The sequence below is a fragment of the Nonomuraea sp. NPDC049480 genome (assembly GCF_044465905.1).
Taxonomy (GTDB): Bacteria; Actinomycetota; Actinomycetes; order Streptosporangiales; family Streptosporangiaceae; genus Nonomuraea.
In genome coordinates this window covers 150,300-207,970 of the sequence record NZ_JBITMD010000016.1, presented here as the reverse complement: position 1 = coordinate 207,970, position 57,671 = coordinate 150,300, and the positions used below count along the sequence as shown (strand labels likewise).

Sequence of the window (57,671 nt, the reverse complement as noted above, 5' to 3'; positions counted from 1 at the left end):
CTCAAGGGCCTGCTCGCGCCGCTCGGTGTTGCGGCCGGCGCCGGCGCCGTGGTGGCGTTCGTCGGCATGGTGGACCCCAACGAGCCGGGCCACTACCCGACCTGCCCGTTCCTGTGGCTCACCGGTCTCTACTGCCCGGGCTGTGGCACGCTGCGCACGATTCACGCGCTGGCGCACCTCGACCCGGTGGCCGCGCTCGGGCTCAACCCGCTCGCCGTGGTCATGATCCCGTTCCTGCTGTTCTGGTGGGGCAGGTGGGTGGTGCGCGCCTGGCAGGGCAGGCCCCGGCGCACGACGCTCGCCCACCCGGCGTGGCTGTGGGCGTTCATAGCGGTCATCATGGTGTACTGGGTTGTCCGTAACCTGCCGTTCGGGGCCTTCCTGGCGCCATAGCCGGGGGCCTGTGGTGAGGTGACCTCGGTGGGGCCGATACCATCGCAGGACAAGGCGGAGAGCGGACGCGACGCGAACTCTCAGCCACCCCCACAGTCGACCGGAGGGACCCCAAGCGCGTGAGTGAGCGGACGGAAGGACCGAGTGTCCTCGACGACATCCTCGACGGGGTGCGCGCCGACCTCGCCACACGTCAGCAGGCCGTGTCCATTGACGAGCTCAAGCAGCGGGCCGAGCGGGCGCAGGCGCCCAGAGACGCGATGGCCGCACTCGGGGGCGACAAGGTCTCGGTGATCGCCGAGGTCAAGCGCTCGAGCCCGTCCAAGGGCGCGCTGGCCGCGATCGCCGATCCCGCCGCGCTGGCGGCCGACTACGAAGCCGGCGGGGCGCACGTCATCAGCGTGCTGACCGAGCGGCGCAAGTTCGGCGGCAGCCTCGACGACCTGGCCGCGGTGCGCGCCAGGGTCGACATCCCGATCCTGCGCAAGGACTTCATCCTGACCTCCTACCAGCTCTGGGAGGCCAGGGCCCACGGCGCCGACCTGGCGCTGCTCATGGTCGTCTGCCTGGAGCAGGAGGCCCTCGTGTCACTGATCGAGCGGGCCGAGTCGATCGGGCTCACCCCGCTGGTCGAGGTGCACACCGAGGACGAGCTGGACCGGGCGGTCGCCGCCGGTGCCCGGGTCGTCGGGATCAACGCGCGCAATCTGAAGACGCTCGAGGTCGACCGCGAGGTCTTCACGAAGCTGGCGCCGAAGATCCCCGACAACGTGATCAAGATCGCCGAGTCGGGCGTGCGCGGCCCGCACGACCTGCTCGCCTACGCCAGGGCCGGCGCCGACGCCGTCCTGGTGGGGGAGAGCCTGGTCACCGGCAAGGACCCGCGCAAGGCAGTGGAGGCGCTGGTGACCGCCGGCGCCCATCCATCGACGCGCCCCGACCACTCAGCAGAGGGATAGCAGTGGCAAACGAAGGCACCATCCTGACCGCCGCGGACCTGGCGGGCAACGGCGCGCACGGCGACGATCCGGACGTGCACGGCAAGTTCGGCATCTTCGGCGGCCGGTTCGTGCCCGAGGCGCTCATCCCGGCGCTCGACGAGGTGGCCGCGGTCTACGAGAAGGCCAAGAACGACGCGCAGTTCCTGCGCGAGTTCAACCACCTGCTGCGCACCTACGCCGGCCGGCCGACGACGCTGACGGACGTGGCGCGCTTCAGCGAGCAGGCCGGCGGGGCCAGGATCGTGCTCAAGCGTGAAGACCTCACCCACACCGGCGCCCACAAGATCAACAACGTGCTGGGCCAGGCGCTGCTGACCAAGCGCCTGGGCAAGAAGCGCGTGATCGCCGAGACCGGCGCCGGTCAGCACGGCGTGGCCACGGCCACCGCCGCGGCCCTGCTCGGCCTCGAGTGCGTCATCTACATGGGCGCGGTCGACTGCGAGCGCCAGGCGCTCAACGTGGCCAGGATGAAGCTGCTCGGCGCCACCGTCGTGCCGGTCACCAACGGCTCCCAGACGCTGAAGGACGCCATCAACGAGGCCTTCCGCGACTGGGTGACCAACGTCGACACCACGCACTACCTGTTCGGCACCGTCGCCGGGCCGCACCCGTTCCCCGAGATCGTGCGCGACTTCGCCCGGATCATCGGCGTGGAGGCCCGCCGCCAGATGCTGGAGCTGACCGGCGGGCTGCCCGACGCGGTCTGCGCGGCCGTCGGCGGCGGCAGCAACGCGATCGGGATCTTCCACGCGTTCATCGGTGACCAGGACGTCCAGCTGCACGGCTACGAGGCGGCCGGGCACGGCCTGGAGAGCGGCGAGCACGCGCTCACGCTCACCGCCGGCTCGGTCGGCGTGCTGCACGGCTCGCGCACCTACGTGCTGCAGGACGACGAGGGCCAGACCATCGAGTCCCACTCGATCTCGGCCGGGCTCGACTACCCGGGCGTCGGCCCCGAGCACGCCTGGCTCAAGGACTCCGGCCGCGCCACCTACCACGGCGTCACCGACGACCAGGCGATGGCCGCGTTCTCGCTGCTGGCCAGGACCGAGGGCATCATCCCGGCCATCGAGTCCTCCCACGCCCTGGCGGGCGCGCTGGAGCTGGGCCGCGAGCTCGGGCCCGAGGCGACCATCCTGGTCAACCTCTCCGGGCGCGGCGACAAGGACATGGGCACGGCGATGAAGTACTTCAACCTCTAGCCGGGCCGCGCCCCCGCACACTCCGGCTGAGGTCCCGCGGGTGGGGATGGCGCCCATGCGCCTCCGACGCTTCGCCGCACTTCGGCTGAGGCCTTGAGACGGGCTGCGGGGCAGGTGACGTGGCCCTCCGGGAAGGGCGCGGGAATTTCGGACGGGTACGACGGCAGGGCATCATGGTGGGACCAGACCTTCGAAACGGAACGACATGACGACTCTTCAGACGGTGTTCGCCAAGGCGAAGGCGGACAACCGGGCCGCGCTCGTCGGCTACCTGCCCGCGGGCTTCCCCTCCAAGGGCGGCGACGTCGCCGCCGCCGCGGCCCTGGTGGAGGCCGGCTGCGACGTCATCGAGATCGGCCTGCCCTACTCCGACCCGCTCATGGACGGGCCCACGATCCAGGACGCGGTGCACCGGTCGCTGATCAACGGCACGCGCATCGCCGACGTGATGCGGACCGTCGAGGGGGTGGCCGCCACCGGCGCGGCCACGCTCGTCATGACGTACTGGAACCCGATCGACAAGTACGGAGCCGAGCGGTTCGCCCGCGACCTGGCCAACGCCGGCGGCGTGGGCACGATCACGCCCGACCTGACGCCCGAGGAGTCCGAGCCGTGGCGGGCGGCCTCGGCGGGCGCCGGCATCGACACGGTGTTCCTGGTGGCCCCCAGCTCGCCGGACGCGCGCATCAAGGCCGTCGTCGACTGCTGCACCGGCTTCGTGTACGCCGCGTCGCTGATGGGCGTCACGGGCGCCAGGGAGAGCGTCAACAGCGCCGCCGAGGGCCTGGTCGAGCGGACGCGGGCGCACACGGACCTGCCGGTGTGCGTCGGCCTGGGGGTCGGCACCGGCGCGCAGGCGGCCGAGGTGGCGGCCTACGCCGACGGGGTCATCGTGGGGTCGGCGTTCATCCGGCGGCTGCTGGACGCGCCCGACGAGGCGGCGGGGCGCGAGTCGATCACCGCCCTCGCCAAGGACATGGCCCAGGGCGTGCGCCGCTGACCGTGTGGTCGTGGCCGAGCGCGGTTCCCCTTGGCCGGGGGCCGCGCTTTACCTTTTGTGTCAGGTGATGTGACGAAATTTTCGGACAAGTGAGAAGATCTGGCGCGTAAGTCCATGGCGTGCGCTGCCGCGCCGGGTGATGATCGGGGCTCCCGAGCGATGTGACGCATGACCCGGAAGGACACCTATGCGTCAAGGTCCCGTTGTCTTCGCAGCAGCCCTCGCACTCGCGGCCACGGCCATGACCGCACCGGCCCTGTCCTCAGCGGACCCCGGCCCGCCTGCCGCGGCGCTCGCCGACCCTGAGCCGCCCGCTCCTGAGCCGACGCCCACCTACGAGCTCCCCTCTCCCGATGCCTCGCAGGCCGGGTCGCCCCCGCCGAGCCCGACCGTGCAGAACCTGCCGCCCACGCCCGCCCAGGTGGCCGGCCCGATCAGCATCTCGTCGGCGGCGCTGACCGTGGAGCTGGACCCGGGCTTCCCGCGCGTCCTGCGTTACGTGGACCGGGCGAGCGGCGCCACCCTGGGCGGCAGCACGGGCGTGCCCGCCGTCGTGCTGAACGGCCAGGCGCGGCCCGCCATCGCGGCACTGACCGGAAACGACGGCGCCACCGCCCGATACCGGCTGACCTTCGACGGCCTGCCGGGAGTCGAGCTCGGGGCGAGCATCGGGGTGAGGGGCCGGGTGACGACGTTCGGCATCGACTCGGTGGCCGACACCGAGGCGTTCCGCGTCGGCACCATCGACCTGCCCGGGCACGACCTGGTGTCGGTCTCCAGCGAGCAGCCGGGCGCGGCGACGGCGTTCACCAGGCTCGACCCGAACTCGACCCGCACCGCCGACGTGTTCGCCCAGGTCACGCGGGACACCGCGGCCGAGGCGGCCCCGATCGGGGCGACGTACGCGATCGTGAACACCGACCGGCTGGCCGCGGCGATCGAGTCGAACTCCACCTACGACCGCCCCTCCGGCGCGACCGACCGCGACGCGGCCAGGTTCTGGCACCAGGCCAGGAAGGGCGCCGACGGCACGGTCACGGTGGGCGTGTGGAGCGGCCAGTGGACCCACCGGGCGGCCGGCGCGCCGTTCACCGAGGAGAAGCCCTGGGCGAAGGTCGTGGTCACCCCCGACGCGAACGGCGACGGGACGCTGGACTGGCAGGACGGCGCCGTCGCGTTCCGGAGCATCGGCGTGCGGGCGCCCGGCGCGGAGCGGACCAGGGAGCGGGTGGTGATCCACATCCCGTTCAACTTCTCCAGCCAGGCCACGCACCCGTTCCTGCGCACGCTCGACGACGTCAAGCGGATCTCGCTGGCCACCGACGGGCTCGGGCAGCTCGCGCTGCTCAAGGGCTACCAGTCCGAGGGCCACGACGCGGCGCACCCCGACTACGGCGGCAACTACAACCGCCGCGCCGGCGGGCTGCCGGACCTGAACACGCTGCTCAAGGCCGGGAAGGGCTGGAACGCCACCTTCGGCGTGCACGTCAACGCCACCGAGTCCTACCCCGAGGCGAAGAACTTCAGCGAGCAACTGGTGAACAAGGACGCCAAAGGGTGGAACTGGCTCGACCAGGCGTACCTGATCGACCAGCGCGGCGACCTTGCCCGGGGGACGCTGGCCAGGCGGTTCGGGCAGTTGCGCGAGGAGACCGACCGGAACCTCGCGGTGCTGTACGTGGACGTGTTCCGCCCGTTCGGCTGGGTCGCCGACCGCACGCTCGCCGAGCTGCGGGCGCAGGGCTGGCAGGTGACCACCGAGTGGTCGGACAAGCTGGAGCGGTCGTCGCTGTGGGCGCACTGGGCCAACGACCTCAACTACGGCGGAGTCACCAACAAGGGACTGAACTCGCAGATCATCCGGTTCATCCGCAATCACGAGAAGGACGTCTGGAACTCCCACCCGATCCTCGGCAACGCCCGCATCGTCGAGTTCGAGGGCTGGACGGCGGAGAACGACTTCACCGCGTTCTACCGCAACATCTGGGAGCACAACCTGCCCGCCAAGTTCCTGCAGCATCACAAGATCATGGATTGGTCCGCCGACGAGATCGTGTTCACCGGCGGGCTGCGCGGGACGTACCGGGACGGCAGGCGGGAGTGGTTCGCGGGCGGGCGCAAGGTGCTCGACGGGGCGGCGTACCTGCTGCCGTGGCAGGGCAGGCTCTACCACTACAACCCCGCGGGCGGGACGACGGCGTGGGAGGCCGACCGGCCGATGAGCGTCTACAAGCTCACCGACCAGGGCCGCGTCCCCGCGGGCACGGTCAGCCCCGCGGGCGGGAAGATCACGCTGCGGGCGGAGGCCGGCGTGCCGTATGTCCTCTACCCCGGCAGGGCGCCCAGGCAGCCCGATCCCGGGTGGGGGCAGGGGAGCGGGGTGCGTGACCCCGGCTTCAACGGCGACCGGCTCGCCGGATGGCGCGTCAGCGGCCCCGTGAGCGCCGAGCGCGACGACCTGGGCCAACGGGTGGCCCTCCTCCGCGGCGGCGCCCAAGCGCGGCTTGAGCAGCGGCTGACGGGCCTGCAGCCGGGCCGCACGTACACCGCGTCCGCCTTCGTCGAGGTCGAGCCGGGCAAGACGCGCGAGACCACGCTGGAGGCGGGCGGCGAGTCCGTGACGATCCACCGGTCCACGGCCAGGAACTACATCGCCTCCGACGAGAAGCACGACACCTTCTTCCAGCGGGTCAAGGTGACGTTCACCGCGCCCGGGGAGGGCGTCACGTTCCGGATCACGGCTTCCGCCGCGCCCGGCGACGTGCGGGTGGACGACGTGCGGCTGATCAGGCGAGAGCCGCCGGGCCGCGCCGAGACGTTCGAGTCGGCCGAGCCCGGGTGGGGGCCGTTCGTGAAGGGGGACGCGGGCGGGTCGTTCGACGCGCGCACGCACCTGGCCGAGCGGCACGAGCCGTACACGCAGGCCGGGTGGAACGGCAAGGCGGTCGACGACGTGCTGAACGGCGACTGGTCGCTCAAGGCCCACGAGGAGCGGGAAGGGCTGATCTACCGTACGCTGCCGTGGACCGCGCGGTTCGAGGCCGGCCGGGCCTACGAGGTGTCGTTCACGTACCAGAACGCGCAGGCGGACACGTACCAGTGGGTGACCGGCTACGACGCGGGCGGCGCGAGCGTGGAGACGCGGCGCACGACGATCCCCGAGCAGCGGACCACCGCCACCTTCACCGAGCGGGTGGTCGGCGGGTGCGGCGACGTGTGGGTCGGCTTACGCTCACTGCGGCCGGAGCAGGCGGGGGCCGACTTCATCCTGGACGACTTCTCCGTCACGGACCTCGGGCCCGCGCAGGACGCGCCGGCCTGCGGGTCGCTGGAGCTGACACCCGCCTCGGCGGCGTTCGAGCAGGGGGCCGCGAACGACGTCACCACCGTGTTCACGAACCTGGAGGACGCGGCCGCCCAGGACGTGCGGGTGGCGCTGGAGGCGCCGGAGGGATGGGCCGTCGCCGGCGACGGGACCGGCACGGTGGAGCCGGGTGGCAAGCTGACCACCGCGTGGCAGGTCACGCCGCCCGCCGGCGCCGCCTACGCGACGTACGAGCTCAAGGCCACCGTCACCTACACCGTCGGCGGCGCGGCCAGGACGCTGGCGGCCGCGGCGCGCGTGCGGACGCTGCCGCCGCCGCCCGCGGCCGACGCCCACGCCAGCGACCTGGAGTGGGTCAGCGCCGCCAACGGCTGGGGTCCCGTCGAGCGCGACCGGTCCAACGGCGACACCGACGAGGCCGACGGCGGGCCGATCGTCATCGGCGGGCGCGCCTTCGCCAAGGGGCTCGGCACGCACGCGCCCGCCGAGATCCGCTTCTACCTGGGCGGGCGGTGCTCGGCGTTCCGCGCGTTCGCCGGGGTGGACGACGCGCAGGCAACGCGCGGGTCAGTGCGGTTCGCGGTGCTGGCCGACGGCGTGGAGCGGGCGCGCAGCCCGGTGCTGAGGGCCGCGGACGACGCGTACGAACTGGTCGCCGATCTGTCCGGCGCCCGGTACGTGGATCTCGTGGCCGGCGACGCGGGCGACGGCAACGGAAACGACCACGCCGATTGGGGGGAAGCGCGGTTCACATGCGGCTGATTGCCGCAAACATCGCAGCTCAGGGGGTAGAAACCTGGTTTAGCTGATGCTTATCCCGGGCGTGGTCATATGGAGTCTCGGTACTGTGCGCTTCCCGGCACAGAGACAGAGGAGATGACCCGTGGCCGCGTCGCTATCGTCACACAACGTCAGAACGGCGATACTCTGGGTGACGACCGTTGCCCGGCTGGTTCTGGGCGGGGTGCTGATCGCAGCGGGCGCGCTGAAGATCGGCAACCCGTCGGACTCCGTCGTGGCGGTCAAGGCGTACCAGCTGCTGCCCGAGTCGATCGCCGTCCCGGTGGGCTATGCCCTGCCGATCCTGGAGATCGTCATCGGCGTGCTGCTGGTCGTCGGTCTGCTGACCAGGGTGGCCGCCGTGAGCGCGGGGCTGCTCATGTTCGCGTTCGTGTTCGGGATCGCCTGGGCCTGGGCGAACGGCCTGCGGATCGACTGCGGCTGCTTCGGCGGCGGCGGCCAGCTCGGGGTGGGGCAGGAGCCGACCTATCTGCTCGACATCCTGCGTGACTTCGGCCTCGTGCTGCTCGGCGCCTGGACAGTCCGTTTCCCGCCGGGCCACTTCGCGCTCGACGGCGCCCTCGGCCTGGGGGGCGACAGTGCTGACGAGGAGGAGGACCAGTGATGAGCAAGGGCCAGCGGACGAAGACGTCCATGACCGCACGCGAGAAGATCAAGGAACAGCAGGCCGCCGCGCGGGCCCGCGACAAGCGCAAGAGGATGGTGACGTATGTGACCGCCGGCGCCGTCGCGGTGGCCGCCGTCGGGCTCGGCTGGTGGTACGCGGCCAGCACGTCCCGTTCCGAGGAGGCCACGAGCGCGATCGCGCCGATCACCGTGCAGGCCGACGGCAGCGTCGTCATGGCCAAGGCCGGTGTCACCGCGCCGGTGGTCGACATCTACGAGGATTTCCAGTGCCCGGCCTGCAAGGAGGCCGAGCGGGTCAGCGGGCAGACGTTCAAGAACCTCGCCGCCGAGGGCAAGGCCAAGGTCGTCTACCACCCCATCACGATCTTCTCGCAGGAGCCGACCAAGTCCAACTCCGTACGCGCGGGCAACGCCGCCCGGTGCATCGCGGACGGCAAGCAGTGGATGGCCTTCCACGACCTGCTCTTCGAGCACCAGCCCGCCGAGACCGTCACCGGCTTCAAGCCCGACGAGCTCGTGAAATGGGGGCAGCAGGCCGGGGTCACCGCGCCCGGCTTCCAGCAGTGCGTCACCTCCGAGAAGAACGCCCAGGCGCAGCTGTCGTACAGCAAGAAGATCGGTGACGAGCAGAAGCTGACCCATACGCCGACGGTGAAGTTGAACGGCACAGAAATAGACAATGCGGTCGTCTTCAGCCCGTCGCAACTGCGCGATCAGGTTACGGAGGCGGCTAAGTAGGCTTGCTTCCGCTACCCTCACCTGACATGCCCCTTGCCTCGATTCCCAGCCCTTCCCAGGGGGTCTGGTATCTCGGAATCATCCCGATCCGGGCTTATGCACTGTGCATCGTGCTCGGCGTCATCGTCGCCGTCTGGCTGAGCGAGCGGCGCTGGCGCGCCCGCGGCGGCCAGAAGGGGACGATTGTTGACATCGCGGTCCCCGCGGTCATCTTCGGCCTGATCGGCGGCCGGCTCTACCACGTCATCACCGACTGGCAGACCTACTTCGGCAGCCGCGCGATCAAGGAGCCCCACCAGGCGCTGTTCATCTGGGAGGGCGGCCTCGGCATCTGGGGCGCGATCGCGCTCGGCGGCGTCGGCGTCTGGTGGGCCGTGCGCAGGCGCGGCCTGTCCTTCACCGCCATCGCCGACACGGTCGCCCCCGGCATCGCCTTCGCGCAGGCCATCGGCCGCTGGGGCAACTGGTTCAACCAGGAGCTGTACGGCTCGCCGACCACGCTCCCGTGGGGCCTGGAGATCGACGCCGACCACGGCGGAGAGCCCGGCGTGCTCTACCACCCGACCTTCCTGTACGAGTCGCTCTGGGACGTGGCGCTGGGCTTCGTGCTCATCTTCGCGGGCCGCCGGTTCGCACTGCACCACGGGCGGCTGTTCGCCCTCTACGTGGCGGGCTACACGCTCGGCCGGTTCTGGATCGAGGGGCTGCGCATCGACCCGGTGGGCGGCGTGGACCACGCGGTCACGTTCCTCGGGATGCGGATCAACCAGTGGACGTCGATCGTGCTGTTCGTCGGGGCGCTGATCTACCTCTGGGCGACCAGGAACAAGGAGGGCGTGGAGGTCGTCGTACCGCCCTCGTCCACCATGGCCGACCCGGCACACCCGGCCGACCAGGCGGACCCCGGGGAAGACGGCAGCGAGGCGGCCGAGGACACCGCCGGCGAGGCGGACGACACCGGCACGGCGACGGACGGGACCGGCGAGGACGGGAACGCCGCGGCCGGGGGCGGCGAGACCGAGAGCCCGAAGGACGCCGTCTCTGAGGACGAGACCCCTCGGGCGGATGAGGGCCGGATCGAGAACGGCAAGGCGGAGACGGAGACCAGCGCGGCCGGGGACGGCGATTCCAGGCCCGACTCCGACTCAGACGCCGACGCCAACGCCGCCAACGGGACAGCCGAGGCCGACGCGGACGCCAGAGCCGCTGACACCGGCGACACCGCCGAGGCCGAAACCGTGACGAAGGGGAAGAACTCGCGATGAGCGGTCGCGCGGAGGCCCACCACGAGCATCGCGACGTCACGGGAGGCTGGTTGCGGCCCTCGGTGTTCGGCGCGATGGACGGCCTGGTGTCGAACTTCGCGCTCATCGCGGGTGTCGCGGGCGGCACGCCCAACACCAAGGTCGTCGCCCTCGGCGGCGTCGCCGGGCTGGCCGCCGGAGCCCTGTCCATGGCGGGCGGCGAATACGTGTCGGTGGCCAGCCAGCGCGAGCTGGCCCAGGCGGAGATCGCGGTGGAGCGGCGCGAGCTCGACCGCCACCCCGACGACGAGCGGGCCGAACTGGCCCGGAGCTTCGTCGACAAGGGCGTGGAGCCGGACCTGGCCGCCGAGGTGGCCAGGCAGATCTCACAGAACCCGGACCGGGCGCTGGAGGTCCACTCCCGCAACGAGCTGGGCGTCGCCCCCGGCGAGCTGCCGTCGCCGATGGTCGCCGCGGTGTCGTCGTTCCTGGCTTTCGCGGTGGGCGCGGTGGTGCCGCTGCTGCCGTACGTGCTCGGGGCCCAAGGGCTGACGGTGTCGGCGGTGATGTCCTGCGCGGCGCTGTTCGCGGCGGGCGCGATCGTGTCAGCCGTGACGGCGCGCAGCTGGTGGTATTCCGGGCTGCGGCAGCTCGCTGTGGGGGCGGTCGCGGCCGGGGTCACGTTCGGCGTCGGCAACCTGATCGGGGCGTCGGGGCTGTGATGGCCCGCAGACGAGCTGGATCCCGCTCGAAGAACGGCGGCCCGGCGCCTGGCACGGAAGGCACGGGCCCGGTCGGTGGCGGCCCGGACGAGGCCGATCTGGCCCATGGCGGTTCCGCCGGGAGTGGCCTGCCTGGCGGTGGTCCTTTCGGCGGTGGTCCTTCGGGTGGTGGTCCTTCGGGTGGTGGTCTGCCCGGTGGGGGCCCGGCGAGGGGTGGCCTGGTCGGCGGTGGCTCTGCATGGGATGGCCTGCCGGGTGGGGGTTCCGCGGGCGGTGGCGTGTCCGCCGGCGGCACCGGTGACGGTGCTCCCGCCGGTGGCAGACGGGCCCGTGGCGGCCGCGCCGGCGGAAGGTCATTCGGCGGCGATGCCACTGGTGGCGCTCACGGAGGCCCAGGTTTCTTCGGGGACGGGCTCATGGAGGGCGCTCCCACGGCAGGCGCTCCCGGGGGCGACGGCATACTCGGAGGCAGCTCCGGAGGAGCCGTTCCCACTGGTGGCGGCCCCATTGGCGGCGTTGCCGCCGGCGGTGACGGCCGGTCGGGGACGGGCCCGGGCGGCGTCGGCTCCACCGGCGGCTGGCCGGCGGCGGGCACGTATGGCCATGGTGCGGCCGGCGGCGGCGTAGCCGGTGTCGCGCAGTCGACGGCCGGCCCTCATGACGAGGGACGGTCCGCGGCCGGCCCGGACGGCGGCGGCCGGTCTGGGCGCTCGCGTGGTCGTGGCCGCTCGTCGGAGGGCAGGCGCGGTAGCCGGTCCGCAGTGGGCGGGCACGGTGACGGCACGTCGGCGGGCGGCGCCGATGGCGACGGCTGGTACGCCGCGGACGCCGGTGGCGGACGCTCATCGATACCCGGAGCCGATCACCATGGACGTGACGATCAGCACGGGCGAACGGCGGCGAACGCCGATCAGGGCGGTTACTCGGCACCCGAAATCGGTCAAGGCGACAGGCCCTCGGCGGATCTGGCCGCGGGCGACCGGACGGCATCCCGTCTCGGCAGGCGCGGCCGGTCACGGGAGCGCTCCGCTGAGGACCGCAAGTCACCTGCGGAGACGGACGGCAGTAGTCGGCCGGCGGGTGTCATCGACGACGGTGACCCACTGACGGCCGCCGCCGGTGAGGGCCGACGATCCGCCGGTGATGCCGATGAGGGCGGACAGGGAGCGGCCGGTTCCCGTAAGCGGCGGCGTACGCCACGTTCCGACTGGCAGTTCCCGTTGCTCACCGACTGGGGTGTCCGTCCGGAGCGGCAGCGGCTGCTGGTCATCATCGTCTCCGTCGTCGGCGTGCTCGCGGGCATGGCGGGAGTGGTCGCCGTCGCGGTGTCGATCGGGACGTACTCGCCGGAGCGGCAGGCCAGCGCCGCCGTGGTGGGGCCCGACGCGACATTGCCGCAACTGTTCCGTGGATGGGGATCGCCCAAGCTGTTCGACCCCGTCTCCGACCGGACCAAGGACGGCCGGGCGCTCACCGAGAAAGAGGTGTTCGGGCAGAAAGAGCTGGCGGTCTCCAAGAAGCTCAAGCTCAAGCTCGTCGCCAAGCAGCTCGACGCCGACTGCTCGGCCGCGCTCTGGGGTGAGGGCCTGCTCGAACAGGTGTCGGACGCCGGATGCACCCAGGTCGCCCGCGGCCTGTACGCCAGCTCCGACGGCCGGTACGTCGGCCAGTACACCCTGGTCAACCTCAAAGACGGCCAGTCGGCGGCCGAGCTGGTCGAGTCCTTGAAGACCCTCTACCGCGGCGGCTGGGCACGCCCCCTGACGTCGTCCAAGGGCGCCTTCCCGCCGGGTGGCTACTCCGAGGCCGGCGGCTATGCCCTCGGGCACTACGTCGGCCTGGTCTGGCTTGGCCGGATCGACGGCACGGAGCCCGGCCCCAAGGACGACTTCGTCTCGCTCACGCTGGCGCTTCGGGGGGCGGAGAAGGCCGTCTACCGCCGCGTTGTCACCATCACGGGACCGTCCTCCTGATGCCCGCCCAGCAGAGCACCCGCCATCGTCGCACCGTCGTCCTGGAGCCGGCCCTGGGCCTGGAATCGGCCCTGGGCCTGGAATCGGCCCTGGGCCTGGAATCGGCCCTGGGCCTGGAATCGGCCCTGGGCCTGGAACCCTCCCGCGTTCTGGAGCCCGTCCGGGCGGTCGCCGGATTCGGTGGTGCGCCGGGCCGGCGATCCAGCGCGAAGTGTGTCCGTAATGTCGTCGCCAGGAGAGGAGCGGCCCGCTGATGTCCCGACGTGTCGTCATCTCCGTCGTGGTCGCCAACGTGGTGGTCATCGCCGTGGCCGGGTGGTTGTGGCTGCGACGTGACGATCCCCGGCCCGCCGCCTTCCACGGCGAGTCCACGTCCGCCTTCTACTCCACCATCGACACCCGGCAGAACGACGCCGCCCCGCTGACCCTGCGAGAGGTCTTCACCCCGGCCACCCAGACCCTGGGCACGATGCGCCTGGACGGCACGCGGGAGTTCACCGACTGCGACGAGGTCCTCTGGGGCGCCTCCGCCACAGGCTGCACACAGGCGCTGCAGGCCACGTACAGAGGGGACACGATGGCGGGGCAGTTCGTCATCTTCAACCTCAGCGACGGGCGGGCGGCCGACGCGCTGGTGGCGGCGCTGGGCAAGGACGGGTTCATCCGGCAGGGCATCATGTTCGACGCCGCCGGCAGCCGGGCCCAGGCCCGTGCCATGGGGCACTACGTGACGGTGAGCTGGGCCGGCGGGTCGGCGCCCGCCCAGCAGTTGGTCGCCGCCCTGGTCGCTCTGGACGGCCTCGGGCGCGTGGTCCAGGGGCGCATCGTCGCCGCCACCTGACCGGACCGGGCCTGTTCCCGGACCGAACCTGGCCCGCCCGGGCGCGGCCCTGCCAGGACTGCCCCGCCCGCGGAGCCGGCTCCGGACTCGGCTCCGCAGGCGCGGGACGCCTCACCGGCGGCGGAGGGCCCTTCGCCGCGTCCACTCGGCCACCTCGGCACGCCGCCCGGCCTACCTACCGTCCGGGCGGTGCCCGCCGGCCGCGCGCCACCGCAGCGCCGGCGCGCAGGCCTCGTTGCCGGAAACCGGGCAGTGGTCGGTGCTTTGGTCCGGCCTGTCCCGACCGGGTCTTGCCGGATCGGGGTCGGGGGTCTGTCTCGATCGGAGTTTGCCGGATCGGGGCCGGCGGAGACCTGTCTCAACCGGTCTTGCCGGATCGCTTCGGTGCGGACCTCGCGAACGGAATGGCCTGTGGGATCGGGTCCGGCGTCGACGGGCACCCGCCCCGAGCTGCCCCGACCTGTCCACGCCTGCCCTGACCTGCCTCGCCCGGACCGGGTCCCGGGGAACCTGTCCCCGGCGGGACCCGGCCCGATCCGAACGGAGATGGATCGACGCGGTCATTCCCGGCCCAGCTCGAAGCCGTCTGACCGAGCCCGGAGTCGCCCTGATAGGTGCTCAGCCCGCTCCGGTCGACCCGTGGTTGGGCTCAGATAGTCGTCGAGAGGGCGGCGACCGTTGCCGAGACCGCCTCCGGGAGGGCCGCCAGGCGGTGGAGCGGGGCCTCCAGCGGGGTGAGGCCGTCCGACCACGGAGCGGCCTCGCTGATGAGGGCGCGGGCCTCGTTCTTGGTGAGGGTCGTGCCCTTGGCGCGGGCCACCGCGATGAGCCCCTCCCGCCAGGTGTTGGCCAGCTTGGCATGACCGTTGTCCAGAATCCTGCGCAGCACGCTCGGCGCGTCGCCGTCCGGTTGGGGGAGGCGTATGGCGTCGAGGGAGCCGGCGTCGGCGCTTGCCTTGTAGACGGCGCTCAGCACGTCGGGCAGAGGGGGGAGGGCGGTCCCGAGGACGCGTACGTGCGCGGCGCGGGTGGCCAGGAGGAGGCGCGGGAGCGCGGCCTCCAGGCCCGGAGGCACGGCGACGGCGACCCGGTCCACGGCGGCGGCGTAGGGCTTGGCCAGCCACGTCGACAGCTTGACCCGGGGCGGGCGCAGGTCCTTCGGCCAGTCGCCCACCAGTAGGTCGGGGACGAAGTCCGGCGGCAGGCCAGGGACCTCTCCGGCCGGCTCGGGGGCCGTGTGATCTGCGGGACGGGGTGTTCGCCGGGCGGAGAGGGCGGTCTGGGCCGATTCGATGGCCTGGGGCCCCTGGGTGTAGATGGCGGTGGCCAAGCGGCTCAGGCGGGACGTCACGGCCGGGCGCGTCTTGGTGGTGGGGCGCAGGATGTACAGGTCGGCGGCCGAGCCGATGGCCTCCGCGCCGAAATAACGGTTGAAGTCGGGATAGATGGCCTCGTACGCGAGGTTGAGCTCCGACAGCGCCTGCTGCACCTTGAAGGCCAGCATCGGGGTGCGCTCGCTCGCCCCGTACGCCAGCAGGACCCGCCCGTCGTCCGTCAAACCCTCCACGGCGCGCGCCACGAACAGGCTGGTGCCCTCCGGCGTGTACGGCGGGTCGGTGAGCGCCAGGTCGTGGTCCCTGGCCGAGGCCGGCAGGCCGAGCCTCAGGTCGGCCCAGCGGGTGCGGACGCCCAGATCCTGGTCGTCGATGTACGCCAGGATGCGCTCGTCGATGTCCACGACCGTGACGTCGGTCTCGGGGTGGACGAGCTTGACGGCCAGCGAGGTGAGGTCGTGGTCGCCCACGCAGAGCAGGCGCGTGCCGGGGAGCCAGAAGCGGGCGCCGAGCAGGAGTGCCCGGCGCAGCGCCGTCTCCGGCGTGGCCGAGACGTGGTCCAGCACGTGGCGGGCGCGAGGGGCGGCGGCTACGAGCCCCGTGAGGCGTTCGAGCGCGTGGGAGTAGTGGGGGACCATGTGGGCCACCGGGTCCTCCGGGGGCGGGGCCACGGCGAAGAGGTCCTGGTAGCCGGGGGCGTGGCTGAGCGGCACCCGGAAGCGGTCCGCGGTGCGTTCCAGGGGGAGCTCGTGGAGCAGGGTCTCGATGGTGCGGCGTGCGGTGGCGGTGGCCCTGATCAGGTCCGCCAGTGTCCACCACTGGCCGTCGCACAGGAGCGCCAGCGCGTGGCGCAACCGCCTGCTGTCGGCCCTGGCCGCGTTGAGCAGGCGCTCCACCCCGTCACGCTCCATGACGCAACTCTATCGGCGGTCCGGGGCTCGCTCCGCCCGGCGCCCCGGCCCGCCTTTCACGTGCGGCGGATCAGGAAGAGGCGGGGGCGATGGGGCGGGGGCGTCGAACGAAATCGGTGTGGCCGGAGGTGTTGGAGGAGTTGAGGCGGGGATGTAGGGACGAGCTCTGAGCGGGTCATTGGGCGGGGCTTGACAGAGTGCGGAGGCGGGCCTGTGGGGGCGGTGGGGAGGAGCGTGGGACAGGCGGCGAGAAATCGCTCCCGGTGGCGTAAATCGCAGCTCGGATCGGGAATTTCGTCGCCCATGCCCGGGGTTTGGGATAGCGAGTTCGGATGCTGAAATGGGCTGGAATGTTCGCAATGCGGACGTGCTGGGCACCATTCAGGCACGGTGCGGTAACCTCTACCTGCAGCAGGGCCAACGTCGTCCCCGCCTGTAAAGCAGTTTGAGACAGACGATGACGACGGGAGGGATTCAATGCCTGCTGCCCACCTCGGGTTCCCCGAGCCCCAGGGCCTCTACCACCCCGCCAACGAGCACGATGCCTGCGGTGTCGCCATGGTCGCCGACGTCGCGGGACGCCGGGGGCACGGGATCGTGGTCAAGGCGCTGACGGCGCTGTGCAATCTTGATCATCGGGGGGCCAAGGGTAGCGAGCCGGACACCGGCGACGGAGCCGGGATCCTGACGCAGATCCCCGATGCGTTCTACCGGGCTGTCGCGCCGTTCGCGCTGCCCGCGGCCGGCGCGTACGCGACCGGCATCGCCTTCCTGCCGTTCGACGAGCAGGCCAGGAGCGTCGCGAAGGGCCTGATCGAGGAGATCGCCCAGGAAGAGGGCCTCACCGTGCTCGGCTGGCGTGAGATGCCGGTCGACCGCGCTCTGCCGGGGCCGAGCGCCCGGGCCGTCATGCCGCATTTCGCCCAGCTGTTCGTGTCGAGCCCCGACGGGCACGAGGGGCTGGAGCTGGACCGGCTGGCCTTCTGCTTGCGCAAGCGGGCCGAGCACGAGGCGGACGTCTACTTCCCCTCGCTGTCCGCGCGCACGGTCGTCTACAAGGGCATGCTCACCCCCGACCAGGTCGAGCCGTTCTTCCCCGACCTGTCCGACGAGCGCTACGAGAGCGCGATCGCGCTGGTGCACTCGCGCTTCTCCACCAACACGTTCCCGAGCTGGCCGCTGGCCCACCCCTACCGTTACATCGCGCACAACGGCGAGATCAACACGGTCAAGGGCAACCGCAACTGGATGCGGGCCCGCGAGGCCATGCTGGCGTCCCCCCACATTCCTGGCGATATTTCGCGACTTTTCCCCATCTGTGACCCGGATGGCAGCGACACCGCCAGCTTCGACGAGGCCCTGGAACTGCTCCACATCGGCGGCCGGAGCCTGCCGCACGCCGTGCTGATGATGATCCCGGAGGCCTGGGAGAACCACACGGAGATGGACCCCGCCCGCAGGGCCTTCTACGAGTTCCACTCCTCGATGATGGAGGCCTGGGACGGCCCCGCCTCGATCACGTTCACCGACGGCACCCTGGCCGGCGCCGTGCTCGACCGCAACGGCCTGCGTCCCGGCCGCTTCTGGGTGACCGCCGACGGCCTGGTCGTGCTGGCCTCCGAGGCCGGCGTGCTGGACATCAAGCCCGAGGACGTCGTGCGCAAGGGCCGCCTGCAGCCCGGCAAGATGTTCCTCATCGACACCGCCCGCGGCAAGATCATCGAGGACGACGAGATCAAGGCCGAGCTGGCCGCCGAGCTGCCGTACGAGGACTGGCTGCACGCCGGCCTGGTCCGCTTCGAGGAGCTGCCGGCCCGCCAGCGCGAGGTCACGACCCACGAAGCGCTCGTCAAGCGGCAGCAGACCTTCGGCTACACCGAGGAAGAGCTGCGCATCATCCTGTCGCCGATGGCCAAGTCCGGCATCGAGCCGATCGGCTCCATGGGCACCGACACGCCCGTCGCCGTGCTGAGCGAGAAGCCGCGCCTGCTGTTCGACTACTTCACGCAGCTGTTCGCGCAGGTCACCAACCCGCCGTTGGACGCCATCCGCGAGGAGCTGGTCACCTCTCTGGCCAGCACCATCGGGCCGGAGGGCAACCTGCTCGACCCGGGGCCGAGCTCGTGCCGCCAGCTCGTGCTGCCGTACCCGGTGCTCGACAACGACGAGCTCGCCAAGATCATCCACATCAACGACGAGCACGACCTGCCCGGCTTCCACCCGCACGTCATCAGCGGCCTGTACGAGGTCGCCGGCGGCGGCGAGGCGCTGTTGCGCCGTCTGGAGGAGATCCGGGCCGAGGCGTCCCAGGCGATCGCGGACGGCGCGCGCATCATCGTGCTCAGCGACCGCGGTTCCTCCGAGACCCTCGCCCCGATCCCGTCGCTGCTGCTGACCGGCGCGGTGCACCACCACCTGATCCAGGAGAAGACCCGCACCAAGATCGGCCTGGTCGTCGAGACCGCCGAGGCCCGGGAGTGCCACCACATGGCGCTGCTCATCGGCTACGGCGCGGGCGCGATCAACCCTTACCTCGCCATCGAGACCATCGAGGACCTCGTCGATGCCGGCGCGCTCCAGGTGGACAAGCGCAAGGCCGTGCGCAACCTGATCAAGGCGTACGGCAAGGGCGTCATCAAGGTCATGTCCAAGATGGGCGTGTCGACAGTGGCCTCCTACACCGGCGCGCAGATCTTCGAGGCGCTCGGCCTGAGCCAGGAGGTCATCGACGCCTGCTTCATCGGCACCACCTCGCGCCTGGGCGGCGTCGGCTTCGACGTGCTGGCCGAGGAGGTCGCGCAGCGGCACCGCCACGCCTATCCACGCGTGGACAACGCCCACCGCAGGCTCCAGGTCGGCGGCGAATACCAGTGGCGGCGCGAGGGCGAGCCGCACCTGTTCAACCCCGAGACCGTCTTCAAGCTGCAGCACGCCACCAGGACCCGCCGCTACGAGATCTTCAAGGAGTACACGAACCTCGTGGACTCCCAGGCGGAGCAGCTGATGACGCTGCGCGGCCTGTTCAAGCTGCGCGAGGGCAAGTCGATCCCCATCGAGGAGGTCGAGCCCGTCGAGAGCATCGTCAAGCGGTTCTCCACCGGCGCGATGTCGTACGGCTCCATCTCGATGGAGGCGCACGAGACGCTCGCCATCGCGATGAACCGGCTCGGCGGCAAGTCCAACACCGGCGAGGGCGGCGAGGACCCCGAGCGGCTCTACGACCCCGCCCGCAGGTCCGCGATCAAGCAGGTGGCCTCCGGCCGCTTCGGCGTCACCAGCGAATACCTGGTCAACGCCGACGACCTGCAGATCAAGATGGCCCAGGGCGCCAAGCCCGGCGAGGGCGGCCAGCTGCCCGGTCACAAGGTCTACCCGTGGATCGCCAAGACCCGGCACTCCACGCCCGGCGTCGGCCTCATCTCGCCGCCGCCGCACCACGACATCTACTCGATCGAGGACCTGGCCCAGCTCATCCACGACCTGAAGAACTCCAACCCGCAGGCCAGGGTCCACGTGAAGCTGGTCGCCGAGGTCGGCGTCGGCACGGTCGCCGCCGGCGTGTCGAAGGCGCACGCCGACGTGGTGCTCATCTCCGGCCACGACGGCGGCACCGGCGCCTCGCCGCTGACGTCGCTCAAGCACGCGGGCGCGCCGTGGGAGCTCGGCCTGGCCGAGACCCAGCAGACGCTGCTGCTCAACGACCTGCGCGACCGCATCGTCGTCCAGGTCGACGGCCAGCTCAAGACCGGCCGCGACGTGGTCATCGCCGCGCTGCTCGGCGCCGAGGAGTACGGCTTCGCCACCGCGCCCCTCGTCGTCTCCGGCTGCGTGATGATGCGGGTCTGCCACCTCGACACCTGCCCCGTGGGCGTCGCCACGCAGAACCCGGAGCTGCGCAAGCGCTTCACCGGCAAGCCCGAGTTCGTGGTCAACTTCTTCGAGTTCATCGCCGAGGAGATCCGCGAATACCTGGCCGAGCTGGGCTTCCGCTCGCTCGACGAGGCCATCGGGCACGTCGAGATGCTCGACACGACGGCCGCCGAGGAGCACTGGAAGGCCGCCGGGCTCGACCTGTCGCCGATCCTGCACCAGCCCGAGCTGCCTGCCGGCACCGCGCTGCACAGGGTCATCGAGCAGGACCACGGCCTGCAGCACGCGCTGGACAACACGCTCATCCAGCTCGCCGAGGGCGCACTCAACGACGGCACCCCGGTCACGCTGGAGCTGCCCATCCGCAACGTGAACCGCACGGTCGGCACCATGCTCGGCTACCAGGTCACCAAGCGGTACGGCGGCAAGGGCCTGCCCGACAACACCATCGACATCTCGTTCACCGGTTCGGCGGGCAACTCGTTCGGTGCGTTCCTGCCGCGCGGGGTCACGCTGCGCCTGTCCGGCGACGCCAACGACTACCTCGGCAAGGGGCTGTCCGGCGGCCGCATCACCGTCCGGCCGCACGACGAGGCCCCGCTCGACGGGCACATCATCGCCGGCAACGTCGCCCTGTACGGCGCCACGTCCGGCGAGGTGTTCATCCGCGGCGTCGTCGGCGAGCGGTTCTGCGTGCGCAACTCCGGCGCGACGGCGGTCGTCGAAGGCGTGGGCGACCACGGCTGCGAGTACATGACCGGCGGCAAGGCCGTCGTGCTCGGCGCGACCGGGCGCAACTTCGCGGCCGGCATGTCGGGCGGCATCGCGTACCTGCTGGACCTCAAGCCCGAGCGGGTCAACCGCGAGATGGTCGCCATCGAGGCGCTCACCGAGGAGGACGCCGAGTTCCTCAAGGAGACCGTCGAGAAGCACTTCGCGGAGACCGGCTCGCCGGTCGCCAAGCAGCTGCTGGCGGACTGGGACGCGGCGCTCGGCAGGTTCGGCAAGATCATGCCGACGGACTACAAGCGGGTGATGGCGGCCGCCGAGGCCGCCCGCATCGAAGGCAGAGACATCGACGAGGCGGTCATGGCCGCTGCGGTTCAGAGCTGAGGAGGCGTACCGATGGCCGACCCCAAGGGTTTTCTCACGCACGACCGGGAGCTGCCGGCGCGCCGCCCCGTCGACGTGCGCATCAGCGACTGGCGTGAGGTCTACCAGGACTTCTCACAGGAGAAGCTGACCAAGCAGGCAGCCCGCTGCATGGACTGCGGCATCCCGTTCTGCCACAACGGCTGCCCGCTGGGGAACCTCATCCCCGAGTGGAACGACCTCGTCTACCGCACCGACTGGCGCGAGGCGATCGAGCGGCTGCACGCCACGAACAACTTCCCGGAGTTCACCGGCAGGCTCTGCCCGGCTCCGTGCGAGGCGGCGTGCGTGCTCGGCATCAACGCCGACCCGGTGGCGATCAAGCGGGTCGAGGTCGAGATCATCGACCGGGCGTTCGCCGAGGGCTGGGTGACCCCGCGGCCCCCGGCCGTCAAGACCGGCAAGAAGGTGGCCGTGGTCGGCTCCGGGCCCGCGGGTCTCGCGGCCGCCCAGCAGCTCACCAGGGCCGGGCACGACGTGGTGGTGTTCGAGCGCGCCGACCGCATCGGCGGGCTGCTGCGTTACGGCATCCCCGAGTTCAAGATGGAGAAGCGGCACATCGAGCGCCGCCTGGAGCAGATGCGGGCCGAGGGCACCGAGTTCCGGACCGGCGTCAACGTCGGCGTCGACATCACCGCCGCCGAGCTGCGCGAGCAGTTCGACGCCGTGGTGCTGTCGGGCGGCGCCACCCAGTGGCGCGACCTGCCGGTGCCCGGGCGCGAGCTCAAGGGCGTCTACCAGGCGATGGAGTACCTGCCGCTGTCCAACAAGGTCCAGGAGGGCGACTACGCGGTCCCGCCCGTCTCGGCCGAGGGCAAGCACGTGGTGGTGATCGGCGGCGGCGACACCGGCGCCGACTGCATCGGCACGGCGATCCGGCAGGGCGCCGAGTCCATCACCCAGCTCGAGATCATGCCGCAGCCGCCGGCGTCCCGGCCGGCCAGCCAGCCGTGGCCGACGTACCCGATGCTGTTCAAGGTGGAGAGCGCGCACGAGGAGCTCGCCGACGGCGGCGGGCAGCGGGTGTACGCGGTCTCCACGACCGAGTTCGTCGGCGACGACGACGGCAACGTGCGGGCGCTGCGCCTGGTCGAGGTCGAAGGACCGCAGGCCGGGTTCAAGCCCATCCCCGGCACCGAGCGGGAGATCCCCGCCGAGCTGATCACGCTGTCCATGGGCTTCCTCGGTCCCGAGAAGGGCGCGCTGCTGCAGGACCTGGCCGAGGTCGCGGGCGGCGACGGCTTCTACGACAAGCGGGGCAACGTCGCGCGCGACAAGACGTACATGTCCAAGGTGGACGGCGTCTTCGTGGCCGGTGACATGGGCCGCGGGCAGTCGCTCATCGTGTGGGCCATCGCCGAGGGGCGCGCCGCCGCCTCGGGCGTGGACCGGTACCTGACCGGGGAGACGGCGCTGCCGTACCCGATCCTGCCGACCGCGCGGCCGCTGGTCTGACCGTTCCCGGCCTGGACGCCGTCACAGCTTGCTGGTGACGGCGTCCAGCGCCCGCTGGGAGGCCGGGTCGGCGGCGCGGTAGATGACCAGGCGCTGGCCAGGGGCCTGCAGCGGGGTCAGGACCTCGTATTCGACGGTCAGCGGGCCGGCCGTGGCGTGCCGCAGCCGCTTCCTGCCGCGGCCGTTCACGCGGACGTCGCGCAGTGCCCACAGGCGGGCGACCTCCTCGCTGCCCGAGGTGAGCTCCTCGATCAGCTCCGCCAGCGCCGCGTCGTCGGGGTGGGCCGCCCACGCGGCCCGCAGGTCCGCGATGCCCTCGCGCAGCGTGCGCTCCCGGTCGCGGTAGAAGTCGCGCAGGCCCGGGTGCAGCGTGCACAGCCACATGCTGTTGCGTTGCTCGGGTGGCAGCGTGGCGAAGTCGATCACCAGGACGGCCATCTCCCGGTTCCAGGCGATGATGTCGAAGCGGTGGTTGAGCAGCATGGCCGGCAGCGGGGACAGGTCCAGCACCAGCCGGGAGATCGGGCCCGCCTCGTCGGCGGCGGCCGCCCGCCGGACCGCCGCGCGCTGCCGCGTCGGCCGCTGCCGGGCCAGGTCGAACAGGTAGACCCGCTCGTCCTCGCTCAGGCGCAGCGCTCCGGCCAGCGCCTCCAGCACCTCCGGTGAAGGCCGCAGCCCGCGGCCCTGCTCCAGGCGGATGACGTAGTCGACGCTGACGCCGGCCAGCTCCGCCACCTCCTCCCTGCGCAGGCCCGGCGTGCGGCGCTGGGTGCGGCGGGCGGGCAGGGCGATGTCGCGGGGGTCCAGGCGTTCGCGGCGGGTACGCAGGAAGGCCGCCAGTTCGCGGGTCTGGTCCACGGTGCTCATCACGTCAATCCTAAGACTGGTAAAGCCCGTCCCAGGAAGAGCTCTCCCTTACCGGCGGCCGGCGGGCGTAGCAACCTGGAGGGCATGACGACTCTTGACACCTACCGCTTGCTGGGCCGTTCCGGGCTGCGGGTCTCACCGCTCGCGCTGGGGACCATGACGTTCGGAACGGATTGGGGCTGGGGCTCGGACAAGGACGAGTCCCGCCGGATCTTCGACGCCTACCTGGACCGGGGCGGCAACTTCGTCGACACCGCCAGCCAGTACACCAACGGCACGGCCGAGACGATGGTGGGCGAGTTCGCGGCGGGGCGGCGCGAGCAGGTGGTGATCGCCACGAAGTACACCTTGGCGCGGCGTCCCGGCGACCCCAACTCCGGCGGCAACCACCGCAAGAGCATGGTCCAGTCGGTCGAGGCGAGCCTGCGGCGGCTGAACACCGAGTTCATCGACCTGCTCTACCTGCACGCCTGGGACTTCACCACCCCCGTCGAGGAGATCCTGCGCGCGATGGACGACCTGGTCCGCATGGGCAAGGTCCTCTACGCCGGCATCTCCGACACGCCGGCCTGGCAGGTGTCGCGCATGCAGGCCATCGCCGACCTGCGGGGCTGGACGCCGCTGATCGCGCTGCAGATCGAGTACAGCTTGGTCGAGCGCACCGTGGAGCGCGAGCTCATCCCCATGGCGCGGGAGATGGGGCTCGGCGTCATCCCCTGGTCGCCGCTGGCCAGCGGGGTGCTGACGGGCAAGTACACCCGGGCCGACCTGGACGTGGGCGAGGGCACGGCCGACCCCGCCGGGACCCGCAAGAACGTCGCCGCGGCCAACGGCGCGCTGACCGAGCGGGCCCTGGGCATCGCCGACGTGGTCAAGCGGGTCGCAGGCGAGATGGGGGCCAAGCCGTCGCAGGTGGCGCTGGCCTGGGCGACGCTCAACCCCGGCGTGACGGCTCCGATCGTGGGGGCGCGGACGCGGGCGCAGCTGGAGGACAACCTGGGGGCGCTCGACGTGCGGTTCACCGACGATCAGCTGGCCGCCCTGGACGAGGCCGGCCGGGTCGATCTGGGCTTCCCCCACGAGATGCTGGCCCGTCCGATGAGCCGCCAGGTCGTGTTCGGCGGCGTCACCATCGACCGCACGCGCTGACGCCCGCCTGCCGCCGCTCCGCTCTGGCCGCCCTTCTACCGAAATTTCTTCTCTAAGTTGCATCACCCGGTGAGTGCCGGGAAGATGCAGGTTCTGCGGCAAGTCGGCGGATGGGGGAAGAATGCGGCGAGTCGCCTCGATCTTGACGGCGTTGGCCGCCTTTGTAGCACTTGTCGCCTGCTCGCCCGAGACGCCCCGAAAGCCCGGCGCACTCGCCGCCACGCGAGGCGCGTCGTCCGAGTACCTCGTCTTCTACGCCGAAGGTAAACACGACCAGGCCCTGCGAGCCGTCGAAAGTGCCGGCGGCACCACCGTCGGCGAGGACCCCAGGCTCGGATACGTCCTGGCCGACGGCCGCGGCGACAGGTTCGTCGAGAACCTGGGAGCCGACCGGGCCATCGTCGGCGTCTCCCCGGACCGCGGCATCGGCTTCGCCACGGGCCGCGGCATCGGGAAGGCCGCCTTCCCCGACGCGTCGTCGTTCACCGAGAGCCGCGGCGGGGAGCCGCTCGCCGGCCGCCAGTGGGACATGCGGATGATCGGCGCCGACCGGGCGCACGCCAAGACGCCCGGCAGCAAGCAGGTCCTGGTCGGGATCATCGACACCGGTGTCGACGGCAAGCACCCCGACATCGCCCCGAACTTCGACCGCGAGCTCAGCCGCAACTTCGTCACCGACAAGCCCAGGGACGAGAACGGCGAGACGCTCGACGGCCCCTGCGAGGCCAAGAACTGCAAGGACCCCGTCGACGCGGACGACGACGGCCACGGCACCCACGTGGCCAGCACCATCGGCTCCCCGCTCAACGGCATCGGCATCGCCGGCGTCGCCCCGGGCGTGCGGCTGGTGAACATCAGGGCCGGCCAGGACTCCGGGTTCTTCTTCCTCAAGCCCAGCCTCGACGCGCTCACGTACGCCGCCGACATCGGCGTGGACGTGGCCAACATGAGCTACTACGTCGACCCCTGGCTGTTCAACTGCGCGAACAACAGGTCCGACACCAGGAAGCAGCAGCTCGAGCAGCAGGGCATCATCACCGGCATGCAGCGGGCCATCGACTACGCCCGCAAGAAGGGCGTCACGCTCGTCTCCGCGCTCGGCAACGGCTCCACCGACCTCGGCCGCCCCACGGTCGACGACAAGAGCCCCGGCTACCCGGAAGGCGACCAGAAGGTCCGCAAGGTCGACAACTCCTGCATCAACGTGCCCGCCGAGTCGAACGGCGTGCTCTCCGTCTCCGCGCTCGGCCCATCCGGACGCAAGGCGATCTACAGTGACTACGGCACCGAGCAGACCGACCTGTCCGCCCCGGGCGGCGACGTGCTCGACGGCAAGGGCGCCAAGGCCACCAGGTCGATCCTGGCCGCCGCTCCCGAGCGCGTGCTGCGCGCCGCCGGGCGCATCGACGCCTCGGGCAAACCCAAGAACGCGGACGTCGTACGCGACTGCGAGGGCGGCTCCTGCTCCTACTACCAGTACCTCGACGGCACCTCCATGGCCGCCCCGCACGCCACCGGCGTCGCCGCCCTCATCGTCAGCCGCTTCGGCAAGCCCGGCTCAGGCGGCCTCACCCTCGCCCCCGCCACCGTCGAGGACCTGCTCTACAAGAGCGCCACCCAGAAGGCCTGCCCCACACCCCGCCAGTACGTCTACAAGGCGTACGGCGAGTCCCAGACGCACGACTGCGAGGGCGAGCCGTCCCGCAACGGTTTCTACGGCCGGGGCATCGTCGACGCCTGGAAGGCGGCTACCTTCGAACCATGATGTACCGCATCATCGCGGACGTCGCGATGGTGGCGCACTTCGCCTTCCTCGCCTACATGGCCGTGGGCGGGTTCCTGGCGTGGCGGTGGCGGCGTACGATCTGGGCCCACCTCACCGTGGCCGCCTGGGGCGTACTCTCGATCGTCACCGGCGTGGAGTGCCCCCTGACCCTGGCCGAGGACTGGGGGCGCCGGCAGGCGGGGATGGCGGGGCTGCCCGCGTCCGGATTCATCGACCACTACATCGAAGGCGTCATCTACCCTGAGGAGTACACGAACTTGGCGCGATTAGGCGTCGCCGTTCTCGTGCTGTTCTCCTACGTCGGGTACGTTCTCCGTCGTCGGTGACTGCCAAGTGGTCTGTACCAATTAAGGTAGGACTCGTGACTCGTCGCGCGAAAATCGTCTGCACTCTAGGCCCTGCAACATCGTCCGAAGAACGCCTCCGCGAGCTGATCGCCGCGGGCATGGACGTGGCACGGTTCAACCTCAGCCATGGCAACCATGACCTGCACCGAGAGGTCTACGACCGGGTGAGGAGGGTGGCGGCCGAGCTCGGCCGCGGCGTAGGCGTGCTCGCCGACCTGCAAGGCCCCAAGATCCGCGTGGGCACGTTCGAAGAGGGGCCCGTCAGGCTCGGCTTCGGCGACGTCTTCACCATCACCGCCGAAGACGTGCCCGGCGACCGCGAGCAGGTCTCCACCACCTACAAGGGCCTGCCCAACGACGTGCGCCCCGGTGACACGATCCTGGTCGACGACGGCCGCCTCGTCCTCGAGGTGACCCGCGTCGACAGCGAGCGCGTCACCACCCGCGTCGTCATCGGCGGCATGATCTCCGACAACAAGGGCCTCAACCTGCCCGGCGTCAACGTCAGCGCGCCCGCCCTGACCGACAAGGACGAAGCCGACCTGCGCTGGGCGCTGCGCACCGGCTTCGACATGATCGCCCTGTCCTTCGTCCGCCGCCCGTCCGACGCCGACGTGGTGCGCAACATCATGGAGCAGGAGGCCGTACGCCTGCCGCTGATCGCCAAGATCGAGAAGCCGCAGGCCGTCGACCGCCTCCCCGAGATCATCGAGGCCTTCGACGGCATCATGGTCGCCCGCGGCGACCTGGGCGTCGAGCTGCCCCTGGAGCAGGTTCCGATCGTGCAGCGGCGCATCATCGAGCTGTGCCGCGAGAAGGCCCGCCCGGTCATCGTCGCCACGCAGATGCTCGACTCGATGATGAACGCCCCGCGCCCCTCCCGCGCCGAGGCCTCCGACGTGGCCTACGCGGTCATGGACGGCGCCGACGCCGTCATGCTGTCGGGCGAGACCTCCGTCGGCAACTACCCGATCGAGTCCGTCTCCACGATGGACCGCATCGCCTGCGCCGCCGAGAAGTCGTCCCTGCAGGCCACCCACACGCTGGAGCGCATGCCCGAGACCACGGGCGGCGCCATCGCGCGGGCCGCGGCCGAGGTGGGCGCCATCGTGGGCGCGAAGGCGCTGGTGGCGTTCACGATGTCGGGGGAGACGGCGCGGCGGCTGGCCCGCTACCGCTCGCCGATCCCGCTCCTGGCCTTCACATCGGCGCCCCACGTGCGGGGGCAGCTGTCGCTGACGTGGGGGGTGGAGACGTTCCACGTGCCGTTCGTGCACCACACGGACGACATGGTGCGGCAGGTCGAGGCGTCGCTGCTGTCGCTCGGAAGGCTGGAGAAGGGGGACAAGGTGGTCATCGTGGCCGGCTCGCCTCCCGGCACCCCCGGCTCCACCAACGCCCTCCGCGTCCACATCGTCGGCTCCGCCGTCTCCCACGGCAACTGACACCATTTTTCGGTAAATCTTTTACGGCGGGGCCAAGCGGGGGACTCCACCCGCCGACGCCGGTGACAGGCCAGGAGCGGGATCATGTCCCGGTCCTGGCCGTCCGCGGTGAGAAGCCCCCTCAGTTGGCGTGCAGGGCGGCGTTCAGCTCGATACCGGTGCCCCCGCGCGGCACCGCCTCCACCGCCCCCGACTGAGAGTTCCTCCGCAGCAGGATCCCGTTCGCGCCCGACAGCTCGGCCGCCTTGACCACCGTGCCGTCCGGGAGGGCGACCTTCGTGCCCGCCGTCACGTACAGCCCGGCCTCCACCACGCAGTCGTCGCCCAGCGAGATGCCGATGCCCGCGTTCGCGCCCAGCAGGCAGCGCTCGCCGATCGAGATGACCTGCTTGCCGCCACCCGACAACGTGCCCATGATCGAGGCACCGCCGCCCACATCGGAGCCGTCGCCGACGACCACACCCGCCGACACCCGGCCCTCGATCATGGACGAGCCCAGCGTGCCGGCGTTGAAGTTCACGAAGCCCTCGTGCATGACAGTGGTGCCACCGGCCAAGTGGGCGCCGAGACGCACCCGGTCGGCGTCGGCGATCCGCACGCCCGCGGGCAGCACGTAGTCGACCATCCGCGGGAACTTGTCCACCCCGTACACCGTCACCGCGCCCCTCGACCGCAGCCGCAGACGGGTCTGCTCGAAATCCGGCACAGGACACGGCCCGAAGCTGGTCCACACGACGTTCGCCAGCAGGCCGAAGACGCCGTCCAGATTGGCCCCGTGCGGCCTGATCAGGCGCGCGGACAGCAGATGCAGCCGCAGGTAGACGTCATGCGCGTCCACAGGCGCCTCGGAGAGCTTGGCGATGCCGGTGCGCACCACGACCACCTCCACGCCCCTCGCCGCGTCAGGGCCCGCCAGGGAGGCCAGCTCACCGGCCTCGCCGGCGGACAGCCGCTCGGTGCCCGAGAGCGGCGCGTCGCCCAGCTCGGGGGAGGGGAACCAGGTGTCGAGTACGGTGCCGTCAGCGGCGATGGTGGCGAGGCCGACGCCGAACGCGCCGGTCGAGGTGGGATCGATAGCAGTCACGGGCCAAAAATACCGGTCACGAGAGTCCCGGTGCTCACCCGAGGGCCCCCAGGTCGGCCGAGAGCCAGTGTTCCGGCCGCATCCTGAACGTCACCAGCGTGTTCAGGTCCGAGCCCTGCACATAACCGGGCACCGCCTGGGGCGGCAGGTAGCGGGCGGCGATGCGCGTCAAGTCCTCCAGCGTCGTGGGACCGGAACACACGACGGGCCCCTCCACGGACACGTACCGGTAGGTCGGGCTGACCCGCTGCGCCAGCATCGAGAACCTGCCCGCCTTCGCGATCAACCGCGCCTTGACCGAGTCGCCGTTCGTCAGGAACCGGATGTCGCCGCCGGGAACGTAGTCGTACCAGACCGGCACGTTCAGCGGCGCCCGGTCCTCGCCCGTCTCGATGGCCAGCCCCCCGATGTGCGCCTCCGCCAGGAACGCCTCCCGCTCCGCCACGCTCAGCGGCATCCCGCCCACCCCCGAATTCATCGATCTTGAGACGGCTATTCCCGGCGCCGGCGCCCCCGAACCCGCCGTCGCTTGTGCGGGTTGACCTGGAAGAAGTGAAGATCTCAAGCGAGATGTCGCCGGCGCGTGCGTCCTCGAACCCGCCGCGCCTGTGCGGGTTGGCCTGGGGGAGGAGCGGAGATCTTCGAACTCGGGGTGCCGCCGCGGCCGGCAGGGCGTCGGATCGCTCTCCAGCTCCCCACGCGCACGGCGTCACGGCCCGCCGGCCGGGTGCCCCGGTAGGCATGATCGCCAAGCTGCCCCGGACCCGGTGTCCAAGACCGCACTCAACCAGCTTGACCGTCCAGTACGCCAAAGAGCTCGCAAGGACGGCATCCTCGTCGACGCCGCCGCGCCGGGCGCCTGCGCCACCGACGTCACCAAGGACCTGCCGTTCCCGATCACCCGGACGGTTTGGTGCCCTGGTGGGTCAGTACTTGGGCCCGACGTAGCAGTCCAGCAACTCCACGGCCTCCCGCCGGGCGACCGACATCTCGTTGCGGTTGTTGAACCGCCAGGCGACGCCGAGCAGATCGAGCGCCTCGCCGCACAGGGCCAGGATGTCGCGGGACTCGTTCTTGAACATGTAGCGGGGGTACTCATACCAGTGAACGCCGCTGGGGAGGACGCGGCGGACGCGATTCATCGCTCGGCAGCCGTCGGAGTGAATGAGGCCCCTGACGAACCATTCCGGGTGCGCTGTGACGATCTCTCGCTGCCACGGTTCGAGCACGATCGCGCGATCATGCTTCTTGCCGGGTCCATGCTGTGGAAACAGGTGCGGCCAGTGCTTCCAGTAGCTCTTGACCTCGGTGCAGCCGTTGCGCCGGCGGCGGCCCACCGCCGGGGTCGGCATCACCTGTGCCATGGCGGTGGCGGCTTCCTCGATGAGGCCGGGCCAGTTGTCGTCGCAGAAGATGGAGAGCTGATAGACCTCCTTGCGGCACCGCACGATGTGGCCGTCCCCCAGGTAAAGGCCCAGGAGGTGGGCGTAACTGCTGGCGGGAGTCGGCGAACAAGGTTGCGGCGCACAGCGGGGGCACGTGCTGCGAGCCGGAAGGTCGTGGGCCGGGAGGTCGCGCCATCGGCCGATGGTGCTTGAGCTGACGCCGGTCTGGCGGCTCACTTCGCTGATGCTGAACCCCGAGGCGAGCAGGCGGAGGGCTTCGTCACGGACCGCGATATCATGCATGCGGAGAGTGTCGCATGCGGGTACGACAAAGCCGCCCGGCTTGGAAGGCCGGGCGGCTGGTCAGTGCCCCGGGTGGGATTCGAACCCACACTGAATGGATTTTGAGGCCATCTTCTCTGCCGTTGGAATACCGGGGCATTTCCGGATTTGTAGTGCATCTTAGCGCTCGGCTAGATCGCCTGCCGGGGGCTAGCGTGGCTCTAATCTACCGGACATCGGTACTCTTCTGCTCGTGAGTACGCAGCGGCGAGTAGTGATCGCGGAAGACGAGGCCCTGATCCGCCTCGACCTCAAGGAGATGCTCCAGGAGGACGGCTACGTCGTCGTGGGCGAGGCCGGGGACGGTGAGCAGGCGATCCAGCTGGCCGCCGATCTGCGGCCCGATCTCGTCATCCTGGACGTCAAGATGCCTGTGCTGGACGGGATCTCGGCGGCCGAGCGGATCGTGGGCGAGCGGATCGCCCCGTGTTTGATCCTGACCGCGTTCTCCCAGCGTGACCTGGTGGAGCGGGCGCGGGATGCGGGGGCGATGGCCTATCTGGTCAAGCCGTTCACGAAGGCGGATCTGGTGCCGGCGATCGAGATGGCGGTCAGCAGGCACGAGGAGATGGTGGCGCTGGCGGCCGAGGTGTCGAGCCTGTCGGATCGGCTGGAGACGAGGAAGCTGGTGGAGCGGGCCAAGGGTCAGTTGATGACGCAGCATGGCTGGACGGAGCCGCAGGCGTTCCGGTGGATCCAGAAGGCGTCGATGGACCGGCGGCTGAGCATGCGTGAGGTTGCCCAGATCGTTATAGATGACGCGGCCAAGCAGTCGTGAGAAGGGTCAATATCAGGTGATTTAGCCTGATGGGTTGTGGTGCGGTCACGAGTGGGCATCCAACCGGCTTCGGGTGCTTTCACCGGTGGCGTTCCGGCGCGTAACTGATGGGCGGATGGAAGGTCCGCTCATCTTCGAACGGAGACGCTTTCGATGATCCGCATTTTCCGCACGCCGGTCGTCGTCGCCGCGGCGTGCCTGGCCCTGGCGGCCTGCTCGGGCGGTGGCACGACCGCTGTCCCTGAGGCCTCGGGCACCGCTTCCGCTTCGCCCTCTGCGATGGGCAAGGGAGACGGAACGCTGAAGATCGGTACGCTTCTGCCGCAGACGGGCTCGCTCGCGTATCTGGGGCCGCCCATGTTCACGGGTGTCGATCTGGCGCTCAAGGAGATCAACGAGGCCGGTGGGGTGCTGGGCAAGCCGGTCGCCAAGTCGGACACGGACTCGGGGGACACGACGACGAACATCGCGTCGCAGTCGGCGGACAAGCTGCTGGCGCAGAAGGTGGACGCGATCGTGGGCGCGGCCTCGTCGTCGGTGTCGGAGTCGGTGATCGACAAGATCGTGGGGGCGGGGGTGCTGCAGTTCTCGCCTGCGAACACCTCGGACGCGTTCACCTCGATCGACGATGACGGGCTGTATTTCCGTACGGCGCCGCCGGACAAGCTGCAGGGGCGGGTGCTGGGTGACCTGGTGGTGAGCGATGGCAATGACACCATCGGCATCCTGGCGATGCAGGACACGTACGGCTCCGGTCTGGCGGACCAGGTGACCGAGACGGCGGAGGCGGCGGGGGGCACGGTCGTGGAGCGGGTGGACTATGACCCGAAGGCGGCGGACTTCTCGGCGGACGTGGCCAAGATCAAGGCGAAGAATCCGAAGGGGATCGTGCTGATCGGGTTCCAGGAGACCGCCAAGGTCGTGAACGAACTGGTCAAGCAAGGTCTGACGGCTGACAAGCACAAGTGGTACATGGTGGACGGCAACATGTCGAACACCAACTTCGTCAAGGCGCCGAAGGGGACGCTGGACGGCGTCAAGGGCACGTTGCCGGGGGCGGCGGCGCCGGAGGCGTTCCAGAAGCGGCTGCTGACGGTCAGGGCCGATCTGACGGAGTTCACGTATGCGGCGGAGTCGTACGACGCGGTGACCTTGATCGCTCTGGCCGCCGAGCTGGCCAAGGACGACTCGGGGGCGGCCATCGCGGCGAAGCTCGTCGACATCAGCAAGGGCGGCGAGAAGTGCACGGGCTTCAAGCAGTGCGTGGATCTGCTGAAGGCCGGCAAGGACGTCGACTACGACGGTGTCAGCGGTCCGGTCGACTTCAACGACGTGGGTGATCCGTCGGTGGCGACGATCGGCGTCTACCAGTATGGCGCGGACAACAAGTTCAACGCGGCCAAGGCGCTGGAGTATCGCACGGGCAACATCGCCGGGTGAGTGGCTGTCGTCGGTTCCCGCCCTGGTCCGGGTTCCCGGGCCGGGGCGGTGGCGGTGTGACGGGCAGCCGTTGCCGCGGTGACCCCGTCCACTACCATAGGTGTTCAGGACATCACAAATCCACACATAAGCCGCGTCAGAACCCTGCTCCCCCTCCGCGGTCAGGCATGTGAGATCGGGGGCACTTTCATGATCCGCATTGCTTCGGTGGGGCGCCTTACGGCCGTCGCGGCCGCGGCGAGCCTGGCCCTGGCGGCCTGTGGCGAGAGCGGGAGCGACACGTCCGGGAGCCGGACCGCCACGTCCGCGGCGCCGGCCGCCGCGAAGGGCGACGGCACGCTGACGATCGGCACGGTGCTGCCGCAGACCGGCTCGCTGGCGTTCCTGGGCCCGCCCCAGTTCGCCGGGGTCGACCAGGCCGTCAAGGAGATCAACGAGGCCGGGGGCGTGCTCGGCCGGCCGGTCGTCAAGGTGCACACGGACTCGGGCGACACGACCACGAACATCGCCTCGCAGTCGGTGGACAAGCTGCTGGCCCAGAAGGCGGACGCCGTCATCGGCGCGGCCTCGTCGTCGGTGTCGGAGTCGATCATCGACAGGGTCACCGGTGCCGGCGTGGTGCAGTTCTCGCCCGCGAACACCTCCGACAAGTTCACCACGATCGACGACAAGGGTCTCTACTTCCGCACGGCGCCGCCGGACAAGCTGCAGGGCCGCGTACTGGGCGACCTGATCGCCGCCGACGGCAACGACACCATCGGCATCCTGGCCGTGCAGGACTCCTACGGCTCCGGTCTGGCCGACCAGATCACCAAGGCGGCCGAGGAGGCCGGCGCCGGCGTCGTGGAGCGGGTGGACTACGACCCGAGGGCGGCGGAGTTCTCCGCCGACGTGGCCAGGATCAAGGCGAAGAACCCGAGGGCGGTCGTGCTGATCGGGTTCGAGGAGGGCGCCAAGGTCGTGAGCGAGCTGGTCAAGCAGGGGCTGACGGCCGACAGGGTGAAGTGGTACATGGTGGACGGCACTATGTCGAACACCAACTACCTGAGGATGCCCCAGGGCACGCTCAAGGGCGTCAAGGGCACCATTCCGGGCGCCGAGGCGCCGGACGTGTTCAGGAAGAAGCTGCTCAGCGTGGACGAGGAGCTGAAGGACTTCACCTACGCCGCGGAGTCGTACGACGCCGCGATCCTGATCGCCCTGGCGGCCGCGGCGGCCGAGGACGACGCCGGGCGGTCGATCGCCTCCAAGCTCGCCGAGGTGAGCAGGGGCGGCGAGAAGTGCAGGGCCTTCAGGGACTGCGCGGACCTGCTCGCAGGCGGCAGGGACATCGACTACGACGGCGTCAGCGGCCCGATCGAGTTCGACGACGCCGGTGATCCGTCCGTGGCCACGATCGGCGTCTACCAGTACGGCGACGACAACAGGTATTCCGGCGAGGCGCTGGAGTACCGCACCGGCAGCATCGAACGCTGAGCCTCAGCTCAGGCCGCACGCCTCCAGAACGTACGCGATGAGGCGGTTCTGCAGCGGCTTGGGCGGCACCACGGTGATCACTTGCTCCTCGCCCCCGTCGATGCTGACCCGCACGGGGAAAAGGAACGCCTTCTTCGCCTCGCCGAGCGAGTGCGGGTCGCAGCGGGCCGGCGTGAGCTCGATCGGCGCCTCCAGGCGCTGCGCGGTCGCGTCCAGCACGCCCAGGGTCTTGCGCTCGGTCGTGACGTTGTAGTGGGTGGTGCCACCCATCTCGTTCAGCGCCACGGTGCCGGGGCGGTGCCGCGTGACCACCAGGTCGCCCCGCATGACCTTGCCCGACTTCTTCCACTCCGGGCCGAACTCGATGCTCACCACCTGCTTGATCAGGAACTCGGTGCACTCGTCCCGCACCAGCCTGGCCAGCAGCGGGTCGGGGTGCCCAAGCGGGAAGACCACCTTGCGCGGCGGCTCGGAGCCCGTGCTGATGTGCGCCACGACCGTCGCCGGCTGCACCTCGGGCAGGCCCTGCGGGGAGCAGTTGGCGGCCCCGTACGGGATCTGGAGGTCCGTACGCTCCGTACGCTTGACAGTGGAGTCGATCTTTTCCGGGGGTAACGTGGCGAAGGACGGCGTGACCAGCTGGGCGTCGGCGAAGTACACCGGCGTGTCAGTGGTGTTGCGGACGGCCACTTGCATCCTGTGCACGGGCTCGTCGGAACGCCATTGGCCCAGAGAGACCGATACCCCGGGAGGAGGGGCCGTGTCAGGTGGCGGGGGCGGCTCGGATGCGGCGCACCCGGCAAGGACGATCACCATGACGAGGATGAGCGTTGTGGGCTTCACCTGTCGCACATTAGGCATGCTTTTGCAGGTTCGTAAGTTGAGGACTGATTACGACTCCGCATCCAAGTGCCGACAGTTTCTCTCTGCACCTAGCCCAGCACGCTGGGGTTTTGTACCTTTTCCAGCATTCGATCGGGAACGCTCGGCGGTGCTGACGGCTCCCGGCCTGGAATGAAGGAGACACTTCATGATCCGCATTGCTCCCGTGGGGCGGGCGCTGGCTGTCGTGGCTGCCACCAGCCTCGCTCTGACAGCCTGCGGCGGTGGCAGTAATACCGCCACCCAAACCTCGCCATCGGCGCCGGCATCCTCGGCGCCGGCCGCCACGAAGGGCGACGGCACTCTTACTCTCGGCACCCTGCTGCCCCAGACCGGTTCGCTGGCCTTCCTCGGGCCGCCCGAGTTCGCCGGTGTCGACCTGGCGCTCAAGGAGATCAACGAGGCCGGTGGCGTGCTCGGCAAGCCTGTGGCCAAGTTCGACACGGACTCGGGTGACACGTCCACCAACATCGCCTCGCAGTCGGTGGACAAGCTGCTGGCGCAGAAGGCGGACGCCGTCATCGGCGCCGCGTCCTCGTCGGTGTCGGAGTCGGTGATCGACAAGATCGTGGGCGCGGGCGTGGTGCACTTCTCGCCGGCCAACACCTCGGACAAGTTCACCACGATCGACGACAAGGGTCTCTACTTCCGTACGGCCCCGCCGGACAAGCTGCAGGGCCGCGTGCTGGGCGACCTGATCGTCGCCGACGGCAGCGACACGGTCGGCATCCTGGCGATGCAGGACTCCTACGGCACGGGCCTGGCCGACCAGGTGCAGAAGACCGTCACCGACGGTGGCGGCGAAGTGGTCGAGCGCGTGGACTACGACCCGAAGGCCGCGGACTTCTCCGCCGACGTCGCCAAGATCAAGGCGAAGAACCCGAAGGCGATCGTGCTGATCGGCTTCGACGAGACCCAGAAGGTCGTCGGCGAGCTGGTCAAGCAGGGCCTGCCGGCCAGCAAGGTCAAGTGGTACATGGTGGACGGCAACATGTCCAACTCGAACTACCTGAAGATGCCCAAGGGCACGCTCGAAGGCGTCAAGGGCACCTACCCCGGCGCCGCGGCTCCCGACGAGTTCCGTCAGAAGCTGCTCGGCATCAACAGCAAGCTGACGGACTTCAGCTACGCCCCCGAGTCCTACGACGCGGCCAACCTGATCGCGCTGGCGGCCGAGGCGGCCAAGAGCGACGCCGGTGCTGACATCGCGGCCAAGCTGGCCGAGACCAGCAAGGGCGGCGAGAAGTGCAAGAGCTTCAAGGAGTGCGTCGACCTGCTGAAGGCCGGTAAGGACATCGACTACGACGGCGTCAGCGGTCCGGTCGAGTTCAACGACGCCGGTGACCCGGCTGTCGCCACCATCGGCATCTACCAGTACGAAGCGAACAACAAGTTCAACGCGGCCAAGGCGCTCGAGTACCGCACCGGCAACATCGAAGGCTGATCAAGCGTCAGATAGGCGAGGGCCCGGCCGTCACGGCCGGGCCCTTCGCCATGGGGCGCCCCTGGTCATTTGCAGCCGGCCACGATCTGGTCGGCCGCGGCGCGGTACTCCTTCAACAGCGTCACCTGCCGCTCGCGCGGCACGTCGTTCCTGGACAACGCCTTGCCGGTCCGCTTGACGGTCTCCACCGCCCCGCTCAGCGAGCGGGGGAGCCGGTCGCCGAACTCCAGCGTGATCCCGTACGACTCCGCCAGGCGGCTGATCACGGCGTCCTCGAAGTTCTGCCGCTCCTCCTGGCCTTTCGGCTGCAGCATGAGTTCCGCGTACCCGATGGCGGAGACCACTCGGGCGCACGGGCTGTCGGTGGGGTCGCCGCCGGTGCTGTACTTCTCCGCCGAGGAGGCATCGTCCTGGCAGCCGACGAGCAGGACGGGCAGGATGAGCGCGACTGTCGCCAAACGTTTCACAGTGCTCATTAAAAACGGCGGAGGGGCTCCAGGGGAGCCCCTCCGCCGTTTTATCGGTTTACGCCTTGGCCAGCGTGCCCAGGTACAGCTCGATGACCTTGGGGTCGTTGGCGAGCTGACGGCCGGTGCCGGTGTAGGCGTTGCGGCCCTGGTCGAGGACGTAGCCGCGGTGGCAGATCTGCAGGCAGCGGCGTGCGTTCTGCTCCACCATGATGACGGTGACGCCCGCCTTGTTGATCTGCTGGGCCTGGATGAACACCAGGTCCTGCAGCTTGGGTGACAGGCCGGCGGACGGCTCGTCGAGCAGCAGGACCGACGGCTCGGTCATCAGCGCCCTGGCCATCGCCACCATCTGCCGCTCACCGCCGGACAGGGACCCGGCGCGCTGCTTGCGCCGCTCCTTGAGCGCGGGGAACAGCTCCGCGACGAACTCGAAGCGCTCCTTGAACTTCCCCGGCACCTGGAAGGCGCCCATCTCGAGGTTCTCCTCGATGGTGAGGCTGGGGAAGACGTTGTTGGTCTGCGGCACGTATCCGACGCCGCGGGAGACCAGCGAGTGCGCCTTCATGTTCGTGATGTTCTCACCCTTGAGCAGCACCGTGCCGCTGCGGATGTTGACCAGCCCGAACATGGCCTTGAGCAGCGTCGACTTGCCGGCGCCGTTGGGGCCGATGATGCCGATCAGCTCGCCGTCTTTGACGTACAGGTCGGAGCCGTTGAGGATGTTGACCCCCGGCAGGTAGCCGGCGATCAGCTCGTCGCACCGCAGGATGGCGTCCTCGGCGCCCTCCAGGTGCGCGCTGCGGTCGGTGACGGCCGCTTGGGAATCCGGGACGGTCACTTCTGCGTCTCCTCTTCGATCTCGGCCTCCAGCGCCGCCTCAGCCTCGTGGAGCTGCGCCTCCAGCTCGCTCTCGGAGAGCGGCGCGTCGTGGTGCGCGCCCAGGTAGGCGTCGATCACGCGCTCGTCGGACATGATCGTCGAGGGTGGGCCCTCGGCGATGACGTTGCCCTGCGCCATGACGATCACCCAGTCGCTGATGTCGCGGACCATGTCCATGTCGTGCTCGACGAACAGCACCGTCATGCCCTGGTCGCGCAAGTCCTTGACGTGGCCGAGCAGCGACTGGGTCAGCGCCGGGTTGACGCCGGCCATCGGCTCGTCGAGCATGACCAGCTCGGGCTGGACCATGAGCGCGCGGGCCATCTCCAGCAGCTTGCGCTGGCCGCCGGACAGCGATCCGGCGAAATCCTCGCTCTTGGCGTCGAGCTTGAAGCGGGCCAGCAGTTCCACGGCCCGCGCCGTGATCTCGTCCTCCTGCTGGCGCCAAGTGCCCGGGATGAGGGCCCGCCAGAAGCTCTCGCCCTTCTGCTGCTGGGCTCCCAGGCGCATGTTCTCCAGCACGGTCAGCCTGGACAGCGCCTTGGTGAGCTGGAAGGTGCGCACCATGCCGGCGCGGGCCACCTTGTGCGCGGGCACGCCGTTCATGCTGCGCCCGTTGAACGTCCACGAGCCGGAGTCGGCCGTGTCGAAGCCGGTCAGCTGGTTGAAGAACGTGGTCTTGCCCGCTCCGTTGGGACCGATCAGCGCGGTGATGGAGCCGCGCTGGATCTCGACGTGGCCCACCTCGACGGCGGTGAGACCGCCGAAGCGGCGCACGACGTTGTCCACGACGAGGATCGGGTCCGGCTTGGGCACGCCTGGATCGCGAGGCAGGTCCTTGAAGGCTGCCAGCGCCGCGGCCTTACGCTCGCTGGTGGTGGTTTCAGCGTGCATTGATTGCTATCTCCCTCTTGTCACCGAAGATGCCCTGTGGCCGGAAGATGAGCAACAGGATCAAGCCGAGACCCACCATGATCCAGCGCACCGCGCCGACCTGGTTCACGGTCAGGAAGGTGATGTAGCCGGAGCCGACCGCCTCGGCGAGCACGCCGTAGATGAGGACCAGCAGCACCCAGAACAACATCGAGCCGACCACGGGGCCGAGCACGCGGGCGGCGCCGCCGAGGATGACCATCGTGTACATGTAGAACGTGGTCTCGGTGCCGAACACGTCCGGCTGCACCGAGCCGTACGCCAGGCCGTAGATGAAGCCGCCGAGGCAGCCGATGACGCCGCCCAGGACCAGCGACTGCATCTTGTACGAGAAGACGCTCTTGCCGAGGCTGCGCACGGCGTCCTCGTCCTCGCGGATGGCCTTGAGCACGCGGCCCCACGGGCTCTTCATCAGCAGGTAGACGATGCCGCAGCACAGGGCGACCAGCAGCCAGCCGACGAGCATGACCCAGAGCGTGCGGTAGTTGAAGAAGATGGGTATCGGGCCGAGGTTGAAGCCGTAGTCCCCTTCGGGGAAGGGGTTGAGCGCGTAGAAGCCCTCGGTGAAGCCCCGCCGGCCGTCGGAGCCGCCGAAGATGTCCTTGAACGCCACGGATCGGAAGACGAGCCTGATGATCTCGGCCACCGCGATGGTGACGATGGCCAGATAGTCGGCGCGCAGTTGCAGCGTCGGGATGCCCATCAGGAGCGCCAGGAGCACCGCTGCCGCCAGGCCGACCAAGATGCCGACCCAGAAGGGCAGTCCCAGGACGGTGACGGTGACGGCCAGCCCGTAGCCGGCCACGCCCATGAACGCGGCCTGGCCGAAGTTGAGCAGGCCGGTGTAGCCGAAGTGGATGTTGATGCCGATGGCCGCCAGGCCGTACAGCACCGTCTCCACGTTGATGGCGGCCTTGATGGTGGTGCTGAAGATCGTGATCCAGTCCATTCTGATCCTCCCCCGATCAGCCGATCCGCTCGCGGCGGCCCAGGATGCCCTGTGGCCGGACGAGGAGCACGATGATGAGCACTGCCAGCGCGCCGACGCTCTTGAGCTCCGGCGGCACCCACAGCGTGGAGACCTGGATGAACAGGCCCACCACCAGTGAGCCGACCAGGGCACCGAACGCGGTGCCGAGCCCGCCGAGCGTCACGCCGGCGAAGATGAGCAGCAGGATTTCCTGGCCCATCGTGTATTTCAGGTTCTGCGAGAGGCCCAGCATGATGCCGGCCAGCGCGGCGATGGCGCCGCCCAGCGTCCAGATGATCCTGATCACCCGGTCGACGTTGATGCCGGACGAGGCCGCCAGCGCGGGGTTGTCGGCCACGGCGCGGGCCGCCTTGCCGGTGCGGGTGCGCAGCAGCGCGAAGCCGACGACGACCAGGACGGCGAGCTCGATGCCCATGGCGACGAAGTTCTTGGGGGCGGCGGAGATGGGGCCGACCTCGATGCCCGGTTGCGCCGTGTACTGCGCGTAGGCCTCGTTCTCACCGCCGAAGAAGATCAGGAGTACGTAGCGCATGAAAAGCGCCACGCCGATCGAGATGATCATCATCGCGATGACGCCGGTGCCGCGCCTGCGCAGCTGGCCCCAGAAGAAGCGGTCCTGCCCGTAGCCGAGCGCGCCCGCCACGATGACGGAGATGACCGCGGCGGGGATCAGATGGATCCCGAAGCCCACGTTGAACCCGTAGGCGAGAACCGCGCCGAGCGTGACCAGCTCGCCGTGGGCGAAGTTGGTCAGGCCGGTCGTGCCGTAGATGAGCGACAGACCGAGCGCGGCCAGGGCGATGATCAGGCCGAGGTTGAATCCCTCGAACGTGAGCTGCGCGGCCCGCGTCCAGAACGAGCTGTCGGCGGCGTCCGTGTCCTGCTGCTGTTGCTGCCCCGCGGCGCCCTTGGGCTGCAGCGCGAACAGCACCGCGGAGCAGTTGCCCTCGTACACGGTGGGTGTGCGGACGTTGTTGCCCCCGCGGATCTCGGCGTTCTGCGGAAGGGACGCGGCGTCCAGGGTGACCTTGTACTTGCCTGGATCGTCGACCTCGGCTTCCCAGGCGCCTTGAGCGTTGGTGGTGACCTCCTTGACGGGTTGCCCGCTCTCGGTGGTCACCGCAATTTTGGCGCCGTTCACTGGCTGGCCTTGGAGTTTGAGTGTTCCCCTCAGGCCCTGCTCGCAGTCGGCGGGACCCGCGTGGGCGGGCCCGGCCAGCAGGAAGATGAGTCCACCCAGAAAGGCCGTGAACGCGATCACGGCTCTGCGCAATGGTGCTCCCTCAAAGTTAGGTCAAGGCGGGGCTGTGCCCGTCCATCTCGACACGCGCGCATCCCAGGCACGCTGGAATGCAATGGCGGGAGCCTATTCCCGCGACGCCCGGTTCAGTACCGTTCGTCACCAATTAGTGACAAGGGCGTGTCGCTCATGTGAGGAAACAACGCGCCAGGTCAGGGGCTGAATCGAGAGAGACGCCTGGCGGTCGCGAAAACGGATTCGTAACAATCCTGAGGGGACATGAACGAGCCCGCGGGGCCGGCCTTTGGGGCCATGTAGGGCTTCCCCGGCCGTACACGTTATCTACCGGGCCTCCCCCGCGGGCTCGCGTTCGGACAACCGTAGCGACCCGCGGGGCCGGTGCGCAAAGAATCGGTCGAAGTGACGGAAGGTTCATCGGTCGCGCAACATGCATGTGAGCCGGGAGGTGCACACGCGACGTCCCTGCTCATCGCTGATCTCGATGTCGTATGTCGCCAAAGTGCGGCCGCCGTGCAACCTGGTCGCGACGCCGGTGACGTAGCCCGAGGCCGCCGCGCGGTGATGGGTCGCGTTGATCTCCACGCCCAGCGCGATGCGGTCGGGACCGGCGTGGATGGCCGCCGCCACCGATCCCAGCGTCTCCGCGAGCACCGCCGAGGCGCCGCCGTGCAGCAGCCCGTACGGCTGCGTGTTGCCCTCGACCGGCATCCTGCCCACGACCCGGTCCGGTCCGGCCTCGAGGAACTCGATCCCCATCCGATCGGCCAGCGTGCCGTCGTGCATGCCGCTCACCGTGAGGAGATCCAGAGGGTTGGTCTGCGTCAAAGGGGCGTCTCCACTCTTCCGGGCTCAGGTCTTCTGTCGTAGTCGCAGACTAGGCTTCGTGTGTGCCGAAGAGTGAAGTGACCCCCAGCCGCCCGTGCCTGTTGCTGCTCGACGGGCATTCCCTGGCCTATCGCGCGTTCTACGCGCTCAAGGACGCCAACCTGATGACCACCGACGGTCAGCACACCGAGGCGGTCTACGGGTTCACCTCGATGCTGACCAACGTCCTGCGCGACGAGCAGCCGACCCACGTGGCAGTGGCCTTCGACCGGTCGGAGCCGACGTTCCGCCATGAGGAATACTCCGACTACAAGGCCAACAGAGCCGAGACGCCCGAGGACTTCCGCGGCCAGATGCAGCTCATCTTCGAGCTGCTCGACACGCTGCGCATCCCGCGGCTGTCCAAGGCCGGGTTCGAGGCCGACGACCTCATCGCCACGCTCGCCACCCGCGCCTCCGCCCAGGGCATGAACGTTCTGATCGTCAGCGGCGACCGCGACACGCTGCAGCTCGTCGACGAGCACGTCACCGTCCTGATGACGCGGCGCGGCATCAGCGACATGACCCGGTTCACGCCCGAGGCGGTCGAGGAGAAATACGGCCTGACCCCGGTGCAATACCCCGACTTCGCGGCGCTGCGCGGCGACCCCAGCGACAACCTGCTGAGCATCCCCAGCGTGGGGGAGAAGACCGCGGCCAAGTGGGTGCGCGAGTTCGGCTCGCTGACCGCGCTGATCGACCGGGTCGACGAGGTCAAGGGCAAGGTCGGCGACAAGCTGCGCGAGCACGTCGCCCAGGTGCTGATGAACCGGCGGCTCACCGAGCTGCTGCGCGACGTCCCGGTCGACGTCGAGCTCGACGACCTCAAGCAGGGCACCTGGGAGCGCGAGGAGATCAACAAGCTGTTCGACACCCTGCAGATCCGCGGCGAGCTGCGCGAGCGGGTGTTCAAGGTGCTGGGCACCGGCGAGCAGGAGCCCGACCAGGGCTTCGAGGTCGAGACCGTGCTGCTCGGCCCCGACCGCGTCGCCGGCTGGCTGGCCGCGCTGCCCGAGGGCCGCGCCGGGCTGGCCTTCAAGGGCGTCTACGGCAGCGGCACCGGCCGCATCGACGGCATCGCCATCGCCTCGCCCGCCGGCACCGCCGCCCACATCGACCCGGTCAAGCTCACCGAGGCCGACGAGACGGCCCTGCGGGCCTGGCTGGGCGACGAGACCAGGCCCAAGGCCGTCCACGACGCCAAGGGGCCCATCCTGGCCCTGTGGGCGCAGGGCATGGAGCTGCGCGGCCTCGGCTGCGACACCGCCCTGGCCGCCTACCTGGCGATGCCCGGGCAGCGCACGTTCGCGCTGGAGGACCTCGCCCGCCGCTACCTCAACCGCGACCTGCGGGCCGAGAAGGAGTCCAACGGGCAGGCCGCGCTGTTCGGCGACGACGAGGACGCCCCGGCCAAGGACCTCGCGCTGCGCGCCCACGCCGTGCGCGAGCTGGCCGAGTCCCTGGAGCGCTTCCTCGCCGGGCGCGGGGGCACCCAGCTGCTCGGCGACGTCGAGCAGCCGCTGCTGCACGTGCTGGCCGAGCTGGAGCGCGCGGGCATCGCCGTCGACAGCCAATACTTCGCCGGCCTGGAGGCCGAGTTCGGCGCCGCGGTCAAGCACGCCGTGGAGGAGGCGCACCGCGCGGTCGGCGAGCAGTTCAACCTGGGCTCGCCCAAGCAGCTGCAGGAGATCCTCTTCACCAAGCTCAACCTGCCCAAGACCAAGAAGATCAAGACCGGCTACAGCACCGACGCCGACCAGCTCGCCTGGCTCGCGACCCAGACCGAGCACGAGCTGCCCACGATCATGCTGCGCCACCGCGACCAGCAGAAGCTGCGCACCACGGTGGAGGGCCTGATCAAGGAGATCGGCGACGACGGCCGCATCCACACCACGTTCAACCAGATCATCGCGGCCACGGGCCGGCTGTCGTCGGAGAAGCCCAACCTGCAGAACATCCCGATCCGCACCGCCGAGGGCCGCCGCATCCGGCAGGGCTTCGTGGTCGGCGAGGGCTACGAGACGCTGCTGACGGCCGACTACAGCCAGATCGAGCTGCGCATCATGGCCCACCTGTCGGGCGACGAGGCACTGATCGCCGCCTTCGAGTCCGGGCACGACTTCCACCAGGCCACCGCGGCGCGCGTGTTCGACCTGCCGCCCGAGCAGATCGACGGCGAGCTGCGCGCCCGCATCAAGGCGATGAACTACGGCCTGGCCTACGGCCTGTCCGACTTCGGGCTGGCCGGCCAGCTCAACATCGCGGTGTCGGAGGCGCGGGCGCTGAAGGAGGAATACTTCGAGGAGTTCGGCGGCGTGCGCGACTTCCTGCACGCCATCGTCGCCCAGGCACGCAGCGACGGCTACACCGAGACGATCATGGGCCGCCGCCGCTACCTGCCCGACCTCACCAGCGACAACCGCCAGCGGCGCGAGATGGCCGAGCGGATGGCGCTCAACGCGCCCATCCAGGGCTCGGCCGCCGACATCATCAAGGTCGCCATGCTCCACGTCCACCAGGCGATCCGCGAGGAGGGGCTGTCCTCCCGGATGCTCCTGCAGGTCCACGACGAGCTCGTGTTCGAGGTGGCGCCAGGGGAGCTGGAGCAGCTCACGCAGCTCGTCTGCGACCAGATGAACGCCGCCTACCGCCTGCGGGTCCCGCTGGAGGTCTCCGTGGGCGTCGGACGCACCTGGGAGGACGCCGGGCACTGATCGCGTACGGCGGCCGGCACGCCCCGTATGTCGCATGCGCCCGGCGAGTCACGGACGGATCTGCACTAAAGGGATCTGCACTAACCTGAAGTGTCTCTTCCCCCGAGCGGCACGGGAGTTGTGTGCGGACATCAGCGTCGCTCACGCGGATCATCGGCCTCACCAACGCCGTCGTGGTCACCGTGGCGATCATCGGGTTGAGCCTCATGCCGTCCGAGAGCCGGCCGCACGCCAAGCCGCCGGTCGGGACACAGGTCCAGCAGAGCGTTCCGGAACCCGGCACGACCCCGGTCGGCCAGCCGCCCGGGGTCGTCGCCACACCCGAGTTCGCCAAGCAGGTCGGCGCCAACGAGCTCGGGCTGGTGCCGGTGCTGATGTACCACCGGATCGCCGGCAAGCGGCTGGCCTCCCTCGACAGGACGCCCGGCCAGCTCAGGGAGGAGCTGGAGAAGCTGGCGAAGAAGGGATACGTGCCGATCACCGCCAGGGAGTTCGCCACCGGCGACATCCGGGTGCCGGCGGGGAGGTTCCCGGTGGTGCTGACGTTCGACGACGGGCATCCCAGCCACTTCGCGCTGGACGCGGGCGGCAACCCCGCCCCCGGCACGGCGGTCGCCGTGATCCAGGAGGTGGCCGCCCGATATCCGGACTTCCGGCCGGTCGCCACGTTCTGGATCAACAAGGAGCCGTTCGGGCTGCGCGACCAGGCGTCCCAGGCGGCCGCCGTACGGTGGCTGGTCGACCACGGCTACGAAGTGGCCAACCACACCTGGGGCCACCCCAACCTGCGCTGGCTCAAGAGGAAGAAGGTCCGCGAGCAGATCGTCCGGCTGGAGCGGCTGCTCAAGAAGCTCGGCGTGCCGTCGTCCAGGACGATCGCGCTGCCGTACGGGATGATGCCGCACGGCAAGAAGTCCGCACGGAGCGGATCATGGGACGGCACGCGCTATGATTTCGCCGGCGTGTTCCTCGCGGGAGCCGAGCCATCGGTTTCGCCCTACGCGAAAAATTTCGACCGGGGAGCGATCCAGCGCATCCAGAGCAACGGCAAGAAAGGCGAGTGCCGCAAGTGGTGCTCGCAATACTGGCTGGAGTGGCTGGACAGGCACCCTGGCGAGCGTTTCGTCTCCGACGGCGACCCCGACCGGATCTCCATACCGGGGACGCTTAGAGGTAATATCGTCGCCAAGCGTGGGCTCCAGGTCATTGCGTACTGACCGCTCCCCGGATTGACCCCACGTCCCAGGTCTCATATGCTGATCGCTGCGCTGTGGGCTCGCGCGCGCCTCAGACGGAGCGGGCTCGCGCTCGGTCACGTCGATGTCGTAACTACTCGGCTTGATGCGGAAGAGGGCCTGCCGCGCATCCGCCACATCGACATCCTGTCCGCGTTCGGAGCAATTCCACACATGACGTCCAGCACTGAGGTCACCTCGAGCACCCCGCAGGTAGCGGTCAACGACATCGGGTCCGAGGAAGCCTTCCTCGCCGCGATCGACGAGACCATCAAGTACTTCAACGACGGTGACATTGTTGAGGGCACCGTCGTCAAGGTCGATCGAGACGAGGTCCTTCTCGATATCGGCTACAAGACCGAGGGTGTCATCCCCTCGCGCGAGCTTTCGATCAAGCACGATGTCGATCCCGCTGACGTCGTGGAGGTCGGCGAACACGTCGAGGCCCTGGTTCTCCAGAAGGAGGACAAGGAGGGCCGCCTGATCCTGTCCAAGAAGCGCGCCCAGTACGAGCGCGCCTGGGGCACGATCGAGAAGATCAAGGACGAGGACGGCATCGTCACCGGCACCGTCATCGAGGTCGTCAAGGGTGGTCTCATCCTCGACATCGGCCTGCGTGGCTTCCTCCCGGCGTCCCTGGTCGAGATGCGACGTGTCCGCGATCTGCAGCCGTATGTCGGCCGTGAGCTCGAGGCCAAGATCATAGAGCTCGACAAGAACCGCAACAACGTGGTCCTGTCGCGCCGCGCCTGGCTCGAGCAGACGCAGTCCGAGGTTCGCCAGACGTTCCTCAACACCCTCCAGAAGGGTCAGGTCCGCAAGGGCGTCGTCTCCTCGATCGTCAACTTCGGCGCCTTCGTGGACCTCGGCGGCGTCGACGGCCTGGTCCACGTGTCCGAGCTGTCCTGGAAGCACATCGACCACCCGTCCGAGGTCGTCGAAGTCGGCCAGGAGGTCACGGTCGAGGTCCTCGACGTCGACATGGAGCGCGAGCGCGTCTCCCTGTCGCTGAAGGCGACCCAGGAAGACCCGTGGCAGCAGTTCGCCCGCACCCACCAGATCGGCCAGGTCGTGCCGGGCCGCGTCACCAAGCTGGTGCCGTTCGGCGCGTTCGTCCGGGTCGAGGAGGGCATCGAGGGCCTGGTCCACATCTCCGAGCTGGCCGAGCGCCACGTGGAGATCCCGGAGCAGGTCGTCCAGGTCGGCGACGAGATCTTCGTGAAGATCATCGACATCGACCTCGACCGTCGTCGCATCAGCCTCTCGCTGAAGCAGGCCAACGAGGGCGTGGGCACCGAGGTCGAGTTCGACCCGACGCTCTACGGCATGGCGGCCACCTACGACGACCAGGGCAACTACATCTACCCCGAGGGCTTCGACCCGGAGACCGGGGAGTGGCTCGAGGGCTTCGACAAGCAGCGTGAGGAGTGGGAGCGGCAGTACGCCGAGGCCCAGACCCGCTTCGAGGCTCACAGGAAGCAGATCGAGGAGGCCCGCAAGGCCGAGGCCGAGGCCGGCGAAGCCGCTCCCTCGTCCTACAGCGGCGAGACCCAGGCTCCGCAGGGCGGCTCCACGTCGGCTCCCGCCGGCGGCGCGCTCGCCTCTGACGAGGCGCTCGCGGCCCTGCGCGAGAAGCTCGCGGGCGGCCAGAGCTGATCTGAGGCCCTGACCGGCTTTACCTAAAGGCCCCGCACGGTGACGTGCGGGGCCTTTCGCGTTCCCGGGATGCGCCGCCGGGGCGCGTGCTGAGGAACTCGTGCCGGAGTCCGGGCCGCCGGGGTATTGCGGAACGATTCTTGCCGCATTCACGTCTAACGTTGTCCGCATGGAAGAGATCAAGCCGTTCCGCATCGACATCCCGCAGGCCGACCTCGACGACCTGAGAGAGCGGCTGCGGCGTACCAGATGGGCCCGGCAGCTGCCCGGCGGGTGGAGCCGCGGCGTGCCGGTCGGATATGTGCGTGAGCTGGCCGAACACTGGGCCGGCGGGTTCGACTGGCGCGAGCGGGAGGCGAGGCTGAACGCCTTCCCCCAGTTCACCACCGAGATCGACGGGCAGACCGTCCACTTCCTCCACGCGCGCTCGCCGGAGCCCGGCGCGCTGCCGCTGATCATGACGCACAGCTGGCCGAACACCGTCGCCGAGTTCCTCGACGTCATCGGGCCGCTCGCCGACCCGCGCGCCCACGGGCTCGACCCCGACGTTGCCTTCCACGTCGTCGCGCCGTCACTGCCCGGTTTCGCGTTCTCGCCCTTCCCCGAGCCCGCCGACGAGCGGCCGTGGAACATCGCGAGGGTGGCGCGCACGTGGGCCGAGCTGATGCGCAGGCTCGGGTACGACCGGTACGGGGCGCACGGCAACGACGCCGGGGCGCTCGTCACGCCGCAGCTGGCCGCGCTGGCCCCGGAGCACGTGACCGGCGCGCTCATCACGGCCGGGCTCGGCATCCCCACCGGGGACCCCGCCGAGCTGGAGGGGCTGAGCGAAGAGGAGCTGGCCGAGCTGAAGGGGATGACCGAGTGGACGACCGGCGGCAGCGGCTACGGGCCCTATCTGGCCGCCCGGCCGCAGACGCTCGCCCACGGGTTCGCCGACTCGCCGGTGGCGCAGCTGGCCTACCTGGTGGAGCGGTTCAAGGAGTTCGACGGCTGGGGGTCGCAGGCCGAGCCCCTCGATCGTGACCTGGTGCTGACCAACGCCAGCCTGTACTGGCTGACGGAGACCGGCGGATCGTCCTCCTGGACGTACTACGAGGGCGCGGCCGGCCTGCCCATCGACCAGAAGGTGGTGCCGACCGGGACCACCCACGGCGGGCCGGCGCTGCTGCGGCGGATCGCCGAGCGCAAGAACGACATCGTGTACTGGGGCGAGGCGCACAGCCCCAGCCACATGGTCGCCATGGCGTCGCCGGACACGCTGATCGAGGGCATCCGCGCGTTTTTCCGTATTGTCCGCTGACGCGGGCGAAGGCCTCAACCGGCGGGTGGACCTGGGAGCCTGGGACTCGTCCGCCCGATAGGGTGCTGCGCGTGACGATCGAGCAGGCGGTGGCGGCGGACGCGGGGGAGATCCTCACCGTGCAGCGGGCGGCTTACGTGAGCGAGGCCCAGCTCTACGGAGATCCGTACATCCCGCCGCTCGTCGAGTCGCTGGAGCAAATGCGCAAGGTCATCGAGACCGCCGTCGTGCTCAAGGCCGTCGACGCCGGCCGGATCGTCGGCGCCGTGCGGGGGCGGCTGTCCGGCACCACCTGCCTGGTCGGCCGGCTCGTCGTCGCGCCCGACCGGCAGGGGCAAAGGCTGGGCACGGCACTGCTGACCGCGCTGCACGAGCAGGTGCCGCAGGCCACCGCGTTCGACCTGTTCACCGGGCACCTGTCGGAGGCCAACCTGCGGCTTTACCGCCGGCTGGGCTATCGGGAGACCCACCGCGAGCGGATGGACGATCACCTGATGATGGTTCACCTGCGCAGGCAGCCAGATCGATCCCCTCCTCCGCGATGATCATGGCGCGGCCCATGTCGTCGTCGACCCAGTTCCAGCTCCACCGCCACTCCGATCCCGCCGGATGCTCGGCGTCGAGCCGGTCGAGCACCGGCTGAAGCCTGGACGCGGGCACGACGATCTGGTGCCGGCCGCGCCACGGGACGTGCACGGGCGGGTCGAGCGGCGGCACCTGGACTCCGTGCCCGCGCAGCGCTTCCACCACCCGGGCCGGGTCCAGGCCGAACTGGTGCAGCGGCGTCGCCTCCCTGTTCCCCGCGTCGTAGGCCAGCGCGAGGAGCCAGTGCTCGGGTGCCGGGTCCCGCCGGCCCGCGGCCAGCGCCAGGCCGGTGGCGATGCCGCACAGCTTGGAGAAGGCCGGGTTGGCGAAGCCGCCCACCCCGTGGCCCGGCCGCACCCCGTGACGCAGGCACTCCAGCGCCCGCGCCCGGTCGAGCCCGGCCTCCGCCAGCACGCGGGCGGCGACCGAGTCGCCGGTCAGCAGGGCCGGAACGATGTGCTGCGGGCCCACCCAGTCGTCGCCGGCCGCCGCGGCCTGCTCGTGCGCCGCCCGTATGATCGAGGTCGTCATACTTCGATGATGACCCCGTGCGCCGCGATGGTGGATAGGCTTTCCCGGTGTTGAAGATTGGGCTCACCGGCGGCATCGGCTCCGGCAAGAGCGAGGTGTCCAAGCGGCTCGCGGCCCGGGGAGCCGTCGTGATCGACGCCGACAAGATCGCGCGTGAGGTGGTCGAGCCCGGCACGGTCGGCCTGGCGCGGGTGGTGGCGGCGTTCGGGGACGAGGTGCTCCACCGGGACGGGTCGCTCAATCGCGAGAAACTCGGATCGATCGTCTTCGCCGACTCCGAGAAGCTGGCGGCGCTCAATGCGATCGTCCATCCGCTGGTGGGGGAGCGGGTGGCGCAGCTGCAGAGCGAGGCGCCCGACGACGCGATCCTCGTCTACGACGTGCCGCTGCTGGCGGAGAACAAGCTGGCGCCGATGTACGACGTGGTCATCGTCGTGGACGCGGCCGACGACGTGCGCATCGGGCGGCTGGCCGAGCGCAGGGGGATGGCCGACGCCGACGCCAAGGCCCGCATCGCGGCGCAGGCGAGCCGGGAGGAGCGGCTGGCGGTCGCGGACATCGTCCTTCCCAACGACGGCTCTCTGGAGGAGCTGGACACGCTGGTGAGCGACGTGTGGGACGAGCTCCTCAGGCGGGCCGCCCGCGGCTGAGCGGAGCCCTGGGGCGCCGTTCGCCGCTGATCTACGATGGCTTGGTTTCCTGGACCGGGGCCTGGCCGCCCTGGCGCCGAGGGGTCTGCCGGCCGGTCGGTGAGGGCGGGGAGGCCGGGGAGGCCGGGGAGGTCGGGCGGCCGCTCGGCGTGCCGGTGGACGATGACGGGCTCGCCGGGCCGCCCACCATGCCGTCGCTCGTGTGGCGGGTGACGACGGACGTCTTCCTCGGCCGGACGGCCCGCGGGCGGACGGCCCGCGGGCGGACGGAGCGCGACCGAGGCTCCCGGGTCCGCGTCACCCGCGCTCCTTGCGGCCGGATCACCCCGGGCGTGGTCGGGACTCCGGCGGCCGCAATGGTGCTGGAGGGCGGAGCGGAAGGGCTCGGAGAGCCGTGGGAGACCGGGGAACCCGTGGCGGGGATGCCGGACCTCGGGGTGATCGGGGCAGGGGTGGTCGCCGGGCTGCGGCTGAGGGCCGCCGCGGGAGGCGAGGTACGATCGGCGGCCGGGTCCGGGACCGGGACGGGGTCGAGCGTGGTCCGGAAGCCGGGAACGCCGATCAGGATCCCGGCCACGACCAGGTTGACCACGCCGGCCAGCACGGCAGCGATCTTCACGGCCCGCGACCGGCCTTCGGACGCGGGCTCGCCGGTCACGGCCGACCGGCCTTCGGGTAACAGATCGCCCGTCACGGCCGGCCGGGGCTCCCAGTCGCCTTCGCCGGTCACGAGCGCGGCTCCCGGCAGGTAGACATACGTGATCCCTTTCGCGATGCTGGCCGCCACCGAAACGATCTAGGCATGGATCTTGCCACAGTCGTTGTGGCTCCCGCAGACAACCGGCACAGTGCGCCGTCGTAGCCGTGGGCCTGAGCGCCGCACTCGGACCGGGCCCGGCCGCTGCGGCGGCCGGGCGGTCGACGGCGGCCCCGAGCAGCGCGTGGACTACGAGGTGTACTGACAGGCGGCGCGTCAGAAGGACGAGTCGAGCGGCACCTGCCGCACCCCGGTCAGGTACGGGTCCAGCTCGCCCAGCTCGAACCGCGACATCCCGATGACGTGCCAGAACTGCCCCGCCGGCTCCCCCTGGATCTTGTAGCGGCCGTCGGGCGCCAGCGCCGCCCACCCCTCGGGCAGCCCCAGCAGGGTGGCCCGCCGCTCGGCGCCCTCCCAGAGGATCACCACGCCGTCGTCGCCCGCGCTGGCCAGCAGGCCGGAGACGGGGCAGAAGGCCACCGACCACACCCGGCGGGCGTGCCCGGCCAGCGCGTGCAGCTGCCGCCCGCTCACGGTGTCCCACACCCGCACCATCAGGTCGTCGCCACCGGTGGCCAGGCAGTCGCCGGAGGCGTTGAACGCCACACTCCACAGCCGCCCGTCATGCCCGCCGAACGTGTGCACCGGCCGCGGCTGCCAGGGCTGCCCGGGGCGCAGCTCCCACACCATGGCCCGGCCGTCGTTGCTCGCGCTGGCCAGGTGCCGGCCCGAGGGGGAGAAGGCCACCGAGTAGATCCGGTCGGTGTGCCCCTCGAGGGTGGCCACCCGGCCGCCGGAGGCCACGTGCCAGATGCGGACGAGCTTGTCGTCGCAGCCCGTGGCCACGTACGCGCCGTCCGGGCTGAACGCGATCGACCGCACCCGCCCCCGGTGATCCGCCAGGTTGGCCGCCAGCCGCCCGGTCGGGCGGTACCAGATCCTGACGCTGTCGTCGTCGTTGGCCGTGGCCAGCATGTTCCCGTCGGGGCTGAACGCCTCGGCCCAGACGTGGTCGGTCTCGGCGTTGAGCTCGCGCTCGTAGTCGCCGGTGGTGGCGTTCCAGAAGTGCACGCCGCCGTCGTTGCTGGAGGTGGCCAGCACCGGCCCGGCGGGGGAGAACAGGGCGGAGATCAGCCGGTCGGAGGTGCCGCTGAACTCCCGCAGCCGCCGCCCCGTGCGCGGCTCCCACACGCGGACGACGCCGTCGTTGCCGCTGGTCGCCAGCATCGACCCGTCGGCGCTGAACCGCACCGACGAGATGCGCCGCCCGTGCCCGCGCAGCACCCACTGGCACTGTCCTGTGCCGGCGTCCCACAGCCGCACGGTGCCGTCGTTGCTGCTGGTGGCCAGTTGCTGGCCGTCGGGCCGGAACACGAAAGGCCACACCGAGCTGCGGTGCCCGGCCAATTCCACCCGCTGCCCGCCCCCGGCCGGCTGGCGCCCCGCCCCGCCGGCAGCCTGCAGCCGCACGACTCCGCCCGAGTCGCCGCTGGCCAGGACCTGCCTGTCGGGGCTGAACGTCACCTGGTAGACGGCCGCCGCGTGCGTGGTGTGCGTGCCGAGCGCCTGCCCCGCCGGATCCCACAGGCGTACGGCGCCGGCCGTGTCGCCGGTCGCCAGCAGCGACCCGTCGGGCGAGAACGCCACGCAGTAGACGCTGCCCGCGTGCCCGGTCAGCGTGTGCAGGAGCGTCCACGTGGCGGTGTCCCACAGGCGTACGATGCCCGCCTCGTCGCCGGTGGCCAGCAGCCGGCCGTCAGGGCTCGGCACCGCGCGGTAGACGCTGCCCCGGTGGCCGTCGAGCGTGCCGCGCATCCGTCCCGACTCCAGGTCCCAGACCCGCACCACGCCCGCCGAGTCGCCCGTCACCAGCGTCGAACGGCCGAACGCGGCCGTGTAGATCGGCGCCTGGTGCCCGTCCAGCTCGTGGACCGGCCGGCCGGTGGCCGTCTCCCACACGCGGACCACGCCGTCCCCGCCACCGGCCGCCACCAGGTCGCCCGCCGGGCTGAGGCGTACCGGCCACACCCCGTCGGCGTGGCCGGTCAGCGTGCGCAGCCGCTCGCCGGTGAGGGCGTCCCACAGCAGCACGGTGCCGTCGCTGGCGCCCGTGGCCAGCAGGTCGCCCGCGAAGGTGACGGCGTAGACGCGGCCCCGGTGGCCCTGCAGCGTGCGCACGGGCGCGCCGCCGACGCACAGCAGCACGCCGCCGTCCTCGTTGCCGACGGCGATGGTGGTGCCGTCGGGACTGTACGCGATCGGCTCCGGCAGGCGGCTGGTCTGGAAGTGGTACCCGTACGGGACGCCGATCCCGGCGGGCGCGAACTCCACCTCCACCGGCTGCCCGGGCACCACCGCCGCGCCGTGCAGGTGCGGCAGCGTGCCCGTCACGTTGATCAGTGCGGTGCGGTGCCAGCGGGCGCCCTCGACCGCCACGTCGCTCATGTCCACCTGCGTCAGCCGCGCCCCGGACAGGTCCGCGCCGGTCAGGTCGGCCCCGGTGAGCACGGCGCCGTCCAGCCGCGCCCCCACCAGCTTGGCGTCGCGCAGGGTGGCCCTGGACAGGTTCGTGCCCGCGAGCGTGGCCTCGGACAGGTCGGCGCCGGTCAGGTCGACCTCCCGCAGGTCCCTGGCCGACAGATCCTCCCCCTTGAGGTTCGCGCCGCGCAGGTCGGCGCGGGCGGGAGTGCGCAGCCTGGCCGCGATCTTGACCGCGTTCGCCCTGGACACGTCGTCGGCGGGCGGGTCCGCGACCCACCCGCGCAGCGCCCGCACGTCGGCCAGGTCGCACAGGAACTCCACCGTGAGCGCCGACAGCGACCGGCGCGACAGCGGCGCGAGGTCGCCCAGGGCGATGTGCCGGGCGATCAGCCACTCCATCACCGACGTGTGGATGAACCCGAACATCCCCTCCTCGGTCCGCACCAGCAGACTTCCCGAACCCATCGCGTGCGCGGCGTGCGCGGCCGACAGCTGCCCGCTGGCCAGGTCGGTCAGCGTCTCACCGATCTCGGTCAGCTCGTCCACGCCCAGCAGCGACTCCCCGGACTCCCACAGCCGCAGCGCCAGCGCCGTCACCGCCTGCCACAGCTCGCCGGTGGTCAGCGCCGCGGCCGAGCCGGGGACCCTGGCCCGCCGCTCCTCGAAGGCCAGCCACGCGCCCAGGATCTCCTCGTACAGCAGCGCCGGGCTGATCGTGTGCCGCGCGCCGGCCACCGTGCGCAGCCGGTCGGCGTCGAGGTCGGCGATGAAGCTGAGCATGCGCGGGTTCTGCGCCAGCGCGAGCAGGTCCTGGATCTCGCCCATGAGCGACAGGCGGGCCCGCGCCTCGTCGCCGTCGTCGAACCTGTTGGCCAGGTACGAGCGGATCTGGTCATGCGTGAAGTCCTCGACGCTGAGCACCCGGCGCTGAGGCAGCACCCCCACCATCTCACCGAGCGAGGTCAGCACCTGGCTGTGTGACTTGAAGTGCTGCGTGCGGCTGGCCACCACGATCTTCGCCTTGTCCTCGGCCGCCGCCAGTAACGTGGCCAGGTGGTCGGCCGCCCGGTCGTACGTCAGCCGGGTCACCAGCTCGTCGAAGCCGTCGAACAGCAGCACGATCCGCCCCTGCCGCAGCAGGTAGCGGAAGGCCTTGAGGTCGATGACCTCCTCGCCGTGGCTCGCCAGGTGCGCCGCCACCAGCGCGTCCACCGAGTGCGCCTTGTCCAGGACGCGCAGCTCGATGAGGATCGGCGTCAGGTGCGGCAGCTCGGCGGGGATGCGGCGGGCCAGCTCACGCAGCGCGAACGTCTTGCCGTGGCCGAATTCGCCCAGCAGCAGCAGGAAGCGGCCGTGGTCGGCGGACAGCAGCCGCATCAGCTCGTCGGCCAGACCTTGCTTGATCTGGTTGCCCGGCCGGTCCAGCTCGCGGTAGCGCTGCGGAACGTACAGGTCCGGCGGGTAGCGGCGGTCGCTCGTCAGCCTGGCCGTCTGCTCGGTGACGTAGCCGGTCAGGTCGAGCAGGCCCTGGAACTCGGTGAAGCTGCGCAGCCGCACCCCCTTGCGCATGAGGTCGTCGCGCATCGCGCGGGGCGCCGGCGGGCCCTGGTAGACCAGCTCGGCGGACAGGCCGGCGGCGTGCGCCTGCCGCACGAAGGCGTCCGCGGCCTCGCCGGTCAGCTCGCCGGCGTGCGCGCCGATCATCGTCTGGCGGACGAACCCGTCCTCCGGGTGGGTGACCACGAGGTGGGAGGCGAACCTGCGGATCCTGGCCCGCTCGTGCCGGGCCTCGCAGACCTCGGTGATGCGGTCGAGCAGCAGCTCGACCGGGCTCGGCTCACGCTCGTCCGGCTTGGGCCCGGGCGGCGGCGCGGGCTCGGTCTCGCCGGTGAACGTCGCCCGCACGGCCCGCCACTTGTACGGCGCCTGCTCGGGCTCGCCCTCCTCGGGCCGCCACACGCGCAGCCCGTCCGGCGTGATCTCGACGACCTGGTGCCTTCCGGCGCGGGGCGCGGCGATCCGGCCCTCGGCGGCGTCCCCGGCCCCGCCGTGGAAGAGCAGGTTGAGCCGGTGCGCCAGCAGCCGCTCGAACGTCGGCGCGTCCCGCAGCTCGGCCGGCGGGTGCCCGATCGCGCCCAGCCGCAGCCACGCGCCCTCCTCGTACGGCCGCAGCCGCTCGGCGAACCAGGCCGCCTGCGCCTCGCCCAGCAGCGCGTACGCGTCCCGCTCCAGATGGCTCATCGCCATCGTCGAGTTGAGCCCCGCCACGACCACCTTCAGATCGGGCACCTCGAACAGCGTCCACGGTTGCCCGCCGTCGAACAGCCGGTCGTCCAGCCCCTGGTACACCTCGCCGAACAGCCCCGCGAAATGCCGCCACTTCGGCCAGTACGGTGGCTGCGGGCTCACGTCGTCGGCCTCGCAGGTCATGAAGTAGGCGCTGGCGGCCGCCTTGGTGACGTCGCGCGGCCCCGGCAGCAGCACCAGCCGGTGCGGCTCCAGCCCGAGCAGCAGCCGCAGATCGGTCACGAACCGCGTCGCCTGCCCGAACTGCCCCAGGCTGCCGGACTCCGTCAGATCGCCGCTGACGAGCATCAGGTCGGGGCGGGGCGTGCCCCGGTCGTACATGGCGGTCAGGTCCGCCCAGATCCGCGCCTGCATGTCCTCCGGCGTGAACGGATCGCCGGGATCGGGCAGCGCCCGGCCGAACCGGGGGCCGCCGATGTGCAGCACGCTGATCGATTCCCGGCCGTGGTCCGAGCTCGTCGCGGGCGGGAACTTCGGCGCCGTGACCGGCGTGCGGCGGGCCCTGGCCCTCTCGCGCGGCGGGGGCGGCAGCGTCGGCGCGGCCGCCGGCACGAAGGAGCCGTCGGGGAACGCCGGAGCCGACTCCGGCTTCGCCCGTCCCGCCAGCGCCTCCCTGACCCGGCCCAGCAGCAGCGCCCTGGCCTGTCCCGGATCGGTGACGCCGAGCAGGTCGACCCAGGTGATCGTGGACAGCAGGCCCTCCAGCTGGACGTCCTCCAGCCGGATCGTGACGAGCTTGCTGGAGGGGTTGTCCGGGTTCGCGCGCAGCGCCGCCTGCCACTCCATCCGGCCGTATCGCGAGGTGAGATAGTTGCGCGAGAGCACCGCCACAACCAGCTGCGCCTCGCTGACCCCGCGGTCCATGAAGTCGATGAAGTTGGTGCCCGGCACGAAGTCCCACGCCTGGATCATGGTCCGGTGGCCCGCCGCCTCCAGTTCCCAGGCGATCCAGGTGGCCCAGGCCGTGTCGGCCGGGGAGTAGCTGACGAAGATGTCGGTCGGCCTGCCGTCACGTGACATGCCCCCTAGTATCCCCGCGA

Annotated in this window: 43 protein-coding genes, 1 tRNA gene and 1 pseudogene (1 of these 45 only partly in view); 28 read left to right on the top strand and 17 right to left on the bottom strand. The window is 70.4% G+C overall.

Annotated elements, in window-relative coordinates; genetic code table 11:
• The 9 genes from ACIBX3_RS37720 to ACIBX3_RS37680 form a co-directional block, all read left to right on the top strand.
• Positions 1–393 carry the 3' portion of a DUF2752 domain-containing protein gene (locus ACIBX3_RS37720; RefSeq protein WP_397125313.1) on the top strand. The gene continues 39 nt to the left of window position 1, outside the view, so the window shows 393 of its 432 coding nt (coding positions 40–432); its start codon lies off the left edge, out of view; it ends in the stop codon at positions 391–393.
• Positions 394–512: 119 nt separating this feature from the next.
• Positions 513–1,352 carry an indole-3-glycerol phosphate synthase TrpC gene (trpC, locus tag ACIBX3_RS37715; RefSeq protein WP_397125312.1) on the top strand — a complete coding sequence of 280 codons (840 nt, stop codon included), beginning with the start codon at positions 513–515 and terminating at the stop codon, positions 1,350–1,352.
• Between the two features lie 38 nt (positions 1,353–1,390).
• Positions 1,391–2,596, top strand: coding sequence for a tryptophan synthase subunit beta (trpB, locus tag ACIBX3_RS37710; RefSeq protein WP_397125379.1), 1,206 nt, complete (start codon positions 1,391–1,393; stop codon positions 2,594–2,596).
• A gap of 205 nt (positions 2,597–2,801) precedes the next feature.
• Entirely contained in the window at positions 2,802–3,596 is a 795-nt protein-coding gene (trpA, locus tag ACIBX3_RS37705; RefSeq protein WP_397125311.1) for a tryptophan synthase subunit alpha, read from the top strand.
• Between the two features lie 187 nt (positions 3,597–3,783).
• Positions 3,784–7,683 (top strand): endo-alpha-N-acetylgalactosaminidase family protein, encoded by a 3,900-nt coding sequence (locus ACIBX3_RS37700; protein ID WP_397125310.1) that lies wholly within the window; start codon positions 3,784–3,786, stop codon positions 7,681–7,683.
• A gap of 169 nt (positions 7,684–7,852) precedes the next feature.
• On the top strand, positions 7,853–8,326 hold the full coding sequence (locus ACIBX3_RS37695; protein ID WP_397125309.1) for a DoxX family protein: 474 nt from the start codon (positions 7,853–7,855) through the stop codon (positions 8,324–8,326).
• The gene (locus tag ACIBX3_RS37690; protein WP_397125308.1) at positions 8,326–9,087 is read left to right on the top strand and encodes a DsbA family protein; all 762 of its coding nucleotides are present in this window, start codon (positions 8,326–8,328) and stop codon (positions 9,085–9,087) included. The genes ACIBX3_RS37695 and ACIBX3_RS37690 overlap by 1 nt, the downstream gene beginning before the upstream one ends.
• 26 nt (positions 9,088–9,113) lie before the next feature.
• Complete coding sequence (lgt, locus tag ACIBX3_RS37685) at positions 9,114–10,352, top strand: prolipoprotein diacylglyceryl transferase (protein WP_397125307.1); 1,239 nt, start codon at positions 9,114–9,116, stop codon at positions 10,350–10,352.
• The gene (locus tag ACIBX3_RS37680; RefSeq protein WP_397125306.1) at positions 10,349–11,053 is read left to right on the top strand and encodes a VIT1/CCC1 transporter family protein; all 705 of its coding nucleotides are present in this window, start codon (positions 10,349–10,351) and stop codon (positions 11,051–11,053) included. The genes lgt and ACIBX3_RS37680 overlap by 4 nt, the downstream gene beginning before the upstream one ends.
• A 353-nt stretch (positions 11,054–11,406) precedes the next feature.
• On the opposite strand, the gene ACIBX3_RS37675 is transcribed toward ACIBX3_RS37680, so the two are convergent.
• Positions 11,407–11,712, bottom strand: coding sequence for a hypothetical protein (locus ACIBX3_RS37675; protein WP_397125305.1), 306 nt, complete (start codon positions 11,710–11,712; stop codon positions 11,407–11,409).
• 561 nt (positions 11,713–12,273) lie between these two features.
• Here ACIBX3_RS37675 and ACIBX3_RS37670 point away from each other — a divergent pair.
• Genes ACIBX3_RS37670 through ACIBX3_RS37660 form a run of 3 tightly spaced genes read left to right on the top strand, consistent with a single transcriptional unit; the run spans position 12,274 to position 13,867 of the window.
• The gene (locus ACIBX3_RS37670) at positions 12,274–13,026 is read left to right on the top strand and encodes a hypothetical protein (RefSeq protein WP_397125304.1); all 753 of its coding nucleotides are present in this window, start codon (positions 12,274–12,276) and stop codon (positions 13,024–13,026) included.
• A complete protein-coding gene (locus tag ACIBX3_RS37665) occupies positions 13,026–13,280 on the top strand; it encodes a hypothetical protein (RefSeq protein ID WP_397125303.1) in 255 nt (84 codons plus the stop codon). Before ACIBX3_RS37670 ends, ACIBX3_RS37665 begins: the two co-directional genes overlap by 1 nt.
• The gene (locus ACIBX3_RS37660; protein ID WP_397125302.1) at positions 13,280–13,867 is read left to right on the top strand and encodes a hypothetical protein; all 588 of its coding nucleotides are present in this window, start codon (positions 13,280–13,282) and stop codon (positions 13,865–13,867) included. The genes ACIBX3_RS37665 and ACIBX3_RS37660 overlap by 1 nt, the downstream gene beginning before the upstream one ends.
• Before the next feature lie 649 nt (positions 13,868–14,516).
• On the opposite strand, the gene ACIBX3_RS37655 is transcribed toward ACIBX3_RS37660, so the two are convergent.
• The gene (locus ACIBX3_RS37655; protein WP_397125301.1) at positions 14,517–16,112 is read right to left on the bottom strand and encodes a bis-aminopropyl spermidine synthase family protein; all 1,596 of its coding nucleotides are present in this window, start codon (positions 16,110–16,112) and stop codon (positions 14,517–14,519) included.
• A gap of 477 nt (positions 16,113–16,589) precedes the next feature.
• Here ACIBX3_RS37655 and gltB point away from each other — a divergent pair, with 477 nt between their 5' ends.
• Both gltB and ACIBX3_RS37645 read left to right on the top strand, forming a co-directional pair.
• On the top strand, positions 16,590–21,095 hold the full coding sequence (gltB, locus tag ACIBX3_RS37650; RefSeq protein WP_397125300.1) for a glutamate synthase large subunit: 4,506 nt from the start codon (positions 16,590–16,592) through the stop codon (positions 21,093–21,095).
• 12 nt (positions 21,096–21,107) lie between these two features.
• Positions 21,108–22,589, top strand: coding sequence for a glutamate synthase subunit beta (locus tag ACIBX3_RS37645; protein ID WP_397125299.1), 1,482 nt, complete (start codon positions 21,108–21,110; stop codon positions 22,587–22,589).
• Positions 22,590–22,610: 21 nt separating this feature from the next.
• Here the strand turns inward: ACIBX3_RS37645 and ACIBX3_RS37640 are convergent, their stop codons facing one another.
• Positions 22,611–23,456: a helix-turn-helix domain-containing protein gene (locus ACIBX3_RS37640; RefSeq protein WP_397125298.1), complete on the bottom strand. Its 846-nt coding sequence runs from the start codon at positions 23,454–23,456 to the stop codon at positions 22,611–22,613.
• Between the two features lie 84 nt (positions 23,457–23,540).
• On the opposite strand from ACIBX3_RS37640, the gene ACIBX3_RS37635 reads away from it, so the two are divergent.
• The 4 genes from ACIBX3_RS37635 to pyk all read left to right on the top strand — a co-directional run bounded on the left by ACIBX3_RS37635 (position 23,541) and on the right by pyk (position 28,183).
• On the top strand, positions 23,541–24,605 hold the full coding sequence (locus ACIBX3_RS37635) for an aldo/keto reductase (protein ID WP_397125297.1): 1,065 nt from the start codon (positions 23,541–23,543) through the stop codon (positions 24,603–24,605).
• Between the two features lie 121 nt (positions 24,606–24,726).
• The gene (locus tag ACIBX3_RS37630; protein ID WP_397125296.1) at positions 24,727–26,370 is read left to right on the top strand and encodes a S8 family peptidase; all 1,644 of its coding nucleotides are present in this window, start codon (positions 24,727–24,729) and stop codon (positions 26,368–26,370) included.
• Positions 26,367–26,717 carry a DUF2784 domain-containing protein gene (locus tag ACIBX3_RS37625; RefSeq protein WP_397125295.1) on the top strand — a complete coding sequence of 117 codons (351 nt, stop codon included), beginning with the start codon at positions 26,367–26,369 and terminating at the stop codon, positions 26,715–26,717. Before ACIBX3_RS37630 ends, ACIBX3_RS37625 begins: the two co-directional genes overlap by 4 nt.
• Positions 26,718–26,752: 35 nt before the next feature.
• Positions 26,753–28,183: a pyruvate kinase gene (pyk, locus tag ACIBX3_RS37620; protein ID WP_397125294.1), complete on the top strand. Its 1,431-nt coding sequence runs from the start codon at positions 26,753–26,755 to the stop codon at positions 28,181–28,183.
• 121 nt (positions 28,184–28,304) lie between these two features.
• Here the strand turns inward: pyk and dapD are convergent, their stop codons facing one another.
• The 4 genes from dapD to ACIBX3_RS37600 form a co-directional block, all read right to left on the bottom strand.
• Positions 28,305–29,267, bottom strand: a complete 963-nt coding sequence (gene dapD / locus ACIBX3_RS37615) for a 2,3,4,5-tetrahydropyridine-2,6-dicarboxylate N-succinyltransferase (RefSeq protein WP_397125293.1) — start codon at positions 29,265–29,267, stop codon at positions 28,305–28,307.
• Positions 29,268–29,301: 34 nt separating this feature from the next.
• Positions 29,302–29,724, bottom strand: coding sequence for a pyridoxamine 5'-phosphate oxidase family protein (locus ACIBX3_RS37610; RefSeq protein ID WP_397125292.1), 423 nt, complete (start codon positions 29,722–29,724; stop codon positions 29,302–29,304).
• 469 nt (positions 29,725–30,193) lie between these two features.
• Positions 30,194–30,955 carry a helix-turn-helix domain-containing protein gene (locus ACIBX3_RS37605; protein ID WP_397125291.1) on the bottom strand — a complete coding sequence of 254 codons (762 nt, stop codon included), beginning with the start codon at positions 30,953–30,955 and terminating at the stop codon, positions 30,194–30,196.
• Between the two features lie 64 nt (positions 30,956–31,019).
• Positions 31,020–31,092 (bottom strand) — tRNA-Leu (locus ACIBX3_RS37600).
• 95 nt (positions 31,093–31,187) lie between these two features.
• Between ACIBX3_RS37600 and ACIBX3_RS37595 the strand changes: the two genes are divergently transcribed.
• The 3 genes from ACIBX3_RS37595 (at position 31,188) to ACIBX3_RS37585 (ending at position 34,688) form a co-directional block, all read left to right on the top strand.
• Positions 31,188–31,772 (top strand): ANTAR domain-containing response regulator, encoded by a 585-nt coding sequence (locus tag ACIBX3_RS37595; RefSeq protein ID WP_397125290.1) that lies wholly within the window; start codon positions 31,188–31,190, stop codon positions 31,770–31,772.
• Between the two features lie 153 nt (positions 31,773–31,925).
• A complete protein-coding gene (locus tag ACIBX3_RS37590; RefSeq protein ID WP_397125289.1) occupies positions 31,926–33,212 on the top strand; it encodes an ABC transporter substrate-binding protein in 1,287 nt (428 codons plus the stop codon).
• A gap of 207 nt (positions 33,213–33,419) precedes the next feature.
• Positions 33,420–34,688: an ABC transporter substrate-binding protein gene (locus ACIBX3_RS37585; RefSeq protein ID WP_397125288.1), complete on the top strand. Its 1,269-nt coding sequence runs from the start codon at positions 33,420–33,422 to the stop codon at positions 34,686–34,688.
• A 3-nt stretch (positions 34,689–34,691) separates the two neighbouring features.
• Here the strand turns inward: ACIBX3_RS37585 and ACIBX3_RS37580 are convergent, their stop codons facing one another.
• Positions 34,692–35,393 (bottom strand): hypothetical protein, encoded by a 702-nt coding sequence (locus ACIBX3_RS37580; protein WP_397125287.1) that lies wholly within the window; start codon positions 35,391–35,393, stop codon positions 34,692–34,694.
• A 325-nt stretch (positions 35,394–35,718) separates the two neighbouring features.
• On the opposite strand from ACIBX3_RS37580, the gene ACIBX3_RS37575 reads away from it, so the two are divergent.
• Positions 35,719–37,014 carry an ABC transporter substrate-binding protein gene (locus tag ACIBX3_RS37575; RefSeq protein WP_397125286.1) on the top strand — a complete coding sequence of 432 codons (1,296 nt, stop codon included), beginning with the start codon at positions 35,719–35,721 and terminating at the stop codon, positions 37,012–37,014.
• 65 nt (positions 37,015–37,079) lie between these two features.
• Here ACIBX3_RS37575 and ACIBX3_RS37570 read toward each other — a convergent pair whose 3' ends face one another.
• The 6 genes from ACIBX3_RS37570 to ACIBX3_RS37545 all read right to left on the bottom strand — a co-directional run bounded on the left by ACIBX3_RS37570 (position 37,080) and on the right by ACIBX3_RS37545 (position 42,331).
• Positions 37,080–37,472, bottom strand: coding sequence for a hypothetical protein (locus ACIBX3_RS37570; protein ID WP_397125285.1), 393 nt, complete (start codon positions 37,470–37,472; stop codon positions 37,080–37,082).
• Positions 37,473–37,539: 67 nt separating this feature from the next.
• Positions 37,540–38,322 (bottom strand): ABC transporter ATP-binding protein, encoded by a 783-nt coding sequence (locus ACIBX3_RS37565; RefSeq protein WP_397125284.1) that lies wholly within the window; start codon positions 38,320–38,322, stop codon positions 37,540–37,542.
• Complete coding sequence (locus ACIBX3_RS37560) at positions 38,319–39,257, bottom strand: ABC transporter ATP-binding protein (RefSeq protein WP_397125283.1); 939 nt, start codon at positions 39,255–39,257, stop codon at positions 38,319–38,321. Before ACIBX3_RS37560 ends, ACIBX3_RS37565 begins: the two co-directional genes overlap by 4 nt.
• Positions 39,247–40,245: a branched-chain amino acid ABC transporter permease gene (locus tag ACIBX3_RS37555; protein ID WP_397125282.1), complete on the bottom strand. Its 999-nt coding sequence runs from the start codon at positions 40,243–40,245 to the stop codon at positions 39,247–39,249. The genes ACIBX3_RS37560 and ACIBX3_RS37555 overlap by 11 nt, the downstream gene beginning before the upstream one ends.
• A 16-nt stretch (positions 40,246–40,261) precedes the next feature.
• The gene (locus tag ACIBX3_RS37550) at positions 40,262–41,560 is read right to left on the bottom strand and encodes a branched-chain amino acid ABC transporter permease (protein ID WP_397125281.1); all 1,299 of its coding nucleotides are present in this window, start codon (positions 41,558–41,560) and stop codon (positions 40,262–40,264) included.
• Positions 41,561–41,959: 399 nt separating this feature from the next.
• Entirely contained in the window at positions 41,960–42,331 is a 372-nt protein-coding gene (locus ACIBX3_RS37545; protein WP_397125378.1) for a PaaI family thioesterase, read from the bottom strand.
• Positions 42,332–42,435: 104 nt separating this feature from the next.
• Between ACIBX3_RS37545 and polA the strand changes: the two genes are divergently transcribed.
• The 5 genes from polA (at position 42,436) to ACIBX3_RS37520 (ending at position 49,865) form a co-directional block, all read left to right on the top strand.
• Positions 42,436–45,126 (top strand): DNA polymerase I, encoded by a 2,691-nt coding sequence (polA, locus tag ACIBX3_RS37540; RefSeq protein WP_397125280.1) that lies wholly within the window; start codon positions 42,436–42,438, stop codon positions 45,124–45,126.
• Positions 45,127–45,248: 122 nt separating this feature from the next.
• Positions 45,249–46,343 carry a polysaccharide deacetylase family protein gene (locus ACIBX3_RS37535; protein WP_397125279.1) on the top strand — a complete coding sequence of 365 codons (1,095 nt, stop codon included), beginning with the start codon at positions 45,249–45,251 and terminating at the stop codon, positions 46,341–46,343.
• 192 nt (positions 46,344–46,535) lie between these two features.
• The gene (rpsA, locus tag ACIBX3_RS37530) at positions 46,536–48,017 is read left to right on the top strand and encodes a 30S ribosomal protein S1 (RefSeq protein ID WP_397125278.1); all 1,482 of its coding nucleotides are present in this window, start codon (positions 46,536–46,538) and stop codon (positions 48,015–48,017) included.
• 169 nt (positions 48,018–48,186) lie between these two features.
• Positions 48,187–49,320 carry an epoxide hydrolase family protein gene (locus tag ACIBX3_RS37525; protein WP_397125277.1) on the top strand — a complete coding sequence of 378 codons (1,134 nt, stop codon included), beginning with the start codon at positions 48,187–48,189 and terminating at the stop codon, positions 49,318–49,320.
• 65 nt (positions 49,321–49,385) lie between these two features.
• Positions 49,386–49,865 carry a GNAT family N-acetyltransferase gene (locus ACIBX3_RS37520; RefSeq protein ID WP_397125377.1) on the top strand — a complete coding sequence of 160 codons (480 nt, stop codon included), beginning with the start codon at positions 49,386–49,388 and terminating at the stop codon, positions 49,863–49,865.
• A gap of 430 nt (positions 49,866–50,295) precedes the next feature.
• Here the strand turns inward: ACIBX3_RS37520 and ACIBX3_RS37515 are convergent.
• A pseudogene (locus ACIBX3_RS37515) lies at positions 50,296–50,436 on the bottom strand (Clp protease N-terminal domain-containing protein); the annotation flags it as partial.
• Between the two features lie 47 nt (positions 50,437–50,483).
• Here ACIBX3_RS37515 and coaE point away from each other — a divergent pair.
• A complete protein-coding gene (gene coaE / locus ACIBX3_RS37510; RefSeq protein WP_397125276.1) occupies positions 50,484–51,086 on the top strand; it encodes a dephospho-CoA kinase in 603 nt (200 codons plus the stop codon).
• A 31-nt stretch (positions 51,087–51,117) separates the two neighbouring features.
• Here coaE and ACIBX3_RS37505 read toward each other — a convergent pair whose 3' ends face one another.
• Both ACIBX3_RS37505 and ACIBX3_RS37500 read right to left on the bottom strand, forming a co-directional pair.
• Positions 51,118–51,873: a hypothetical protein gene (locus tag ACIBX3_RS37505; protein ID WP_397125275.1), complete on the bottom strand. Its 756-nt coding sequence runs from the start codon at positions 51,871–51,873 to the stop codon at positions 51,118–51,120.
• A gap of 186 nt (positions 51,874–52,059) precedes the next feature.
• Positions 52,060–57,651, bottom strand: a complete 5,592-nt coding sequence (locus tag ACIBX3_RS37500; protein WP_397125274.1) for a TIR domain-containing protein — start codon at positions 57,649–57,651, stop codon at positions 52,060–52,062.
• Positions 57,652–57,671 lie beyond the last annotated feature (20 nt).

Coding starts and splice junctions, on each gene's coding strand:
- lgt (WP_397125307.1), top strand. CDS start 9,114: ATGCCCCTTGCCTCGATTCCCAGCCCTTCCCAGGGGGTCTGGTATCTC.
- ACIBX3_RS37635 (WP_397125297.1), top strand. CDS start 23,541: ATGACGACTCTTGACACCTACCGCTTGCTGGGCCGTTCCGGGCTGCGG.
- ACIBX3_RS37555 (WP_397125282.1), bottom strand. CDS start 40,245: ATGGACTGGATCACGATCTTCAGCACCACCATCAAGGCCGCCATCAAC.
- ACIBX3_RS37610 (WP_397125292.1), bottom strand. CDS start 29,724: ATGCCGCTGAGCGTGGCGGAGCGGGAGGCGTTCCTGGCGGAGGCGCAC.
- ACIBX3_RS37660 (WP_397125302.1), top strand. CDS start 13,280: ATGTCCCGACGTGTCGTCATCTCCGTCGTGGTCGCCAACGTGGTGGTC.
- ACIBX3_RS37700 (WP_397125310.1), top strand. CDS start 3,784: ATGCGTCAAGGTCCCGTTGTCTTCGCAGCAGCCCTCGCACTCGCGGCC.
- ACIBX3_RS37655 (WP_397125301.1), bottom strand. CDS start 16,112: ATGGAGCGTGACGGGGTGGAGCGCCTGCTCAACGCGGCCAGGGCCGAC.
- trpA (WP_397125311.1), top strand. CDS start 2,802: ATGACGACTCTTCAGACGGTGTTCGCCAAGGCGAAGGCGGACAACCGG.
- ACIBX3_RS37665 (WP_397125303.1), top strand. CDS start 13,026: ATGCCCGCCCAGCAGAGCACCCGCCATCGTCGCACCGTCGTCCTGGAG.
- ACIBX3_RS37590 (WP_397125289.1), top strand. CDS start 31,926: ATGATCCGCATTTTCCGCACGCCGGTCGTCGTCGCCGCGGCGTGCCTG.
- ACIBX3_RS37500 (WP_397125274.1), bottom strand. CDS start 57,651: ATGTCACGTGACGGCAGGCCGACCGACATCTTCGTCAGCTACTCCCCG.
- ACIBX3_RS37675 (WP_397125305.1), bottom strand. CDS start 11,712: ATGAGGGCCGGCCGTCGACTGCGCGACACCGGCTACGCCGCCGCCGGC.
- ACIBX3_RS37625 (WP_397125295.1), top strand. CDS start 26,367: ATGATGTACCGCATCATCGCGGACGTCGCGATGGTGGCGCACTTCGCC.
- ACIBX3_RS37605 (WP_397125291.1), bottom strand. CDS start 30,955: ATGCATGATATCGCGGTCCGTGACGAAGCCCTCCGCCTGCTCGCCTCG.
- rpsA (WP_397125278.1), top strand. CDS start 46,536: ATGACGTCCAGCACTGAGGTCACCTCGAGCACCCCGCAGGTAGCGGTC.
- ACIBX3_RS37630 (WP_397125296.1), top strand. CDS start 24,727: ATGCGGCGAGTCGCCTCGATCTTGACGGCGTTGGCCGCCTTTGTAGCA.
- ACIBX3_RS37560 (WP_397125283.1), bottom strand. CDS start 39,257: ATGCACGCTGAAACCACCACCAGCGAGCGTAAGGCCGCGGCGCTGGCA.
- ACIBX3_RS37525 (WP_397125277.1), top strand. CDS start 48,187: ATGGAAGAGATCAAGCCGTTCCGCATCGACATCCCGCAGGCCGACCTC.
- gltB (WP_397125300.1), top strand. CDS start 16,590: ATGCCTGCTGCCCACCTCGGGTTCCCCGAGCCCCAGGGCCTCTACCAC.
- ACIBX3_RS37690 (WP_397125308.1), top strand. CDS start 8,326: ATGAGCAAGGGCCAGCGGACGAAGACGTCCATGACCGCACGCGAGAAG.
- ACIBX3_RS37680 (WP_397125306.1), top strand. CDS start 10,349: ATGAGCGGTCGCGCGGAGGCCCACCACGAGCATCGCGACGTCACGGGA.
- ACIBX3_RS37575 (WP_397125286.1), top strand. CDS start 35,719: ATGATCCGCATTGCTCCCGTGGGGCGGGCGCTGGCTGTCGTGGCTGCC.
- ACIBX3_RS37640 (WP_397125298.1), bottom strand. CDS start 23,456: ATGAGCACCGTGGACCAGACCCGCGAACTGGCGGCCTTCCTGCGTACC.
- ACIBX3_RS37645 (WP_397125299.1), top strand. CDS start 21,108: ATGGCCGACCCCAAGGGTTTTCTCACGCACGACCGGGAGCTGCCGGCG.
- ACIBX3_RS37545 (WP_397125378.1), bottom strand. CDS start 42,331: ATGCACGACGGCACGCTGGCCGATCGGATGGGGATCGAGTTCCTCGAG.